41 protein-coding genes and 2 tRNA genes (1 of these 43 only partly in view) are annotated in these 47,153 nt (G+C 42.7%); 18 read left to right on the top strand and 25 right to left on the bottom strand.

The annotated features are described in order from the left end of the window. The first annotated feature begins 223 nt into the window (after nucleotides 1-223). The 6 genes from AAGA18_06425 to AAGA18_06400 all read left to right on the top strand — a co-directional run bounded on the left by AAGA18_06425 (nucleotide 224) and on the right by AAGA18_06400 (nucleotide 8,422). Nucleotides 224-1,138 (top strand): TraB/GumN family protein, encoded by a 915-nt coding sequence (locus AAGA18_06425; GenBank protein ID MEM9444971.1) that lies wholly within the window; start codon nucleotides 224-226, stop codon nucleotides 1,136-1,138. 198 nt (nucleotides 1,139-1,336) lie between these two features. Further along, nucleotides 1,337-2,911 carry a tetratricopeptide repeat protein gene (locus AAGA18_06420; protein MEM9444970.1) on the top strand — a complete coding sequence of 525 codons (1,575 nt, stop codon included), beginning with the start codon at nucleotides 1,337-1,339 and terminating at the stop codon, nucleotides 2,909-2,911. Next, the gene (locus AAGA18_06415) at nucleotides 2,908-4,452 is read left to right on the top strand and encodes a tetratricopeptide repeat-containing glycosyltransferase family protein (protein MEM9444969.1); all 1,545 of its coding nucleotides are present in this window, start codon (nucleotides 2,908-2,910) and stop codon (nucleotides 4,450-4,452) included. Before AAGA18_06420 ends, AAGA18_06415 begins: the two co-directional genes overlap by 4 nt. After that, nucleotides 4,449-6,053, top strand: a complete 1,605-nt coding sequence (locus tag AAGA18_06410) for a glycosyltransferase (GenBank protein ID MEM9444968.1) — start codon at nucleotides 4,449-4,451, stop codon at nucleotides 6,051-6,053. Before AAGA18_06415 ends, AAGA18_06410 begins: the two co-directional genes overlap by 4 nt. Before the next feature lie 27 nt (nucleotides 6,054-6,080). After that, nucleotides 6,081-7,229 carry a UDP-galactopyranose mutase gene (locus AAGA18_06405; GenBank protein MEM9444967.1) on the top strand — a complete coding sequence of 383 codons (1,149 nt, stop codon included), beginning with the start codon at nucleotides 6,081-6,083 and terminating at the stop codon, nucleotides 7,227-7,229. 74 nt (nucleotides 7,230-7,303) lie between these two features. After that, nucleotides 7,304-8,422: an aminopeptidase gene (locus AAGA18_06400; GenBank protein MEM9444966.1), complete on the top strand. Its 1,119-nt coding sequence runs from the start codon at nucleotides 7,304-7,306 to the stop codon at nucleotides 8,420-8,422. Between the two features lie 164 nt (nucleotides 8,423-8,586). Here AAGA18_06400 and AAGA18_06395 read toward each other — a convergent pair whose 3' ends face one another. Both AAGA18_06395 and AAGA18_06390 read right to left on the bottom strand, forming a co-directional pair. Then, entirely contained in the window at nucleotides 8,587-10,323 is a 1,737-nt protein-coding gene (locus AAGA18_06395; protein MEM9444965.1) for a ShlB/FhaC/HecB family hemolysin secretion/activation protein, read from the bottom strand. 95 nt (nucleotides 10,324-10,418) lie between these two features. Further along, on the bottom strand, nucleotides 10,419-13,586 hold the full coding sequence (locus AAGA18_06390; protein ID MEM9444964.1) for a filamentous hemagglutinin N-terminal domain-containing protein: 3,168 nt from the start codon (nucleotides 13,584-13,586) through the stop codon (nucleotides 10,419-10,421). 762 nt (nucleotides 13,587-14,348) lie between these two features. On the opposite strand from AAGA18_06390, the gene AAGA18_06385 reads away from it, so the two are divergent. The 5 genes from AAGA18_06385 to AAGA18_06365 all read left to right on the top strand — a co-directional run bounded on the left by AAGA18_06385 (nucleotide 14,349) and on the right by AAGA18_06365 (nucleotide 22,625). After that, nucleotides 14,349-16,031, top strand: a complete 1,683-nt coding sequence (locus AAGA18_06385; GenBank protein MEM9444963.1) for a methyl-accepting chemotaxis protein — start codon at nucleotides 14,349-14,351, stop codon at nucleotides 16,029-16,031. 126 nt (nucleotides 16,032-16,157) lie between these two features. Further along, nucleotides 16,158-17,084 (top strand): MoxR family ATPase, encoded by a 927-nt coding sequence (locus AAGA18_06380; protein MEM9444962.1) that lies wholly within the window; start codon nucleotides 16,158-16,160, stop codon nucleotides 17,082-17,084. 5 nt (nucleotides 17,085-17,089) lie between these two features. Next, nucleotides 17,090-17,998, top strand: a complete 909-nt coding sequence (locus AAGA18_06375; GenBank protein MEM9444961.1) for a DUF58 domain-containing protein — start codon at nucleotides 17,090-17,092, stop codon at nucleotides 17,996-17,998. 17 nt (nucleotides 17,999-18,015) lie between these two features. Next, nucleotides 18,016-20,100, top strand: a complete 2,085-nt coding sequence (locus tag AAGA18_06370; GenBank protein MEM9444960.1) for a DUF3488 and transglutaminase-like domain-containing protein — start codon at nucleotides 18,016-18,018, stop codon at nucleotides 20,098-20,100. 173 nt (nucleotides 20,101-20,273) lie between these two features. Then, nucleotides 20,274-22,625, top strand: a complete 2,352-nt coding sequence (locus tag AAGA18_06365) for a discoidin domain-containing protein (GenBank protein MEM9444959.1) — start codon at nucleotides 20,274-20,276, stop codon at nucleotides 22,623-22,625. 169 nt (nucleotides 22,626-22,794) lie between these two features. On the opposite strand, the gene AAGA18_06360 is transcribed toward AAGA18_06365, so the two are convergent. From AAGA18_06360 to AAGA18_06330, 7 genes are all read right to left on the bottom strand, one after another. After that, nucleotides 22,795-22,870: transfer RNA gene (locus AAGA18_06360), tRNA-Gly, on the bottom strand. A gap of 72 nt (nucleotides 22,871-22,942) precedes the next feature. Further along, complete coding sequence (gene metH / locus AAGA18_06355; protein ID MEM9444958.1) at nucleotides 22,943-26,686, bottom strand: methionine synthase; 3,744 nt, start codon at nucleotides 26,684-26,686, stop codon at nucleotides 22,943-22,945. A 262-nt stretch (nucleotides 26,687-26,948) separates the two neighbouring features. Beyond that, nucleotides 26,949-27,024: transfer RNA gene (locus AAGA18_06350), tRNA-Glu, on the bottom strand. Between the two features lie 108 nt (nucleotides 27,025-27,132). After that, entirely contained in the window at nucleotides 27,133-28,020 is an 888-nt protein-coding gene (locus AAGA18_06345) for a L,D-transpeptidase (GenBank protein ID MEM9444957.1), read from the bottom strand. A gap of 131 nt (nucleotides 28,021-28,151) precedes the next feature. Then, nucleotides 28,152-28,460 carry a hypothetical protein gene (locus AAGA18_06340; GenBank protein MEM9444956.1) on the bottom strand — a complete coding sequence of 103 codons (309 nt, stop codon included), beginning with the start codon at nucleotides 28,458-28,460 and terminating at the stop codon, nucleotides 28,152-28,154. 163 nt (nucleotides 28,461-28,623) lie between these two features. Then, nucleotides 28,624-29,793 (bottom strand): sulfite reductase subunit alpha, encoded by a 1,170-nt coding sequence (locus tag AAGA18_06335; GenBank protein MEM9444955.1) that lies wholly within the window; start codon nucleotides 29,791-29,793, stop codon nucleotides 28,624-28,626. 140 nt (nucleotides 29,794-29,933) lie between these two features. Continuing rightward, nucleotides 29,934-31,844: an ABC-F family ATP-binding cassette domain-containing protein gene (locus AAGA18_06330; GenBank protein ID MEM9444954.1), complete on the bottom strand. Its 1,911-nt coding sequence runs from the start codon at nucleotides 31,842-31,844 to the stop codon at nucleotides 29,934-29,936. Nucleotides 31,845-31,990: 146 nt separating this feature from the next. On the opposite strand from AAGA18_06330, the gene AAGA18_06325 reads away from it, so the two are divergent. After that, nucleotides 31,991-32,221, top strand: coding sequence for a hypothetical protein (locus AAGA18_06325; protein ID MEM9444953.1), 231 nt, complete (start codon nucleotides 31,991-31,993; stop codon nucleotides 32,219-32,221). A 128-nt stretch (nucleotides 32,222-32,349) separates the two neighbouring features. Continuing rightward, nucleotides 32,350-32,580, top strand: coding sequence for a CHASE3 domain-containing protein (locus tag AAGA18_06320; GenBank protein MEM9444952.1), 231 nt, complete (start codon nucleotides 32,350-32,352; stop codon nucleotides 32,578-32,580). A 189-nt stretch (nucleotides 32,581-32,769) separates the two neighbouring features. Here the strand turns inward: AAGA18_06320 and AAGA18_06315 are convergent, their stop codons facing one another. From AAGA18_06315 to AAGA18_06240, 16 genes are all read right to left on the bottom strand, one after another. After that, complete coding sequence (locus tag AAGA18_06315; protein MEM9444951.1) at nucleotides 32,770-33,033, bottom strand: hypothetical protein; 264 nt, start codon at nucleotides 33,031-33,033, stop codon at nucleotides 32,770-32,772. A gap of 70 nt (nucleotides 33,034-33,103) precedes the next feature. Next, nucleotides 33,104-33,508, bottom strand: a complete 405-nt coding sequence (locus AAGA18_06310; protein ID MEM9444950.1) for a hypothetical protein — start codon at nucleotides 33,506-33,508, stop codon at nucleotides 33,104-33,106. Between the two features lie 93 nt (nucleotides 33,509-33,601). Then, nucleotides 33,602-34,057, bottom strand: coding sequence for a hypothetical protein (locus tag AAGA18_06305; protein ID MEM9444949.1), 456 nt, complete (start codon nucleotides 34,055-34,057; stop codon nucleotides 33,602-33,604). A 501-nt stretch (nucleotides 34,058-34,558) separates the two neighbouring features. After that, nucleotides 34,559-35,032: a hypothetical protein gene (locus AAGA18_06300; protein MEM9444948.1), complete on the bottom strand. Its 474-nt coding sequence runs from the start codon at nucleotides 35,030-35,032 to the stop codon at nucleotides 34,559-34,561. A gap of 13 nt (nucleotides 35,033-35,045) precedes the next feature. Then, nucleotides 35,046-35,246 (bottom strand): hypothetical protein, encoded by a 201-nt coding sequence (locus AAGA18_06295; GenBank protein MEM9444947.1) that lies wholly within the window; start codon nucleotides 35,244-35,246, stop codon nucleotides 35,046-35,048. Between the two features lie 766 nt (nucleotides 35,247-36,012). Continuing rightward, nucleotides 36,013-36,531, bottom strand: coding sequence for a hypothetical protein (locus AAGA18_06290; protein MEM9444946.1), 519 nt, complete (start codon nucleotides 36,529-36,531; stop codon nucleotides 36,013-36,015). 80 nt (nucleotides 36,532-36,611) lie between these two features. Then, on the bottom strand, nucleotides 36,612-36,881 hold the full coding sequence (locus AAGA18_06285) for a hypothetical protein (GenBank protein ID MEM9444945.1): 270 nt from the start codon (nucleotides 36,879-36,881) through the stop codon (nucleotides 36,612-36,614). Between the two features lie 21 nt (nucleotides 36,882-36,902). Next, entirely contained in the window at nucleotides 36,903-37,280 is a 378-nt protein-coding gene (locus AAGA18_06280; protein MEM9444944.1) for a hypothetical protein, read from the bottom strand. A gap of 481 nt (nucleotides 37,281-37,761) precedes the next feature. Continuing rightward, nucleotides 37,762-38,286, bottom strand: a complete 525-nt coding sequence (locus tag AAGA18_06275) for a hypothetical protein (protein MEM9444943.1) — start codon at nucleotides 38,284-38,286, stop codon at nucleotides 37,762-37,764. A gap of 83 nt (nucleotides 38,287-38,369) precedes the next feature. Further along, nucleotides 38,370-38,741, bottom strand: coding sequence for a hypothetical protein (locus AAGA18_06270; protein MEM9444942.1), 372 nt, complete (start codon nucleotides 38,739-38,741; stop codon nucleotides 38,370-38,372). A gap of 66 nt (nucleotides 38,742-38,807) precedes the next feature. Further along, nucleotides 38,808-39,512: a hypothetical protein gene (locus AAGA18_06265; GenBank protein ID MEM9444941.1), complete on the bottom strand. Its 705-nt coding sequence runs from the start codon at nucleotides 39,510-39,512 to the stop codon at nucleotides 38,808-38,810. Between the two features lie 159 nt (nucleotides 39,513-39,671). Next, on the bottom strand, nucleotides 39,672-40,094 hold the full coding sequence (locus AAGA18_06260; GenBank protein MEM9444940.1) for a hypothetical protein: 423 nt from the start codon (nucleotides 40,092-40,094) through the stop codon (nucleotides 39,672-39,674). 197 nt (nucleotides 40,095-40,291) lie between these two features. Continuing rightward, nucleotides 40,292-41,050, bottom strand: coding sequence for a DUF5677 domain-containing protein (locus AAGA18_06255; protein MEM9444939.1), 759 nt, complete (start codon nucleotides 41,048-41,050; stop codon nucleotides 40,292-40,294). A 94-nt stretch (nucleotides 41,051-41,144) separates the two neighbouring features. After that, on the bottom strand, nucleotides 41,145-41,480 hold the full coding sequence (locus AAGA18_06250; protein ID MEM9444938.1) for a hypothetical protein: 336 nt from the start codon (nucleotides 41,478-41,480) through the stop codon (nucleotides 41,145-41,147). Nucleotides 41,481-41,603: 123 nt separating this feature from the next. Then, nucleotides 41,604-42,116 carry an Imm8 family immunity protein gene (locus AAGA18_06245; GenBank protein MEM9444937.1) on the bottom strand — a complete coding sequence of 171 codons (513 nt, stop codon included), beginning with the start codon at nucleotides 42,114-42,116 and terminating at the stop codon, nucleotides 41,604-41,606. Next, nucleotides 42,070-42,633 carry a hypothetical protein gene (locus tag AAGA18_06240; GenBank protein MEM9444936.1) on the bottom strand — a complete coding sequence of 188 codons (564 nt, stop codon included), beginning with the start codon at nucleotides 42,631-42,633 and terminating at the stop codon, nucleotides 42,070-42,072. Before AAGA18_06240 ends, AAGA18_06245 begins: the two co-directional genes overlap by 47 nt. Nucleotides 42,634-42,641: 8 nt before the next feature. On the opposite strand from AAGA18_06240, the gene AAGA18_06235 reads away from it, so the two are divergent. From AAGA18_06235 to AAGA18_06215, 5 genes are all read left to right on the top strand, one after another. Then, nucleotides 42,642-43,193, top strand: coding sequence for an ATP-binding protein (locus AAGA18_06235; protein MEM9444935.1), 552 nt, complete (start codon nucleotides 42,642-42,644; stop codon nucleotides 43,191-43,193). Between the two features lie 183 nt (nucleotides 43,194-43,376). After that, a complete protein-coding gene (locus AAGA18_06230) occupies nucleotides 43,377-44,333 on the top strand; it encodes a phosphoglycerate dehydrogenase (GenBank protein MEM9444934.1) in 957 nt (318 codons plus the stop codon). 2 nt (nucleotides 44,334-44,335) lie between these two features. Beyond that, nucleotides 44,336-45,427 carry an Ldh family oxidoreductase gene (locus tag AAGA18_06225; GenBank protein MEM9444933.1) on the top strand — a complete coding sequence of 364 codons (1,092 nt, stop codon included), beginning with the start codon at nucleotides 44,336-44,338 and terminating at the stop codon, nucleotides 45,425-45,427. Nucleotides 45,428-45,459: 32 nt separating this feature from the next. Next, the gene (locus AAGA18_06220; protein MEM9444932.1) at nucleotides 45,460-46,557 is read left to right on the top strand and encodes a sugar kinase; all 1,098 of its coding nucleotides are present in this window, start codon (nucleotides 45,460-45,462) and stop codon (nucleotides 46,555-46,557) included. Nucleotides 46,558-46,651: 94 nt separating this feature from the next. Further along, on the top strand, nucleotides 46,652-47,153 hold the start of the coding sequence (locus AAGA18_06215; GenBank protein MEM9444931.1) for a LacI family DNA-binding transcriptional regulator. Its footprint extends 590 nt past the window's final position; the window shows 502 of its 1,092 coding nt (coding positions 1-502); its start codon is at nucleotides 46,652-46,654; its stop codon lies beyond the right edge, outside the window.

The following is a 47,153-nucleotide window of genomic DNA, read 5'->3' as shown; positions in this document are numbered from 1 at the left end:
TCTTCGTTTACTTCATGCCATATCACACATGCCTCAAGAAATCAGACTCTACTTTGCTACAAGAATTGCTCCATTACCCCAAAGTCATACCTCGAGTATCCAATATACTTAAAAATACCTTTTTTCAGTGCCGACTAATTATCTTCATGATCGATTATGCACTCTTAGTTCAGACCTGCTCTTTTTTCTCAATATACGTGTTGATTAAGCGAGTTGAAAATAGATGAAAAAGACTCAAAAAATACTATGGATAGATAAAGTGACGAAAAAATTGATTAGTGGAGTGTTCATTCTCTACGCATTATGCACGGTGCTAGAGGCGAAGACCTCGATGTGGAAAGTTGAGGGCAACGATGGCTACGTGACCTATTTGGGTGGAACTTGTCACGTGTTGAGAAAATCTGATTACCCGCTACCAGTCGAGTATGATCAAGCTTATGCTAGAGTTGAACATGTGATTTTAGAGGCGGATCTAGAACGCGCCAAAGATCCTGCAATGCAGAACATGTTGTTGACTAAAGGTATGTACATGGATGGCACCACCATTGACAAAATTCTAAACGAAGAAGCTTATCAAGCCTTAGAAGCATACTGTCAGTCCGCCAAAATCCCTATGGCTACTTTTAGCGTGATGAAAATTCCGCTCATTCTCTTAGCTATTAGTGATATAGAAATGCAGAAGCTTGGCATAAAGGAGTCTGGTGTGGATATGTACTTCCAAAATCAGGCTAAAAAGGATGGTAAAAAGTTAGAGGGGCTTGAGACAATTGAGGAGCAGATGGATTTCCTGATAAATATCGGGAAGGGTAATGAAAGCGAGATGGTTTTAGCTACTTTGCAAGATCTCAATGAAACGAGCTCAGTGATGGGAGACTTGTTAAAAGCTTGGAGGGCGGGAGATGATAAGAAGCTCGAAGAGCTTATTTCTAATAAAATGAAGAAGCGTTTTCCGAAGGTTTACGAGACTCTCCTGATCTCGCGGAACAAGAATTGGCAGCCTCGAATTGAGGAGCTTATCAAAACTCCTGAGCCGGAGCTTGTTCTTGTAGGTGCAGCTCATTTAGTCGGCCAGGACGGAATTCTTCATCAGCTGGAAAAGAATGGCTTCAAAGTGTCTCGGTTTGAAGCAACTCCTTAGGTCCCTAGCCCTTTATCATTCGGCATCAATACAAGGGCGAGCTGGCTATGAAGTTAGCGGAGTTGTCTGTGTTCTGTCTGAACCCTGGAACTTATTGCTTGGCTCCTGACTAAACAACCATAAGAACATCGGGAATTAAGATTTGCCTCGGGGCAGCCGATATCCCTAATTGGGTAAATTTTAGGCTTGGGAGGCTTGGTGTTCCATTCACGCGTGTATAGAGAGCAACGAACTAGCGGAGACGGGCTGGCAATGCCAGCGCTAGAGGTGGATGCAAGTATTGAGGCATTCAGAGGCGGAGATGTGCAAAAAGCAATAGAAACAGCCCGGAAGGTTTGTGAAGCTTATCCGGACCATGTCGATGGCTGGATGATGCTAGGTGTTTACCTGAAAGAGGCGAAAAGATGGCAGGAAGCAGAGGCCTGTTTGATGCAAAGCATGAGGTTGGAGCCGAGTAATCCTTCCGTGCACAATAACTTAGGGAATTTATTGAAGTTATTAGGGCGTCTGGATGAAGCAGAGAATCGTTATCGGCGTGCCTGCCGTTTAGCCCCAGAAGAGTTGGACTACCAACTCAATTTAGGCAGGCATTTGATGATTCAGGGCAAGGAAGATGAAGGCCTTGGGCTCTTGCAAGAAGCTAGCAGGCAACACAATCAGCGCTGGGAGTGTAAACATGCTTTAGGTATTGCCTATCTGCAATTTTTTGCGTTGGAGAAAGCGGAGGCATGTTTCCGACAAGTTCTAGAACTTAACCCAGCAAATGCTGAGGCTTATGCCAATCTAGGTAGTTCACTCGTTTGCCAGAACAGGCATCATGAGGCAAAGCAAGTTTTAGAACAGGCCATTGGTATCAATCCATTTTTACCACAGCCTTACTGGAATTTATCAATTATCTTTCTTCGAGAAGGGAACTATGAAAACGGCTGGGGGTTTCATGAGTGGCGTCGAAAATTGCCTGGTTATCTTGAGCGAGTCGATCCGCTCAAGGAGTGGAATGGTCGGGATTTAAAAGATAGAACGCTTTTGCTCAGAGCCGAGCAAGGACTGGGAGATACTTTACAATTTATTCGTTATCTGCCCTTAGCGAAAAAAAGAGTTGGTAAGCTCATTTTGGAGTGTCAAGCAGAGTTAGTTGATCTACTAGCAGACTTTTCTGGTGTCGATGAAATAGTGGAACGTGACGGCCAATGTATTGTCTATGATGAGGCTCTTCCTTTGCTCAGTTTGCCATGGGTATTGGGCTTAAAGAATGAATTTCGAGAAGAAGCTGTCCCATATTTAGGCTGCTATAATAAGAAGAATATAGCTGGTAAATTTCGGGTAGGACTCGCTTGGTCGGGTAGTAAACAACACGCCCAGGATAGCTTAAGGTCATGTCAGTTAGGAGAATTAGAGGAGCTTCGTGCGATTGAAGATATCGAATGGGTATGTCTGCAGAAGGATGGAGCCCAAGAATTAGAGTCTATGAATTGGCCTATGGAGGTTAGTTCCTTGGATAACTTCCAAATTACAAGGTCTGTCTTAGAAAATTTGGACCTGCTGATTACTGTAGACACCTCGGTAGCTCATTTGGCTGGAGCTATTGGAATGCCTGTCTGGAACTTAATTCAATACTCTCCGGATTGGAGATGGGGAATGAATGCCGATAAGACCTGCTGGTATCCAGGTATGAGACTATTCCGTCAGAAGGTTTTTAGAGACTGGTCGCAGACGATACACGAAGTAGCAAGTAGTTTAAAAAATGAGATTCAGCAGAGAGTGAGAGAATGAGTAGTAAATCAATGGTTAGCTCCAGCGGGGTTTCATGGGCTCACCTAGCTGCCAGAGGGCAAGAGTTACATTTAGAAGGGAGCCTCAAAGAGGCATTGAAGCATTTTAAAGATGCTTTGGAGATCAATCCACAGGTTGCGGAACTTTATTACTGTGTGGCGCAGGTGTTGATCGATTTAGCCTTATGGGAAGAAGCCGCGCATTTTTATCAAGAGGCGACTAGGCTGAAAGTGGACTGGGTTGATGCCTATCTTATGCTAGGGGTTTGCCAGGAACAGTTCGGTGAAACTAAAAAGGCAAAAGCAAACTATCATAAAGCTATCGAGTTAGATCCTCTGTCAGGGGCTGGTCATTTTAATATAGCCTGTTTATTTCATGCGGAAAAAGACTTTGATGGCGCATCCAATCATTATTTAAAAGCTTATCAGCTAAAAGAGCAGATTGGTCAATGTGCTTTAGCATTAGCCAAGATTGCGCATCTTCGTAAGAAGTACCTCGCTGCTGAAAAATGGTATCGCATTGCCAATGAATCGAAGTCCATGACAGATGGAGATTTGTCAAATTTCGGTGTTGTGCTTCAAGAGTTAGCCAAATATGAAGAGGCTCTTTCAGTGTGTGATGATATTCTAACAAGAGACCCCGAGCATCAAGAAGCCCTATACAACCGATCCTTTCCACTGTTGTTAAAAGGTGATTACAAGCAGGGGTGGAAAGCCTTCGAATATCGCAACACCATAGTCAAACGGTCTGAGCCTCTTTGGGAGGGTGATAACATTGAAAAGCAGAAGCTATTAGTTGCTTTTGAACAAGGTGCTGGTGATGTCATTCAGTGTGCACGCTTTTTCCCAGAAGTTAGAAAGCGCGTTGGCAAGCTCTTGGTAGAATGTCCGAAGTCGCTCCATCGCCTTATTCATACTATGGGGTTTGTGGACGAGTTACTCGATGTAGGAGAAGAGGTGCTTGAAGTGGACTTTCAAGTACCAGTTTTTTCATTGCCAAAAATTTTTGGCACACAACTAGAGAGCCTTGCTTCGGGAGAAGCTTATCTCAAATTAGACAAGAAAATTCAGGCGAAGAGTCATCCGTTTCGAGCAGGATTGGTTTGGGCTGGTGATCCCAATCACGGGCGTGATCTCTCAAGATCTTGCTCGATCTCTGAGTTAGCACCTTTATTTAAATTAAAGAATGTAGAATGGGTAAGCTTGCAAAAGGGTCAAAGAATGGAGGATTTGAAGAGTTTTCCCTTCATTGGTGATTGGGGCTCAGAATGTAAGGATTTTTATGATACTGCCGAGCGCCTTGAACAATTGGATCTAGTGATCACCGTCGATACCTCGGTTTTGCATCTGTGCGGGGCATTAGGCAAACCCGTGTGGGGGTTGATCCAATATGCGCCGGATTGGCGATGGCTATTAGCTAGAGAGGATAGTCCGTGGTATCCAAGTGTGAGGCTCTTCCGTCAAAATCATTTAGGTGATTGGAGAGGTTTGATCAAGCGTGTCAAGGCCGAATTAGAAATAAAAATAGAAAGCAAACAATGAATCGAGGAACCATATTTGTTATATCTGAGAAGCCGGGTAAAGAGATTAAGGACTGTCTTGAGCATATAGAGACAACTGTCGGCGAAGCAGTCGATATACGAGTGGTTTCAAATTATAAGGAAATCAATGATCAGATTTCGCAAATAGCAGTTGATCATTTTGCAGTGATGAGTGAAAGAATTGCCATTCATCAAAAGATGTGGCTCAAGGCCCTACGTTTAGTCTTAGAAGAGAATCGTGGAGTCGCTGCTGTTGGTGTGAAGACGGTAGATCTTCGAGGCCTCATCATTAGTTGTGGTCGGAATGTTGTTAGCTATTTAGGTATGCGTGAGATTTTTGCCAATATTGGTTATGGGGAAGCCGACGGTGCTCACTATGCATCACAGAGAGAAGTGGATAGTGTTTTTGGTTCCTTGCTTTTGATTAACAAAAAGGCCTTTCAAGAAGTGGGTGGGTTTGACAGAGGTTTCGAAAAACTTCAACGTAGTTGTAAATCGCAGCCGAACTTAGTGTTAGATGACTTTTGTTTATCAGCACGTGAGTTGGGTTATGAAATATGGGTCGAACCTGAGGTTCTGGTTAGCTCAGACATCGCTGATACATGGGAGGTTCTTAGTAAGCCGGAGCTTTGTAATCAACTAGACGACCGTGTTGTCAATATGTGGCAAAAAAAATGGCATTGGCATCCAGACTTTCCAGACCTAGAGCAGATTAGAAATACTTGGCCAACGGGAAAAGTTTGCTGGCGCATTGGTAAAAACTTGGAAGATGAATGGAAAGCAGATGAACCTTTAGTGGATATACTGATTGTGACACGAAATAACAAAGCGATGCTTGAGAGGACAATAGATTGTTTGGCTCAAACGGATTATCCAAATTTTAAAGTATTTATTCTCTTTAATGGTGCCGGGGACGATTCCCCTGAAATGCTGTGGGAAAAACGTAAGCAACTTCCATTTGAAGTAAATACTCTGACTACTAAGGTGAATATCGGTTTGCCTGCGGCCATGAATTGGTTAGTTGCGGAAACTTCTTCGCCCTTGGTAGCTCGGTTAGATGATGATATTCAAATGGGCTCGGATTGGCTAAAGCGCTTAGTCGAAGATCTTAGGCAGAACCGTTATGCTGGTGCTGTTGGGTGTAAGATTGTTTGTGAAGATGATGAGAGAAAATTGCTTTGGGCCGACTATCGTCTATGGCCTCGGCCTAACACACATCAACTAGAACCTGATGATGGGCAGTTTGAGCACCTTGTGCCAACGATTGCAAATATGGGTTGCTGTATGCTCTATCGCCGTAAGGCTTTGGAAAAGGCCGGGCCTATTGATATCGCTTTCAGCCCCATTTCTTGGGAGGATTTAGAGTACCAGTTGACCTTGCGAAGGGTAGGCTATGATGTTCTCTTTGATGGCAGAGTAAAAGTGAAGCACCCTTGGAAGGCATTTCGAGATTCATGTAAAAGCAGCCGTTGTAATGTTTTGGGGAATGGAACGAAGGTGCATATCAAGTGGGGACCGGGTATTTTTGAGGTGATCGATCGCGGGATAGATCTGCGGTTAGGCAGAGTCCCTGAATCACAGCCTGATAATGAGGTTGCCTAAATACTAAATCCTGATGTTCTTAGGGCTATGAAATTTTTAATTGTGGGGGCTGGCTTCTCCGGTGCGGTTCTCGCTCGTCAACTAGTAGACAATCTGGATTGTCATGTTTTGATCTTAGAGGAGCGTGACCATATCGCTGGTAACTGTCATACCAAGAGGGATGATAGCACGGGGATCATGCTACACCAATATGGTCCGCATATTTTTAATACAAGCCGCAAAGATGTTTGGGATTATGTGAATCAATACGCTGAGTTTGGGCCATATGTGAATCGGGTGAAGGCAGTTACCCATAAGGGTATTTACTCGTTACCTTTGAATTTACTAACCATCAATCAATTCTTTGGCAAGCGGTTTAGTCCTGATGAAGCAAAGACTTTTGTTGCTAGCTTAGGGGATGATTCGATTGGCGAGCCTCAGAACTTTGAAGAACAGGCTTTAAAATTCATTGGTAGAGATCTCTATGATGCATTTTTCTATGGATATACTAAAAAACAATGGGGCTGTGAACCGACTGAGCTTCCTGCTTCGGTGCTTAAGCGCTTGCCGGTGCGGTTTAATTATGATGACAACTACTATTCTACCAACTATCAAGGGATTCCTTTAGATGGATATACGGCTATCGTAGAACAAATACTCGATCATCAAAAAATAGAGGTCAAAACATCCTGCCGTTATGAGTCTGGTGTAGAAGCCGAATATGACCATCTATTTTACTCTGGACCGATTGATGCTTTCTTTGATCATCAGCTAGGTCGGTTGGGTTACCGCACAGTGACTTTTGAGCGTCTAGATGTTACTCATGGTGATTATCAGGGGAATGCCCTAATCAATTATTGTGAAGAGAAAGTAGCTCATACACGCAGCCGTGAAGACAAATGGTTTACACCTTGGGAAAAACACGAAGCAACAGTATGTTATAGAGAATATAGCCAAGAGACAGGATCCGATGATCTACCTTATTATCCAAAGCGTCTAGCAAAAGATAAGGATACTCTCCAACAATATGTAAAGCTTGCAGAGGAACAAAAAGGAGTTTCTTTCCTGGGCCGATTAGCCACTTACCGTTACCTCAATATGGATCAGGTGATCGGAGAAGCTATAGACTTTTCGCACCGCTGGATGAAAGCCTGGGCGAATAAGCAGGTCTCACCGCTTTTTTCTGTCAAGCCTTGATTCTATTTTTTCAATGCATGCCCTGGGCAAAATCTATCGTTGTGGTCGTGACTGGCTTAGGCTAGCTTCATTGCATGATGGATCCTCGCTATAATGAATTGGCCAATGTTTTAACTGGATTTTCAACGAACCTCAAACGTGGAGAAAAGGTTCTTATAGATGCTTACAACGTTCCGGAAGAAATGGTCGTTGCTCTTATTCGTGCTGCACGTAAAAAAGGTGCGCATCCATTTGCTCATATTCATCAAGCTCGTGTGACTCGTGAATTATTGTTAGCTGCTGATGAGGCTGCTGTTAAATCCAATGCTAGCATTGAGCTCCAGCGAATGAAGGGGATGGATGCTTATATTGCTTTGCGTGGTGCAGATAACATTTTTGAAAATTCGGATGTTCCCTCAGTTAAGATGAAAATGGTTGCAAAGATCATGAGGCCTGTTCTGAACTGGCGTGTAAATAAGACGAAATGGGTGGTCTTACGTTGGCCTACCTCCTCCATGGCTCAACAGGGCATGTCGAGCACAGAGGCCTTCGAGGATCTCTATTTTAAAGTCTGCACGCTCGACTATCGCCGCATGAAGCCAGGTATGGGGGCTCTAAAAAAACTTATGGAAAAGACAGATGAGGTTCATATTAAAGGACCAGGAACCGATCTACATTTTTCTATCAAGGGCATTGGTGCGGTCGAATGTGGCGGCGAGCGTAATATTCCCGATGGTGAAGTCTATAGCTGTCCGGTCAAAGATAGTGTTGAGGGATGCGTCACATTTAATGTGCCGAGCGTTTATCTAGGAACTTCCTTTGATGGCATTAGGCTGGAGTTTTCTCAAGGCAAAGTCGTCAAAGCAACGGCCAATAGTAATGAAAAGCGTCTCAATGAAATTTTGGATTCTGATCAAGGCTCTCGTTACATTGGCGAGTTTTCCTTGGGGTTTAATCCGCACATTTTGCATCCTATCAGGGATATCCTATTCGACGAAAAAATTGCGGGTTCTTTCCATTTCACTCCGGGTCAAGCATACGAAGATGCAGATAATGGGAATCGCTCCCAAGTCCACTGGGATATGGTTTGCATCCAGCGGAGAGACTATGGAGGTGGAGAAGTCTGGTTTGATAATAAACTAATTCGAAAAAATGGTCTCTTTTTGCCTAAGTCGCTGGAAAAGCTTAATCCCAAATACCTTCTCCAGAAGTAAAATAAAATTTTAGCACCTGGAAGGATAGAGCCACTTCAAAGTATGACCACTTTGAGCCTCCTACCTCCTAAGATATCAACCTTGTAAGGGCAATTGAGAAGGAGCATTCAGGGGTGCTCTGTTCTAAATATCCTCACTTTTTCCCATTTCGTTACAAGGTTATTTCAATATGAAAGTAAAACTCCAATGTGCCATCTATCATTGTAACGCGATGTCGTACCTGGAACATCGATTAGCTGCAACCCGTAGTCGAATCTTAAACTTAGATACTGTCCGATCGTATATCTAAAACCTGCGCCCACCGAAGAGATGGATTCACTCGGAGAGCCCCCGGCGATTGGTTCGAAAGGTGAAACATCAGCATAGTCCCAAAAAGCTAAAAACTGCAACTCATCTCTAGATTCTCTCTGGGTCCCTATGAGGTCGAATAGGCTGAAGCTTGGAGTTCTTAACTCATGTCTCATAAGCCAACCTTCGTCCGTATCGATTAGTTCACGTTCATCATATCCACGTACTGAATAATAACCGCCAACACCAAGCTGCTCACTTGGTAGAAGATTAGCATTAGAGACTTGTAAGGTGAAGTTATGAAAAGTGGTGAAATTCCATGGTAGGTTAAATAGGCGCTCTGCAGAAATTTTAACATAAGCATAGTCAGCATTGCTATCAATCGTATTTCGACTTGTTTGGAATGCGCGGTCATCATTAAGACTCGTCATCTTTCCGGGACTCAAAACTCCGGTGATGGTCAAGGAAGTAGCACCTATCCTATCTCCTAAGGACCCTCCATACTCAAAAATAAATTGTGATACATCATTAAGGGAGCCAATTTGAAAGAGTCCGACCACATCTGTTAAGTTATCAGATTGTTTAAATTCATAACCCAATACGAGTTCGTGACTGTAGTTATGAAAATCTGGAAGTGGAATCGTATAGCGAGTTCCTATTTGCCAACTGCTACCAACGATGCTTGAGCCGGTAACGTCAGCATTACTCTCTGCATAGCTTCCGTAAAAAAATAAATTGTGACTCCAAGGTAATGGGATGAGATAAGAACCGGAATGAGCAGCTAGCATTTCAAAGTCACTGCTACCAGTAAACTGATAACTCATCTGGTGGTCTTGCAAAAAAGCGTCTCCCCAGTTAAATCCAAAAAGCCAGCGTTCGTCACCTGTTAAATCACTTCCGGTGTCTTCCCAGCCACTGTAGAATCGAACTGGAAACCGATCCTCGGTCTGGAGGATGATATCAGTCGTATAATCTTCAGTACCAGGTGCGAATATCACCTCTACATTGCGAAAGGGGTTTTGGTTTATTCTTTGAAGGTCTTGATCAATTTTACTGATTAGAATTCCATCAGAACCTTTCAGGCTAAATAGTTCTCGTATTCTATTGCTAGAAAACCATTTATTGCCTTGAACATTAATTTCTCCAACTTTTGACTCAATAGCCACCATTTGAATGACCCCATTGGAAATATCCTGCTCTGGGGCAAATACATCTACGACCGGACGATTGTTTTCTCTGTAGTAAAGAATGGTCTCTTTGGCAATTTCGTATAAAAGCGAAAGCGATACTGGCTTCCCAAGGTAGCTCTGAATTTTATTTCGGAACGACTCGGTATCTAAAATAGAGACCTCTCTTGTAACTATTCCTTCGGCATCCATTGAATGAGTCGAGAGGCTTTGTTCATCATTCAAAAAGACAAGCGCTTTAAGGGCGTCGACAAGAATGGTGTCGTCTAGGTCTAAAGGTATTTCTTGCTGGGGAATTACGGGGAGATCACTAGTCGCATCTATTTCGCGTGGTTGAATGCGACCCTCATCCTGAGCATAGATTAAGCTGGCAAAGCACAGTGTGAGGATACCGCTATACAAATGTCTGAGTGCTGAATTTACCAAAGAAGTGGCCTATGTTGATTTATCTCGTAATTTTAGGAAGCGCATCTCCCTCTTAATAGGCCAAAGGTATCTATTACAGCTTAGTATTCAATAAATTATTGCACGTCAGCGGAAGAAACATAGATAAGATATTCTTCCTCCTCTCCTAGGGTTTCGGGGCCTTCTGCAACGATTGGTTGAAATAGAAAGTTATTCGTTCCACCTGCTTGTGTAGATACGTTTTCAAGCTGCTGTATAGTGAGGTTAGCAAAACTTTGATCTTGCAAAGGTTCTAAATCGTTATCAAAGTCGATAATAGGTGGTACGGCTATTTCATCGCCTGCTACTTGAGGCGGAAGAACTGGATTAATTCGTCCTATGTTCTGGCTAAATCCAGAAAAGACACCTCGATTTCTCACACCGATGGCACTGATCTCGACCCCATTGATAATGATTTTACTTCTGTCAATGCGATCAAAATCAAAGGTCACTTCTTGAAGAGGCTCGGGAACGGGGTTTGGATTTGCGTTAGCATATGTCGCAGAAAAATTATTGAGGGCATTGGGCGTTAACTCTGATTGGGTTCCGCCAAAAGTAAAAACAAAGTCTGATTCGCTAAGGCCAGCGCTAGCATCTGTGTTTCCGTCAAAAACTTTACTGAGTTCTGTGCCACCGAAGCTTAATCCGTCTGGGCGATCTCTGTAAATCAGGCCATCCCCGACTCCATTACTCCTATTAAAGGAGCGTCCAAATTGAATGAAATCGGGTGTTAAGCTACCAACAACATCATCTACTGGATTATCTGACCAGACTCTCCATGCCTCGTTAGCTTGAAGAGCGTTCGAGCCGGCGTTATTTATAAAGGTGTTGGCACCGATTCTGATGTCTCCGTTGCTGCTCATAACGCCATCAACTAAGGTAACTGTATTACTTAAGCTTCTAAGGGTAATATCACCATTAGATTGAACCCCAGATATACCTGCTATGCTTGTTACTCGAAAAGATTCTCTTTGCGAGAAAGTAAAAGTTTGGTTAATGCCCGTGATTGATGCAGCGATGCCTATGACATTATTGACTATTGAGCCGCTTGATATATCAGTGTTTCTGTTTGATGTGACGACGAGTTCCCTTGCTTGTAACCTGCCGTTAATATCGATTTCCCCTAGATTGCCTGAACCGGTCTCAATGGTGATTCGTCGTCCACTGTCATTGTCTGTGTTGTCAACCAATATAGATGACCTGCCATTAACGAAGATGGCGTCCGCGTTTAATGTGTTAGAAGTACCCGTAAGCATTATGTCACCGTTTTCGTTTTCAATAACTGAATTTCTACCAAGAAATACGCCCCGGTTGTTGCTACCTAAGCCGATGCCTCCAACACCGGTAATTTCAATATTTCCTGTGCTCCCCGCTGTAATTTTTGCCCTGTTGTTGATAAGAACGCCAACATTATCATCACCATTGCCACTGCCACCGATTCCGTTGATGAAGATATTTCCACTTCCAGAGGTTATGACTTCGGTATTATTGCCAACAATAAGAACTCCACGGCCATTTCCGTCTAAGCCATCTCCCCCTCCTTGACCTGTAATGGAAATATCCCCATTACTGCTTACTATCTTAGTTCCGTTGCGGAGCCTAACGCCATTGTCATTGGAAGTGGTTCCCCCGCTGCCAATGAGCATGATGTTTCCATCGATAGTCTGAAGCGTGGTGTTGTCGAGATCAATGCCCCTAAAATTACCCGTTACCCCAGTCTCATTGCTTATGAGGGTAATATCACCAGAAGTGCTTATGATTTGAGCTCCGCTTCTTATCTTAATTGAGCGGTGTGCGTTAACTCTTAAACTGGTATTGGCTGTCCAGTTGATAACTACATCTCCTGAGACAATAATATCGCCGTTGCCAGCCACTAAACTATCTGACTCAATGGTAAGGTTTGAAGATGCTAAAAACGTATTGATATCAAAATCAAATATAGTATTTGCTGATACAGGAGACCCAGCTACGGAGCCGCCTGCTACAGTGCTTTGTTCGATATTGATTCTAGTAGGGTCAATGAGAAATTCCCCCGCTAGTCCATTTACTGCTGTTACATCAACCGAGGAATACCAATGAGGAAAAATCCAGAAGTTTTTTCCAGAGGTCTCAACAAATCCTCCGTCGCCAGAAAAAGCTCCTCCGCGAGCGGAAAAGGTTCCGTATATTTGGGCGGTGTCATTTGCATAGACAATGATTTCACCTCCATTTCCATTTTCAAGGGCATCTGCTAAGATAGTAACGTTAGGCTGGATTGTTACTTGTTTTGCATTGGGCAGGGGTCCGTCCCCACGTTTGCTTCCACCAATATGGATGGTTCCGCCTCCATCTGTTCCAGTTGCATTTACTATTGCACCCTCAGTCATTTCGATTACACCCTCTTCTGCAATGATTTTAATTTCTCCACCAAAAGTTTTTGCGCCTTCTGGTCCCTCCGCCACGACAAGCTCTGCGCTAAGCTCACCACTTTGGAGTATTTTGCTATTTTCCCCTGCAGTTAAAAATATTTTTCCTCCGGCACTTTGGTAACCTGTAGCGCGAATTTTCCCACTGTTTTTAATGGCTAGCGCATACATGTTACCGCCAGCTGCAGCTAACTCGGCTTGAGCTGACGTAATCACACCTTCATTGATAACGCCTGTCTCTACGGGCCCTCCAGTATTATTCAACCTTACAAATAATCTTCTACCAGAATCGGCAGGGGTCTCGGTGAGAAGTATTTCTTCGCCTGAGGCTAACCCCACTGTGCCATCTGTAGCAGAGATTTCTCCTTTATTTACCACTTGCTTTGCAATGAGAAAAATGTCTCCACCATCTACAGAGATGTTGCCTAGGTTTTTGACCATGGCTTTACTATCACCCTTAAAGGTTATGTTACTACCGGCCCAGAAATCGTCATCAGTGACATCTAATGTTGATGCCACAAAGCCTTGAGTGTTTATAACCCCAGACTTGCCTACTAAAATTCCACTTGGGTTTATAAGATATATTTTTCCGGTTGCCTCTAATGTTCCAAATATCTCTGAAGGGGTATTATTAATTACACGGTTAAGAGCTGCAGAAGAGGCGCTTGGTTGGAGGAATTTTGTTAATTCTCCTCCTGCAATGGAGAATTCATTCCAGTTGATGATCGCACGATCTGTATTCTGAGTAATTGTAAGGGTAGAGCCGTTGCGTTCAAATGCCACGCTTCCACGGATGACATTTTCTCCTGATGGATTAGCGGCTGAATAAGGGACTAGCAAATGGTACAATGGTACTACAGCAAGTATGCCAAATCTTTTAAATCTATAAGTTAGATTGAAAGTGCTTTTTTTTCCTACAGTCATTCATCACAAATAAACACATAATCATAAAATGGGAAATTAAATCTTGTTAAGTCGGAATAATATTTGGCAGGGATGGAATCATTAACATAAATTCGCAAACCTCTCTGATAATAATAAAGTTACAACTTTTAAGATATTGCTTAAATAGTAATTTTTGTAATTAATTTTTGTTATCAAAATTAGAGTTGATCTAAATGAGTTTTCTGTAATTTGGAAAATAATTCCATACACATTAAAACTACTTGGGACTTGCTTGATTGGATGAAAGCAAGTGGACACCTTGGGGAGATATCGTTACGAACCTCTTTGTTCCATTGTTTGAAAAAGTTCAGGCAGTGACGACTATCTCAGAATGATGAAAACAAGGATTAGATAATTCCTGCCTTACAATTGGCCAAGGGTTGATCTAAGGGTTTGGATATTGCTTGCTTCGGGTCCAAGACAGTTTAATAGGTGCGTTTACATACAGCATACAGGCTGTTGAGAACCATTTCTTGTCTTCGATGAGAATGGAATGGTGTAATATTGTTGAGTTAAAGCAGTGTTCTTCAGGGCTTGGAAATACCTTAAGTTCTCATTTTAGTGTAGGTATTTCAACTTGCATGCTCTGATATAACTTTGATTGTGACTTATTAATTTTCTTATAGTTACGCCCAAGCTAACCGAAATAGTCAGATAATGATGACGGTGCCTGGTTTTCTGAAAAATTACACACAGGGGCTGGGCCTGAAATTGGCGATACCTTGTATAACCTTAATGATCCTGACCATTTCGCAGCTTTTTCTATGTTTTTCCACACTCTCGAAACAAAAGGATGATGGAATGTTGATCAATTTAGCAGGTCGCCAGCGGACGCTTACCCAAAAGATGAGCAAGGAGGTACTCATCTATTCTGCTGCTAAAGCGGAGAATGATGCTTCAACTCAGAAAATGGCTAAGCAACTGCGAAACACTATGGAAGTTTTTTCCACAACTCTTAATGCCTTGATCTATTCAGGAGACGTCCCCACTTCACTGAATCTGGGAAATACGAACTACAGAAAATGTGCTGCTGCGACTGGTGAAGTTTTAGAGCAGTTACTTGTAGTGGATGGCATGTGGAAGAGATTTAGTCAACATTTAGAGAACGTTCTTTCCTTACCTCTGCAGGAGACAAAAGGCGATTTAGATGCCATCCGCCAACAAAATGTCCCACTACTAAAAGAAATGAACAAGGCGGTCCAACTCAAACAAGGGAAATCTGAGACAAGAGTAAAACTAGTCAGTTGGTTTCAATATGGCGGTATATCTATTACTATCTTCTGTATTTTGTATCTAGCAGTTATTATTCAAGTAGCTATCAAGCACTTAAACCGAGATGTTCATTCTCTAAAATTTAGTTCATCTGTGATGAGAGTTATAGCGCATGATATTGAAGAGGCATGTGGGACTGTCACAGAGTACGCGGGAGCGCAAACCAGCAGTGTGGAAAATATAGGGGCGTCAGTAGATGAGGTAAGTAGTGTAGCAAATAGCAATAGCCAAAAAGTTAAAGATAGTAGAGAAGCCACTCGAGATTGTGCGCAAAATGCATCCCAAGGTGTTGAAGAAATTCATGCTCTAGAGGATTGTTTGAGCCAAGCCAATGGTGCTACAGACGATCTAACTGATTCTATGCAAAAGATTAAAGAGGCCAATAGCGGGGTCTCCAAGGTGATTAGCACCATTAATGAGATTGCTTTCCAGACCAATATCTTAGCACTCAATGCGGCAGTAGAAGCAGCGCGGGCGGGTGATGCGGGAGCTGGTTTTGCAGTGGTCGCCAATGAGGTTCGGTCTCTAGCACTACGTAGTGCGCAAGCTGCTGAGGAAACCAATAAACTCATAAATGGTTCTATTGATAAAAGTAAACAGGCTGTAGAGGCCTCTGACAAAGTGGTGGAAGTTTTAGATAAGATTAATGAGCAGTCAGAGAGGATTCGTGCTAACTTTGGCCGTATTGCAGAAAAGGTTGGAGGAGTGGATCAAGCATTTAATGAAATAACTACCTTTATAGAAGAGCAGAACCATAGTATTCAGGGTGTTCAAAGCTCAATTTCTGAAATCAGTCAACTTGCCCGAGATTCATCATCGCATGCTGATCACTTAGCTGCTTTTTCGAATTACCTATCTAATGAAGCCAATAACTTGAATAGCCTGATGATCGATGAGCTCAAGATGGTCTTTGGGAAAGAGGCTGGTAGATTGCAGGAGAAAGAGCAGAGGGAAATCCAAGCTATCCTTGAAAGGTTGAGCACCAGGGGTGCGCAACCATATTCCGATGACATGATGACTACAGCTCCACGGAATTCTAATCAAGAACCAGAAGAGAGCTTTTACTAGAGCTATCTTAAAAGTGTGCTAATGTCATGCTTTGAGTGTCATTAGCTCCTATTTATCGCAAGGCTTCTAGGGTGTGACAACTTAAGTTGATTCTACATTTGCTAGTAAGTATGTTGATAACCATTCATGAAAGATAGTCATTATAGAATTTTAGAAGCACAGAAGACGATAGAAACAATTATTTTGGGTAAATCAGAAGTCATTCGTCTTGGTTTATGCGCTATATTATCGCGGGGTCATGTTCTGATTGAGGATGTGCCTGGTGTAGGCAAGACGATGCTTGCCGTAGCGATTTCAAAAAGTCTGGGACTGGGAATGAATCGTATTCAATTTACGAGTGATTTGCTGCCAGGTGATATGACAGGAAACTCTATTTTCAATCAGGAGCAGCAGCAGTTTGATTTTTTTCGAGGGCCTTTATTTACTCAGGTTGTGATGGCTGATGAGGTTAATAGATCAAGTCCTAAGACCCAATCCGCACTTCTTGAGGCGATGGAGGAAGGGCAAGTTACTGTAGATGGTATGACTTATAAGCTGCCTCAACCATTTTTTGTCTTGGCGACGCAAAATCCAGGTTATCAGAGAGGCACCTTTCCTTTGCCTGAATCACAATTGGACCGTTTTATGATGAAGCTGTCTTTAGGGTATCCTAATAGGGCTGCTGAGAAGGAACTCATCCAAAGCCAAAGTAGATCTAGTTTGGTGAATGACTTAAGACCAGCGCTAAAGGGTGAAGCACTATTGGAGCTACAAAATGAAGTAGATGCTGTTCATGTTTCTGAGCCTATTGCGGATTATATTATTGATATACTTGAAAAAAGCCGCCAGCAAGATGCCGCGGGAATAGGGTTGTCCCCTCGGGCAGGTTTAGCCCTAAAAAAAGCTTCTCAAGCTTGGGCGTTTTTAGAAGCCAGAGGCATGGTGATTCCTGAGGATATTCAAAATATAGCACCGGCAGTTTTGGGGCATCGTCTAGGGGTTGGAGGCCAGATGGAACCGTTGGGAGAATATGCTTTGGTTGAGGATTTAGTTCAGGCTGTTCCTGTAAGATAAAAGGTATGTTCTATCGTGGTATAAAAGTGACGTTTACGCCACATGGAATATTTGTGGCTTTTATATCACTTTTCATGTTATTAGCGGCCATTAACTATTCTAACAATGCTGCCTACTTTATTTTTTTTCTTATTGTCAGCGTTAGTTTCGTTTCTGGACTCTATGGGTTTAGAAGTTTATGGGGACTAAAGGTTCATCTTGAGGGTAAAGCTTATGCTTTTGCGGGTTCAGAGTTACATGTCAAGCTTTCGCTTAGTAATGAAAATTCTGAGGAGAAGGAGTTTTTAGAGTGTCGGCTTGGAAATGTTCCTTTATCGCAGAAGAGTCGAATCATTGCCCCACTGGCGGCTCGCACGAGTCATATTCATGAGTTGGCTATTCCAGCTCCTGATCGTGGAGTGATACATTTTGAGTGTATCAAGATTCAGTCACATTATCCTCTTGGCTTTTTTTCTTTTGAAAAAGAATTTTCGATTGATTTGGAGTGTCTTATTTATCCAAAGTTGGAGAGTGCACTGCTTTGGCCGGCACCTTCAGTTGAGATGGAGGATAGTGATGATGAGTGGTCCCCTTCACCCGGGGATTCTTTTGCGGGCCATAGACCCTATACTCCGGGGGAATCCCAAAGGCATATAGATTGGAAAGCCTATTCTCGAGGTAAAGGATTACTGATAAAGGATTACCGGGGGGGTGCAGTATCAGAGATCTGCTTTGATTACAATGGCTTAAAGGCGCTGGATGTTGAAGCGAAACTCTCTCAATTAGCAAGTTGGGTTGTTCAAGCTCACGAGGATCATGTAGAGTTTACGGTTAATCTGTTGGATGAAAAATTTCCAGCCAGCCGAGGAGAATCACATTACCGCTCTATCATGAGAGCGTTAGCTTTATTCCCCAAGGTAACAGGAAAGGTGTGATGTTTGCTGCTAATACAATGAGTAATTCGAATTCCTTTCAGCTCTTTAAGTCGAACTTTATGGGCCAGTTTGGTCAGCCTAAGCTAGATCAGAGAACTACCTATTATGCTATCGCTTGTTATGTGGTTTCAATCCTCCCGCTGCTGAGTTACTTGCCTGTGTGGATGAGTGTGTTTCTCTTGGGAGCGGCAGTATATCGGAGATGTATGTTGCATTATAATGGATTGCAAGTTCCCAAGTTCTTTGCTGCTTTTGTATTTTTCATTTTTGTCGTAACGACTTTATTGAGTTACGGGGTTTTATGGGGTAAAGATGCGGGTGGGCTTCTTTTCTGCGGCCTATATGGTCTTAAACTCTTAGAGACTCATAATCGAAAAGATTATTATGTGCTTATTACGTTTTCTTATTTTTTATTAGCCCTTTCACTCTTGTTTTCCCAATCCATCATCATGTGTCTTTTTGTTTTAATTCAGTTTGGCTGGGTTACTTATTGCCTCCTAGAAGGTCATCGATCGTCTCGATCCTCGAAAGTGAAATCCATGAAACTGCTCTTTAAAATCATCTTGATGGCTATGCCTTTGGTGGTCTTTCTGTATCTGTTCTTTCCCCGTATACAAACTCCTTTGGCTATTACAGTGTTGGATGGTAAAAGCGGTTTTTCGGAAGAAGTCGCTCCTGGCTCTGTTACAAGAATGATTTCTGATCCACGACCGGCCTTTCGAGTGACTTTTCCTGATGGGCAAATACCTTCCCATTCTGAATTGTATTGGCGCGGAACAGTTCTCTGGCGAACGCTGGACGGAATGAAATGGGTTCGAGGCGAAGGCATAAGGCAGCACGAGCCGACCTTACAAGTCATCTCCGATGTCGATCATGAAGATCTCCGTAGTGATTTTGACCGTATTTATCGACAAGAAATTCTACTTTTACCGCACTACGAAGAGTGGTTAATGGCCTTAGATTTTCCGGTGGCTATTCCTTCGTACTCAAGAGGTTATGCAGGCCGTATCATAGCGTATCCCAACAAAGTTCGTAAAAAGATCCGTTATGAAGTGATTTCCTCCAGTGATTCGTCCTCGAAAGATGCTAGTGAAGCTTTTTTGGAAAAAGCATTAGAATTACCATACCGCTCGACGCTAAGTAATCGCGTGGTTCGATTGGTGCAGGATCTGCGTGCGTCTGCCAACGAGGAAGAAATTGTTCAAAATATTCTGGATTATTACGCGGATAATGAATTTCAATACACACTCAACCCAGCCGTGTTATCTGGAGATGCCCTAGATGCATTTTTATTTGAGGAACGTGAGGGTTATTGTGAGCATTACTCAGCATCCTTTGCGACTTTAGCAAGAGCTTGCGGACTGCCGGCTAGAATCGTTGTTGGTTACATGGGAGGACAATGGAATGACTATGGGCAGTTTATGATGGTGCGTCAACAAGATGCCCATGTCTGGAATGAAGTATGGTTAAAGGGTCGAGGTTGGGTACGTGTTGATCCTACATCTGTAGTTTCTCCAGAGCGTATTGAGTCCGGTATCAATAACTTAAGAGAGAGCATGGGTAGTGGTCTGATTTTTTCTGTGGGGGAGAATGAATTTGAGGTCTTTAAACCGGGATGGATGCCTGAGTGGTTGTCAAAACCGCTGGATGAAACATCAGCTCGCTGGGACCAAGCCAATGCCAAGTGGGATGATTTTTTGGGTTATGACGCAAGTAGACAGTTGTCTGTGGTGCAACGGCTTGGTTTTAGTCCCTCTAATGCCTTGATGGTATTGATTTTAGCCATGATTTTTGGATCGATTTTTCTATTGATGCTTATGAATTGGTCAATTTTTAGAAAGAAAAATAAGGATCCGGTTCTCCAAGAATACGAAGAGCTGGCGGCTTATCTTCGAAAGAACGATCTTTCGCCTCAAAAAGCAGAAGGTGCTTTTACTTATCTCAATCGTATAAAAGGAAACTTAGATGGATCTAAGCAATTATCTCTAGAACACTTTCGAGACCTTTACTTGATCCTTAGATATGGGGAGATTTCAGACCTAACTGCAATCTCACAGGCAGTAAAAGAACTCAAAAAGCTACGTAAGCAAGTCTGTAGCTAATATTTCAGGGGAAGATTATTTCCTTGCATGTTTAAAGGATAATTTATATGTTTAAGCATCAATTATTGTAATTAATAAATAACAAAAACTGCTAGTTTTCCGTCTCTATCATACAAATAGTGAAAACATCTAACCAATAAAAACCATCAGTATTACTACGTATTTACATCTATATGAAAAAAAAACTTATTCTCATCTTCATTCCATTCATTCTCTCGGTATTAGTCACAAGCAACTTATACTCAGAGGTTCACAAAACCTTCTATGTCAAACCATCTTCGTCAGGTGGTAAAGACTCCAAAAGCGGCCTGAGTTGGAGTCAAGCTACGACGATCAGTAGCGCAAAAAATAAGGTTAAGAATCTTGGCAACAACTGGAAAGGCGATGTCCATGTCATATTGGATGAGGGCTATTATTACTACGGCGCAGAGCTCAAATTTACGCCAGAGGACTCCGGTCAGAATGGATACAAAGTCATTTACCGAAATAAGCCGAATAAGATTCCGGTTTTAAGTGGAGGAAAAAAAATTACAGGTAATTGGAAAAGCTATAATGGCTGGCATCGGATTGCTAACAAGGCCAGCTTTAGAGAATTGGCGACCGGGAAAAATGAGGCAAATAAGCGAGCAATACTTGCTCGCAGTGAACCCGCTCTAAGTGATGCGGTGCGTATGTCCAAGGGAGTCTACCGGAATTTTATCCGTGTTTCCAAAAGCTCCATTATTAGCAAAGCGATTGAAGGGATTAGCTATGGTCATCCTGTAGAGATGTATCTCTATACGAAATGGACCACTCAACTAATGCGTGTAAAAAAGATAATTTCCCCATCATCAGGGTCGTTTGCTTATGTGAAGATGGTCTCTGAGGACGAATCAAAAATGCTCGACATGTCGGGCTTTTTTACTAACCAAATGTCCTATTATTTTCAAAATAGCATCACTTTCCTCGATGAACCGGGTGAGTTCTGGAAGGGATCAGATTATTTACACTACAAGATGCGTTCTGGTGAAAATGCTTCAAATTTGCAAGCTGCCTATCCAAAGGTCGAAACGCTGGTTAAAATTGATGGCACAAATAGCAACCACGTACGCAATATTGAGTTTCGAGGCATTGTTTTTGCGGACTCAGGGTGGAATCATGGTGGAGTTGTGATGGGACGGCAGGCGGGAACATATGACGGGAGAGTTACTCGCGATAAACAGCCAAGCCTCGTATATCTTGAGTATGCGGATAACATTGATTTTAACTTCTGTAAATTTACCCGGGTTGCCGCAACAGCAATTGAATTTTATATTGGATGCCAACAGTGTGATGTAGTAGGTAACTATTTTCATAAGACTGGAGGCAACGGAGTGGTGTTACATTCATCAGCTTTCAATCTAGATAGGCAATATATTGACGGGTATAATGATAGAATTCTTAATGTCCGCATTGCCCAAAATTATTTCCAAGACTGCGCTAAGATATACGAGGGCAGCGTTCCCATAGTAGGTGTTCAGGGCGTCGGTTGCATCATAGCAAATAATGAAGTGGAACATTGCCCATACTCGGGGATCTCATGGGGATGGGGCTGGCGAAGCTCTTTGTTTCATCCGCTGACTTGTCATAGCAATATTATTCAACATAATTATATTCGCTATGCCATGGAGAAACTAACTGATGGCGCAGGTATATATACACTTGGTCACCAAGGTTTTGATTGGGTTCCAGACAACATCGACGATCCCAGCATTGACGCTCTGCAAATCTTTGAGAATAGAATAAGGAATATTAACAAAAATTCTGGTATTTCGAATGTCGATTCTCCTGTTTCGGCAGTTTATTTTGATCAGGGGACAGAGAATGTCATCTACGAAAACAACGATCAGCAAGATAACAAATTAACTCCGGGTAGAGAGACCTTCTATCATAGCGATGGCAGCATGGAGCCAGATGAAGCCTACTATGATTGGGGAATTTTTACGGCTGATCCTGACACAAATGAAACGCGTATCTTGAGAAGAAGTGCAGGGATTCAAAGTCCTTACCGCGATGCAAAAAGATGGAACGGAATTCCTGCTATTAGCAGTATGAATGTCACCTTAAATCGCTGGATATCTGCGAGTCATATTGACGGTAGCCACGTCTACAATTACAGACCTATACGGGCAACAGATAATGATATAATGACTTATTGGTCATCTGGTAAAAATTTAGGGGGTGTGGCTCCTTGGTACTTGATTGAACTTAAACGCCCGACAAAAATTCGGAAAATTGAAATAGTTCCTCGGGAGATTGTTACGCCAGCTTCTACTCTGAGGAACTTTGAAATCCTCGTGTCACAAAACGGTAAAAATTGGGTCCTATTTGGCTCTCAAGGTAACAAGCCAAGCATTAAGTATGAAAAGAATGATAAGCGAGGAGGAGATAGAGAAGTGCGCACTTGGTCTAAAAGCTGGTCTAAAGCTACCAAATATTCTTACGTAAAGTTTCAAAAGACTGTGGTTGAAGAAATCAATTTCACAGAGTTCCGGGTTTTCAATTAGCATGACTGAAGGCTTTGATAGGAAAATGAAACTCATCCAACGAAAAGCTTATGACTTTAAAAACTACCGCTTGCGTGTGATCGCTCAGTGCGGCCAACTATTATGTTTAACAACCCAGGCGTCCCCATCTTTTGATGAAGAGCCATGCAGGACTGATGGATGGTCAGAATGGAGCGGGTGACCAGGCTCGAACTGGCGACATCAACCTTGGCAAGGTTGCACTCTACCAACTGAGTTACACCCGCATCTCTGCCAAATTGAGATGTGAATATGACGGAATCGGGCGATTTAGGCAAGGTCTTTTTTGGAGGCTAAACTTAATAAGAAAGGACCGGAGAGAGCCATTTTTCTGCTTCTTTGACTGGGATGTTTTTTCTTTGGGCGTAGTCTTCGACTTGATCTTTTTGAATTTTACTCACAGCAAAATAACGTGCTTCAGGATGACAAAAATAGAGTCCAGAAACGGAGCTAGCTGGGGTCATGGCACAGTTTTCTGTGAGGTTGACATCTATAGTCTCCGATGTTTTGAGAAATGGGAATAGGATTCGTTTTTCCGTATGATCTGGACAAGCGGGGTAACCTGCGGCAGGCCGGATGCCACGGTATTTCTCAGAGATGAGTTCTGTGTTACTGAGTTTCTCATTCTTTCCAAACCCAAAGGCGTCTCGACATTTTTTATGAAGGAGTTCGGCAAAAGCTTCGGCAAGGCGATCCCCTAATGCTTTGGTCATGATAGAGCTGTAATCATCATTTTCCGCTTCGAAGCTTTTAGCCATTTCCTCAACACCATGTCCTGTTGTAACTACAAAGCTTCCGAGGTAATCAACACGGCCACTATCTTTAGGCGCTATGAAGTCAGCTAAGCAGTAATTAGGTTTACCATTTTTTTGAACTTGTTGGCGAAGCATATGAAAGGTTTCTAGAATTTCCTTTCTCATTTCATCCTTGTATACCTCGATATCATCGCCAATAGAATTTGCAGGATAGATAGCATAAATAGCTTTGGCTGTGAAGCGTTTCTCCTCCAGGATCTTTTGCAGCAGCTTCTGGGCATCATAGAAAAGTTTGGATGCTTCTTCACCTACTACTTTGTCCTCAAGGATCTTAGGATAGCGACCGCGCAACTCCCAGGCGTGAAAGAATGGTGACCAGTCTATGAATTCGGAAATTTCCTTCAGGTCGTAATCTTCGAATACTTTTTTTCCTATGAATTCAGGTGTAGCAATTTCAATTTTATCCCAGTCGCAAGTGTATTTGTTGGCACGAGCGCCTTGTAAAGAAATAAGCTTGGTATCACGCTGTTTGTTCAAAAATTGAATGCGAGCTTTTTCTTGAGAGGCTTTAATCTCTTGGATGTATTCATCCTTCGTTTCAGGATTAAGAAGTTTACCTACGACTCCAACCACGCGTGAAGCATCAATAACATGACTGACTAGTTTTGAATAATTTGGAGCGATTTTGATGGCGGTGTGGGCAGCGCTTGTGGTGGCTCCCCCGATGAGTAAAGGTGTTTGGAAATGGAGTCGCTCCATTTCGCTGGCTACATGCATCATCTCATCGAGTGAAGGTGTGATGAGTCCTGACAAGCCAATGATATCGGCACGGTGTTCCTTAGCAGCCTTGAGGATATCTTCGCAAGGGACCATCACTCCGAGATCAATAACTTTGTAATTGTTACAGGCTAGGACAACGCCAACAATATTCTTACCAATGTCATGAACATCTCCTTTAACTGTGGCAATAAGGAAAATACCTTGTTCATCACCTTCTTGCTTCTCTGCTTCCATGAAAGGGGTAAGATAAGCTACGGACTTTTTCATGACTCTGGCGCTTTTGACAACCTGCGGTAGAAACATTTTTCCTTCACCGAAGAGGTCGCCTACAACATTCATGCCGTCCATGAGCGGACCCTCGATGACTTTGATGGGCTTATTATATTTCTCATGTGCTTCGGCTGTATCCGCATCAATGAAATCTGTAACACCCTTGAGAAGTGCATATTTAAGGCGTTCTTCGACAGGTGCTTCTCTCCAGCTAAGGTCGACTTCTTTCTTTTTGCCTCCTTGGCCTTTGAATTGTTCAGCGTAATCAACAAGGATTTCAGTAGCTTCTGGGCTTCGGTTGAGAAGCACGTCTTCTACTTTGGTAAGAAGCTCCTTTGGAACCTCCTCGTAAACCTCAAGCATGCCTGGATTCACAATGCCCATGTCCAAGCCCTTTGAGATACCATGATAGAGAAAAGCAGCGTGCATGGCTTCGCGCACGACATTGTTGCCTCTAAAGCTAAAGGAGATGTTGGATATGCCACCACTGATGCGAGCACAAGGTAAGTTTTGTTTGATCCATTCTGCCGCTTTAATGAAATCAACGGCGTAATCACTGTGAGCCTCAATGCCTGTTCCTACAGTTAATACGTTGGGATCAAAGATGATATCTTCTGGGTCAAAGTCTGCCTTTTGCACAAGCAGGTCATAGGCGCGTTTACAGATGCGGATCTTAGACGCAAAATTGTCAGCCTGTCCTTTTTCATCAAAAGCCATGACTACTGCTGCGGCACCGAAGCGTTTGATCAGGCGTGCTTGCTCAAGAAATTTTTCTTCCCCTTCCTTTAATGAAATAGAGTTGACGATACCTTTGCCCTGTAGGCATTTAAGTCCAGCTTCTAGGATTTCCCATTTGGAGGAGTCTACCATGATAGGGACTTTTGAGATATCTGGCTCAGCTGCCAGCAGGTTGAGAAAGCGAGTCATCATGGGCTTGCCTTCGATTAGTCCGTCATCAAAACAGATGTCGATGACATTGGCCCCGTTTTCTACTTGTTGTCTAGCTATGGAGAGTGCTTCTTCTAGTTTATCCTCTTGGATAAGTTTGCGGAATTTTGGCGACCCAGCCACATTGGTTCGTTCACCGATCATGAGGAAGTTTGAGTTTGCTCCGTGGGTGTAACTCTCTTCGCCTGAGAGTAGGAGCCCTGGAGTTTTTTCTGGGATTTGTCGCGGGGGATAGGGTTCGACGGCTTCTTTAATTTTACCAATATGCTCGGGCGTAGTGCCGCAGCAGCCACCGACAATGTTAAGGAATCCTGACTTGGCGTAGTCAGCCATGAATTCCTTCATCTCGTCGGCAGAGTGGCTAAAGCCGGTTTCCGAAAGTGGGTCAGGTAGTCCTGCGTTTGAATAAACTGAAAGATAGCAATTGGCGATCTTGGAAAGGCGCTCTGCATAAGGTCTCATATCGTCTGCACCCAATGCGCAATTGAGGCCCACGGCAAGAGGTTTAAAATGGCGGATAGAATGCCAGAATGCTTCAGGGGTTTGATTTGAAAGGTTTCTTCCACCCTTGGAAATTAAGGTGAGCGAGAACATAACGGGAATCCGGAACCCCAGCTCCTCGAATACTTCTTCAATGGCAAAGCCGGCAGCTTTGGCATTTAGGGAATCAAAGATTGTCTCTACCAGTAGGATATCAACATCACCATCAATCAGAGCATGGGTTTGATGTTTGTAAGCAATGACTAATTGATCAAAATTTATTGGACGAAAGCCCGGATCGTTAGGATCTACCACCGCGCTAGCAGATACAGGCATGGGTCCAATAGCACCCGCCACAAAACGAGGTGAGCCTGTTTCTTCAGCGACCTGGTCCGCAGCTTGGCGAGCTAGTAGAGCTGCTGCTCTATTCATGTCCTCTACAACTTTTTGAATAGATGAATCTTCAATAACTTTTTGGAAGTAATCCTGATCCCTTCTGCCTTCTGGATCCCTAGCGAAGAAATCGTTTTGGGCAATAGTTGTGCCATTGAAAGTGTTTGTTTCAACAATATCTCCTTTGCCTATGGTAAGAAAACGGCGGTGGATGTCAGAAATGGCATCGGGTTTAGTGAGAACCAGAATGTCATTGTTGTTCTGTAGAGGCTTGAAGTGATCCTTGAATCGTTCTCCTCTGAAATCCTGCTCTTTTAGCTTAAGGGGCTGTATGTTTGTGCCCATGGCTCCATCAAGGATGACAATCCTTTCGGAGAGCAGTTTATAGAGCGCTTCAATTCTTTTTTCTCGTGTCATAGGAGTATAAAAAGTCTCGCCTCAATGGTAGAAATATCAAGAAATATATCAATACATCATGATGTATTGATATATTATCGGACAGAAAATAATTTAATTAAGAATTTATGATGATTTTACCCCGCAGGAAGTCATAGAAGTTGAGTGAGAGCTAATAATATGATTAACAACTACGTGTCCTCAATCTTTGGAGGAGAGCCATAAAAGGAAAGGGCCATATCTCAGAGGTTAACCTTTGGAGGAGAGCCGAAAGAAAGACATATGGCCACCCCACGGGGACTCGAACCCCGGTTGCAGGGATGAAAACCCTGAGTCCTAGGCCACTAGACGATGGGGTGTGCTAGTGCCCGTCATTCAACGAGCTAAAGATAGAAGCATAGCTCTTAATCCTATGCAATAGGAAAAATGAAGTAAGCGCGTTTAATAATGTGTGCACATACTAATGGTCACTCGATGACACTTACAGGTACGCCTCTAGAGATCATGTGAAGAAGCTTTTTAGCGTTCCAGTTAGCTAAGCGGAAACAACCTGATGATCCAGTGCGGGAAATGGAACGTGGATCGGGGGTTCCATGGATACCGTACCCTGGTAATGATAAGCCAATCCAGGCAAGGCCCACAGGATTATTGGGGCCGGGGGGGATGATCATTTTTGAGGTAATGCCCTCTTGTTCGGCAATCGTAGTGAGTGTCTCAGGATTGAAAGTATAGTTTGGGTTCAATGCAAAATTAATAACTTCCAGGCGGCCATTAGGTCGCTTGTTTTTATTTCGAGCTATAGAGCACGGGAAGCAGCAGACCACTCGTCCGTTTGCATCGTAAGCAAGTAGGGTAGTCTGGTTTAAGATAATCTCAATGCGGGAGACTTTAGGTAAAGGTAAGTCTGGCTTAAGGTTAGGAACTGTGATGGAACTTCCTTCTGAAAGCATGTTGACTGTAGGATTGAGTTTTTTTAAAAACCTCTCGGTTGTGTGAAATTTTTCTGAAAGCATTTCCCATGTGGTATTGTAGCCGAGGAAAGAAGCTTGAGCCTTTTCCCGCCAGAGTTTAGGAGTGGGTTGAACTAGCAACAAATCTTCATTTGTGATTGTGTAGTCAGTGAAGGGATTGTGAGGCTTGCCAAGTTGTAGCCGCGTTTCAATATCTAGTTCATGAGTGATGGGTAGCTCCATATGGCGTTGGAATTGATAAACCGCACGTTTTGAGCGCATGCCGAAAAGGCCATCGATAGTGCCCGAGGAAAAATGGCGGCGCTCCAGCTGGATTTGCCAAGCGGCAAAGTCTAAAGCATCTTTGGGAGTTTCGGTAGCTATTGGAAGTGCTTTGCGGGCCAAGGTCTCTGGCTGTGTAGTTTCTGGCTTTCTTTCGGGTGACGGCGGGGATTGTTGAACTTGTTTAAGAGGTTCTGGCTCTGTTTCAGGTTCTGCGGGCGTAAGAGTAGTTTGTGGCTCCTTGGGAGCGGGAATTAGTTTTTTTTTTCTGTGTTTTCGTAGATCTCGAAGATTTCCGCATCAGGGTGTTTGCTTTTCAATTCCCGAGCTTTCATTTCTAATACTTCAGGTGGCGTTGATGAATCTGCTGCTTGAGCAATTTCTGGTTGTTGTAATTCCTGATTCTGTAAGTAGAGGTATATGCTTAGACCCCAGCCAATAGCGATAAGTAATATGGCAAAGATAAAAAGACCATTGTGAGAGCTGGACTTCTTGCGACGCGTATTGCTCTTGCGGCTCTTACGGGTGGGAGCTCTACGTGTGGTTCTCTTTCTTACAGCCATATTGCTAGAATAAATTATAGCGGACTTTTAGCCAAGTACCAGTGCTAATGCTAGGTAATTACTATCTGCCTAAAATCACTAATCCGGCAATACCTAGCACAGTATACAGGGGAGGAGATATAAGGTGATTTTTACTGCCTCAAGCTCTCCACATTTATGGCTTCTAATAAACGTCCTTATGGTAACGTCTCTCTTCGCGTCCCAGTTTTTTTACAATATAGGTTTTAGCATCCTCGGGCGACATAGCACCAAATTCGGCAGCCATGTCGATCAATGCTTGTTCTACATCTTTTGCCATGCGTTTTGCATCACCACAGACGTAAAAGGAAGCGCCCTTTTGAATCCATTCCCAAATTTCCTTGGCATTTTCTCTCATGCGGTCCTGAACATAAATTTTGTGCTCTTGGTCACGCGAGAAGGCTAGATCGAGCTTGGTCAGGAGGCCTGATTTTTGCCATGCGATAAACTCCTCTTCATAGAGGAAGTCGGTTGCTTTGTGTTGGTCGCCAAAGAATAGCCAGTTGCGGCCGGTAGCTTGATCTATTTCACGTTGCTCTAAAAATGCTCGAAAAGGTGCAATCCCGGTTCCAGGTCCAACCATGATGATATCTGCCGTAGGGTCTTCTGGAATTTTGAAATGTTTATTAGGAGTCATGAAAACGGGTAGGTTACTTTCGCCTACGGCCTGGTGGTCAGCCAGCCAACCGGATGCTAGACCTTTTTTATCTCGTCCATGTGTATTGTAACGAACTGTGGCAATGGTTAAGTGAACCTCCTCAGGGTGCTTGTCTAGACTGGAAGCTATAGAATAAAGGCGTGGGTTTGCTTTAACGGTAAGACCTACAAACTCATCTGCAGTCAGAGAAAGTTCTGGCAGCTCATTTAAAATGTCCAAGTAGTCTCTGGTGAAGAGATAGGTGTCGAGTTTTTCGTTGTCAGCAATGAGTGCTTCAAATTCAGCTTTCTTAGGCTCTTGTAGCTTTTCAACGATGCCTTTAACGAATTTTCTTGAAGCGCGGTTAAGAGTGATGTCACTCATCATGACCTGCTGCAGCGGCTTGCTAGTTCCGTCCTTTTGTTGAATAGGAGTCTCTGGATCTAAGCTGAGGCGTTGTATAAGGTCATCTACGAGTTGCGGGTCGTTTTGAGCGAAGATACCTAGGGAGTAACCAGGGCGGTAGTCTAAACCACTACCCTTGAGGCTTATTTCAAAGTGTAATGTTTCCTTGCTAGAGCCCTCTTTGTTGAGGTTCCTTTTGCTGAGGATCTTAGCCAAGAAGGGATTGTTCTTGTTGAATTCAGATGTTTTCTTTTCGGTTGCTGTTTCGCTCATATCTTTAGTGGTTCTTTCATACAATAAAGAAAAAGGGGTTATTTCTCTATAGGCTTCAAAGTGTTTGATGTTTTGCTCTTAACCTCAAAGCATTTAGCACACCTGATTTCTATGGCAAGGATAAGCTTTGCGGACGAAGCCTATTTCTCTTCAAGATGGGCTTCATAGTTTGATTTGATTTTTTCTAGTTTTTCCCAGCGCGAGTAAAGTTCCTGGATTTTTTCGCGTATTTGATTGAGCTCATCTTCTAGTTCTTGGGCTTTATGGCCATGTTTTTGATAAAACTCAGGATCCGCAAATAGTTTTTCAATTTTTGAAAAACGCTCTTCTTCTTGCATTATCTTCTCCTCCATACTCTCAAGTTCGCGTTGCTCTTTCCACTTGAGTTTGGGAGGGGCTTGTTGGTTAGAGCCTTTTTTAGATGGTTTCGAAGTCGGTTGAGGTTCGGAGCCTTTTGGTGTGATACGCTTTTCAAGGTAGTAGTCATAGTTGCCTGAGTAGTATTCGACAGTTCCTTCACCTTCAAAAGCAACGATTCCTGTGCAGATACGGTTAAGAAAAGTTCGGTCGTGACTGACAAGCAGAACGACGCCTTTAAAGGCCAGTAAGGCTTCTTCAAGTACTCGCAAAGTTGCTAAATCTAGGTCGTTGGTGGGCTCATCCAAAACCAGTACGTTCCCGCCTCTTCTTAATATTTTTGCGAGGAGAATACGGTTTTTTTCGCCTCCAGAAAGATAGCGAATGGTCATATTGATTCTTTCATCTGTGAAAAGGAAGCGATGCAGATAGGTCCTAACATGGACGCGGTCCTGTCCGATGGTCACAAATTCAGATGCACCCGCCACTTCCTCTAAAATGGTTTTATCTTCGTTGAGAAGGAGTCTGGTTTGGTCAACATAATTGATCTCGGTGCTAGCTCCGTGTTCTACTTTACCAGTGTCTGGCTCAAGCTGTTTGAGAAGAATCTTAAGCAGGGTGGTTTTCCCCAAACCATTTCGCCCTACAATGCCTAGGCGAGTTCCAGGGTCTAGATTGATATTCAAATCTTGGAAAAGAGGACTGCCCTGGTTAAATGACTTACTGATTTGCTGGGCTTCAATAATGCGGTTAGACAAGCGTGGAGGGGGTGGAATGATGAGCTCCATGTCGAGTTCTTTTTCAGGAGCTGCCGTACTCGTAGCATCTGCAAAGCGATCTAAGCGAGCCTTTGCTTTGGTGGTGCGAGCTTTGGGGCCTCGCCGAACCCAGTCCAGTTCCCGCCGGATGAAGCTCTGGCGTTTTTGTTCAACGTTTTCTTCATGGGCTAGGCGTTGTGCCTTGTTTTCCAAGTAGTCTTGGTAGGAACCTTCGTGTGAATAGAAGATGCCTTGATGTAATTCAGCTATGTGGGTGGCAACTTGATCCAAGAAAGCTCGGTCATGGGTAACAAATAAAATAGTGCCTGGGTAGCGTGAGAGAAAAGTTTCAAGCCAGAGAATGGTATCAGTATCTAAATGGTTGGTGGGCTCATCGAGGATGAGCAAATCAGGTTGAGCTACCAGAGATCTGGCAAAAGCTACTCGGCGTTTCTCACCTCCGGAAAGTTTGTCTATACCATTTTCCAATGGAGGTGTGTTGAGGTTTGAGGTAATGAGCTTAATGCGGCTCTCTAAATTCCAGCCATCAAAGTGCTCGATCATTTGTTGAAGTTTTGCTGAGCGTTCCGTGCTGGTGTTGGGCTCCTCAAATTCTTGAATCAGGCTTAGGATGTGGTGAGCGCCTGCTCGAATATTTCCAAGGATATTCAGTTTAGGGTCTAATTCGAAGTTTTGAGGCAGGTATCCAGTAATGAGCTGGTTACGACGCGCTATAGTGCCACTGTCTGGAGACAAAACGTCTGCGCAAATTTTAAGAAAGGTGGATTTGCCAGACCCATTTCGTCCCACGAGACCCACACGATTTCCCTCATAGATAGCTAAAGTGGCTCTTTTGAAGATGACTTGTAATCCATATTGCAACGAAATGTCTGCAGCGCTGATGACAGCATTACTGGGCGAACTTGTTGAGGGCATTTCAGTAGTCTGCAACAGAGCCCTATTCGTGCCAAGTAAACGTGCAATAAGGTCATGAATTAATAGAGGGAGAGGAGAGAAGCCATATGATTAAGACGTGACTGCGTTGACTAAGAGCTCATTCAGAGTTTATAAAGAGTGTGCTGATGGGGCTTCTCATTAAAATAATTCTCATACTTGGGATCTTGATCTGGATGTCATGGAGAGTCTTGCATTTCTTTTCTAAAAAGGGTGGAAATGTAGGCCGTTTGGCAGATGATTTTTTAAAAGTAGGTAGTGAGCTTAAATCGTTGTTCGGAAAAACCTTATTCTGGAGCTTAGTGATAGCGGGGCTTTTGATTTTGGCGATTCGCGCAAAACAGTGGTTTGATAACTAGAATAGTTTCAGCCCTTTCTTATTTCTAAAAAAGCCTTCTCTCTGCTTTATGTTACTCAATCACAACCGAAGTATATGCAGGGTCTTGGTTGGCAATAGGACCAAATAATATCTCATGAGTCACTAATAGTGAAATTACAGCACCAAATAGTCACCGGTTATACTGCCATGATGGCCATCCTATTAGCCGTAGCAGCTACAAGCTACCTGGTCATTAATAGGCTGAATGATTCTGCTAAATGGGTTGCTCACACCCACAAAGTTATTTCGGATGCTAATTACATCTTAAAGATTATCATAGATATGGAAACGGGAGTTCGTGGATTTACTGTTACTTGCGAAGCATTGCTGTCCCGTTAATTTTCATATGAGTAGTATCTGAGAAGAAAGGGATGATTTTTCTTTGGCGGGATCGCCTCTGTTAAGGTGACTAATAACTCTATCTGGTAATTCTTTTTTCACAGAACGTCCTAGATAACCTATAGCTGGAGCGAGCGCAGCGAGTGGAAGCTATTAGGTTGATCTAATTGTTAGGTCGTTTTTAGTGCTTTACTTGTACCAAACCCTAATAAATTGATGCCAATTTGATGACATGTCCCCAGAAGTTGTAATATCTGTGTCAGTAGATCCTTCTTCTGATGACCTATGAATATTTGGTAAAACAACAGTTTCTATGTTAAGAACGTTTATGTTTTGATTTTCAATCCAAATATTAGCTCTTTTTAAAGAATCATTTAATTCTTCCAATCTTGCTGAGCTAAAGAATCCAGCTTTAGTTACTTCTTTTGGAACAAAGTCTTTAAATTTAATCATATATTTTCCTTTTTTTGACCTAACGTCCTAGATAACCTATAGCTGGAATGAGCGTAGCGAATGGATGCTATTAGGTTGATCCGTTTGTTAGAGTTGCCCTTATACCGATTTCTTCAGCTCTGTTAATTTGCTCTTTGATTAGTTCAATTGCTTCTTCAAAAGTACTGACTTCTTCTACATCGGTGTGAGAGTTGTTGCTAGCCCACCAAATGTGGAAAGAGTTTTGATTCTGTTCCAGAGACTTTACGGTTTTATATAAAAGTGTTGCTTCAAAGTCTTGTGTTTCATGAAATGTGCTTTCAGAGAGTGAAATAAAATCATTATAATCTTTATCGAAGTACTCTAAGACCCATACTCTTTCATCCTGATACGTTTCAGAAAAATAAGGCTTTAAGTTTTTAAGATAATCCTGAGAATCGTCAATTGATTTAGTTTCAATTCCTTCAATAATTGGTTTTTCACCAATCGCTGTCATGAAATAACTCATGTTTTTATATTACTCTAAGCTTGAAGTCACCAAAAGCGAAACCCGCCAGGGTAAGCGCATTTGGTGAACTGACTTATTATCTTAAATTTTCTTATAGCTAAACTCAATATCTTTGCAGTGAATTATCCAGTGAGATCTAGACCACTCAATTTCATGTATGACATCGCCATCATCCGAACACAGAAACTGGTCAAAAAGCCAATCTCCATGTCCTGAATCACACTCTAGTCTATAATTGCAAACTGCTGAATATTCAATGGTAAGCAGAGAGTCATGATAAGCGCCTAGTAGAGTAATAACGATGTTTGACCACCTTATCTCATTCCTCTCGCCTTGGCTGTGTTCCATAATCTCAAATTTCTCTAACCAAGAGTCATGTGGACATCTGTGATTATTAAAATTAAACCACCAATCACTAGTAGCAAGTTCATATGCACCCTTGGGGAATGACCTTTCATTTTCTTTTAAATACAAAGCATATTTTTCAAATGCAGCTTTGACGTTGGCATTTCTTTGTTTTGTCAGGATATATGACATTTATCAGATAACGCTTTAAGCAGAGGCGCCGCTTGCGGCGTCCTGCTAGCTTAACTTGTTAAATGTTGATTCTCCGAAAAACAATAGCACTAACAGCGCCCCCAGCATAAACGAAGATAAACTATCTAATGTCGCCGAAATACCGTGATCCACGTAGGGCCCTAAAAAAGGAGTAAGCACATAAAATAGTATGCTTGTAAATAGTAGAGGAATACGTGCTCACTGTTTGAATAGCAGAACTCCGAATAGTGCTACAAGATGAACTAATAAAACCGGAATTGTAAGAAAACTAACTACCAATTCTACATTGGTATTTTCTCGTTCCATTTCTTGCTCCAAGAAGTCTACAAGTAATGGCGGCAAAGAAGAATCAAGATAGAAACTCAGAACTACAACAACAGGCAGAGAGATTATATTTGCTATTGCAAGTATTTTTATTACTTTATCTTGGCTTATAGTCTATTCCTGAGTGGACATTTAAGGTCAAAGTGTGGCGCGGCGTTAGCCGTTGCCACCACTGCCTTGTTCGCCATTGATTATTACGGTTGTGATCGTGGCCGTCGTCCCAACTTTGATGTCGGTCAAGACTTGCTTCTTGAGATTCTTGTCAATTTTGATCTGTCCGAATCCGTTACCATCGATTCCGGTCAAAACGCCTTTCTCGACATGCGCCTCGACGTAGCCCAACCCCATCCACTTCTTATCATCAGGTCGGCCGGTGATATAGTAGCCTGTCTGCATGTCTTTGTGCTGACGCTTTCCGAGTGCGAAAACTCGAATCTCGTCTGTTCCCTCAGGTAGAGTAAATTTCACTGATCTGGACTTCTTGTCGTCCGGAACAATAACAGTATCCAAAACCTTGTTGGTAGAATCACAAACTATCACAGTGAGATTTGTTGGGGCTAAGCCTTCGGCACAACAAACTCCAGTGAAGACCGATATGACGATAAGGACAGGTAGTAGAAAATGGTTCATTTTGTGGCGAACTTTAAAAGTGACTCACGCGCGGCAGCGCGTTGAGTCCACTGCCTTGTTCTGTCTTACGATTCAAGTTTCGGAGTGCTGCACCTCCTGATCCGCCTTCCCCTGGATCGAAAGGAATGAGCCTGATCGAGAATTCCTTTCGCAATTCGTCGAGAGGTCGGTCAGCGAATGCATCAACCTCTTCCACAGGCCAACGCGACTTCATCTTCTTTGTGCGGATGATCACCTTGAGGATTCGCGGCAGACTGCGAATCCATGTAAGAAATAATTTTCGATGCCCAATCTGTTCCAATACTTGCCTGTGATCGCGGTGTTGGTTGACCCGGCGCATATCCTTTATTGATACGGTCGTTCCGAAAGCAGTCCAAATATGTGCAACGATCTCACCTGCCAAGTTCGTTGGGCAGCCGAAAAGCACATGGATTGCATCGTGGGCATCCATGTCATTCAGAAGTTCCGGCGCCTTCGGCATGCCGCAACTCGGATATTCCTTCTCGCAAGGTTTGTTTACTCTCTGTGTTTAAATATTCGAGATTTTTCATGGTCGATGACTTTTTTGCAGAATGTCGAAGTCACCAAAAGCGAAACCCGCTAGGGTAAACGTATTTGGTAAACTGTCATGTTCGTCTCTAATTTAATCTGAGATTAATACTATATTCTTCTCCCTAGTCAGAGCAATAACAGATAATGAATGAAAAGGGCTCAAAAACGCTTTTACGGGTGATGTCATATCGAAATTCATAGTTGCATGTTCTATCTCTGAAACAAGAGCTTCTAGCTCCTGGTGGGAATAAGATATGTCTGAATACTCATCTTTGAGTTTGAAAATAACTCTTGATGTTGTTCATGAGATAGCTCAGGTAAGATCTGATGTTTCTCAAGTCCACCTTTAGGATCTGAAATATAAACTTGTAATGCCATTTAATATTTCGACGAACGCTTGCGCTCGTTGCCTCACACGTCTTGTTCGACTATTTGATTTCAATCGAATTTAGAGAATCCCTGAGGGCTTTTTCGTATTTCGGGAACTCCTCTCTTATTGAGTTGAAATTGAAGACCAACATCTTACCTTTGTATCCTGTAAAGAGCATGATATTGTAAATATTCGTATCGATAGCAGTCGATGTCATTTCCATGTATCCCCACTTTTGTCCTGCTAGTGTGATTACTTTATTCTCTTTCCACTGAAGTCCTGGAATTATGCGAGGAAACAAATCTCTGAATGACTTTCTAGCTTCCTCAATTTTGTGCTGAGGAATTGAGTGCGGTTTAATATCATAGGCAATCGTCGTAGCTGCAGACTTATTCCCAATCACATACTTCGGGGCTCTCGAAGAGGGATACTTTATGTCAATTATCTCTTGAGGCACTGGAGTGAATTCATCCGGTGCATCGAATGCTACACTCCCTCCATCGAGGGATATGGTCTTTCCGAGTAGGCAAGCAGTAGGTATGAGAGCAAGTGCGAGTAGAGTTAGTTTCTTTTTCATAAATTTCTGTCGAACGTTAAGCGTGTGCCAAGAACGACCGCAGGGAGTGAATTGGCACTACGTGTTTGTTCGCTAATATTTTATGATTTTCTCCAGAATGCTTCAACATCGCAATACTGCTTAGGTAACAAGGACTTAGCTTTTTCAATAGAGTCATACACACTGTCTTGAGTAGTATGCCAATCGCTATCGCACGAAAAACGGTAGTATGATTGGTTGTCGTAGGTAGCTATCGCCAATCCATATATCTCAGGGGGTTCAGCTCCTGGCACTAGGCCAAATGGGGTATCTCCAGACCAGGCCCACTCAATAACCTTAGCTCCATCTATCTCTGTGGGAGGTTTTTTCATTTCAGCGAACGCTAAGGTAGCTCAAGACGAGGAGCGCAGCCTCTCGGAATTGAGCTCACCGCCTTGTTCGCTCTGTTTAATCTTAAGAATGTCATTTGCCTTCGAGGGGCCTAATCGAACAGCTCTTTGAGCTATATCGAATAGGTAGCCTAATTCTTCTAATATCGCGGTTTGAATATTCAGATGTTCCCGAGATGTAGCTTTGATCAGGTAAGCTTCGGTGTAACTTGAGTCGAAGAATCCATCTTTTTTAACTTTTTCATTTACCTTCTTTAGTTCCGCGATCTGCCAAGCGATAGCGTTGAGTTCGACTTGATCAGGTTCGTAGCTTCTTAACGCTTCCTCAAGCGAATCGATCACTTTCGAGCTCAGGGTCAGCCAATCTAAGATCAAACTCATATTTATTCAGCGAACGTAAAAGTGACCTGGAGCGAACCCGCTAGGGTACGCGATTAGGTCAACTGCCAGGTTCGGGTTTTAATTCTTTAATACGATTATGCTTTGAAGCTCTAGAATCAAGATAATACCACCTATATTCTGGTGACGAATTACTATCTAATATCGTTACTCTGTATATCATGTGCCACTGGCTGTGCCATCTCATAATTCTGGGATACTGAGAATAGTAAAAATCTAATAAACTTTTTGGGACATCTTCGTCTCTCAGACACACATAAGAAGTAATCTCATGAACTACATAATTTTTATCATTTAGATGTTTATCTAGCTCAATATTGAGCATGTGCCTTTTGATAATTCTGTAACTGAAGAAAATGAATACCGAACTAATCAATAGCATAAAAAAGAAATTTAAATCAGGATTCATTCTTGAAATATTCTATTGCCCGAACGTCAAAGGTAGGCGCGCCAAAGGCGTTGCCTATCCTGCCTTGTTAGTCATTCGTGTTTCTAAAAAAGGTTCGAGTTTCTGTTTTGCTAGATTCGCCCATGGCAACACATCATGATCTTTAAGATATAATGCCTTTGTGCGCTCCTCGGATTCGTAGCTGAAATAGGCATCTTCAATAGTATTGAGGTAGTGGTATGGGGTTTCGCAATCCCAGTCTCCCCCCGCAGCGTCGAGATACTCGCCTGACAGTTGAAGGAAGGAAGCCCAAGACAATTCTCTTCTTTCGTATCTAATCCAAAGACACCCGACGTGGAATTTATCAATATCAACTGGTGTTTCTTCAAATGGCTCACTGAAGACATATTCCCTAAATGCTTTCTTTTGGTCTCCAGTGTATTTTTTTGTAGAGACGTCGCAGAGCCAAGATGGGGGTATGTCAATCAATCCGATTATTCGGTCAGCCCAAGGATGAGTGTAGCTGAAATCAATCAGTGAGGACTCCAACATTTCGAGGATGTAGAAACACTCTTCCTTGGATGGTATGATTGATTTCATTTATTCTGACTAACGTCACCGATCAGCCAAGAACGACCGCAGGGAGTGAATTCGATGTATCGGATTGTTCGCTTTTATTACATTCATGAAATACCTATGTGTTCTTGCCTTAGATGGCCTTCCTTACATTTTGGGCAGGCTTTCTTTTTAACTTTCTGCATGTCGATGAGGTTATCAGACGTACAAACAGGACAAACTAAAACATCTTTGCTCGGATCGAGATATAAATCATGGCCACATGCTAAACAAAGATACTGGAGTTCACTGCCAATTCGCTTTTCCTTCTGTAACTCTGGTAACTCTTTACCAGTTGCATCTAATGCTGTCGAAAATTCAGCCGGATGAGGTAAAGGCTTACGGCTTCCATCATCTAGAGTAACGTAAAGGTGTCCTCCACCAGTAGGACCTACGGTGAAATCACACTTATCGCATTCCAATTTAAAGATCAGGGCCATTTTATTAGCGAACTTCGAAGTGTGGCACGGCCTTAGCCGTTGCCACCACTGTCTTGTTCGGTGATTTTATTCTTCTGGTGATTTGTCCACCATCCACCAAGGGGTATGTATAAATTTCGCTCCGTCGTTTTTGTCGTAGAAAGTATGCATGTTGTCATTCGTAAAGTAATTCCAGAACTGTGCCCTGTGGCTCTCATCGAGGATCTGAAATGCTCCCTGCTCCTCCTTCTTCCTCAGAAAATCCCGATATGCATCCAGTGGCTCAACTCCAGCCTGCTGAAAGATGATTCGACCTCCGTATTCTTCGTATAGGGCCTTGTTGATCTTCCACGAGTTGACAAACTGTTGCGCCATTTGGCACATCATGGAGTGCATCTCTGCTTCCATCCCTTTCGTCATTCTTTTTGTCTCGCGATTGGCCTTCAGAATGCTCTCAACCGTCTGGAGTTGAGATTCCTTATCCTCCCGCTCTTCATCCGAGAGGTCGGTAGACCTCAGCTCTCGCCGCAGTCTTTCCCGATCTGCTTCGAATTCTACTTGATTTCGCTTCTCTTGCTTCTGGGTCTGCACGATGAAGGCGTCCAGTTCCGCCTCTGTGGGCTCGATCTTATTTTCCTTCGCAAACTCCTGTAATAGAGCTCCAAAGATCAACCCCTGGAGATTGTCCTTTTCGGCAGCGGTGATCTTCTGTCCGAGCACTTCCGCAATAATTTTCGCGTCCGCGTCCTCTGTCTTGATAGCCTCACTTTGAGCAAAACACGATAACGACAAAAAAAACATGCCGACTGCTGCGAGTTTAATTTTCATAATTTTCTATTCTTCTACCGAACGTAAAAGTGAGAAATGGCTCTGATAATATCAGATAAATCTCACGGGTTGAAGTTCATCTTTCATACTGATAAATCACAGCGCGGAGTATGAGCCATTTTGTCAACTGGCATGTTCGGTGTGCTCTACTTTTTCTAATAGTATGGGTCCCTCCCATATGTTCTCGCACACCTTAATTAGCTTTACTTCTTTGTTATCTTTAATATCCCAAATTCTCCAAGAATAGATATACGAAATATGTCCTACATCTAATTGTTTTTCTCCCTCTGCAATTTTCAGAATACAGTTAGCGGTCTCAGGATCAAAACTATGAATGTCACTAACCCATATTTGTTCATTGGAATTCTTTGAGAAGGCATCCTGCGATAATGTATGATGAATACGCCATTCATTGTCTCTTAGGGTATGCCAGTCTATCCTAAGGAAATCATACCCGCCACGTGATGTTTCATCATATACTAATGTTATACGATGAGATTTGCTTTCATCATAGATTTCACCAAATATGCGCTGATCAGCTTTCATATTTTATCCCCGAACGCTGCCAGCAGGGGCCGAAAAACCAGAGCGACGCGGCGGTTTTTTGGTCCCTCTGGCTGGCTTTGTTAGCCATTTGGCCCATCGTATTTTTGGTCAAAAATCATAAATATTCTCGTATTAACTCTTTCAATCCAATTGAGGACATTGACCATGTTCTCATCCTCGCAATCAATTCGTTTTAGTCAAAGTCTGTATGACTCATTGCAAAACTTTAGTGTTGGGCATATATATCTAACATCAGCTCCATGATAGAACGGATAAACTGTGAATGTTGAATCTTCGTTTTTTTGGAGGCACCAATCCATAGATTCGTTCCAAGATCCATGAATAGACTCAGACATCATGCCATAAGTGTACTTGTAAAGGTCTTCGTCTGTAACCTCTCCGAATATGTCGAAGAAAGTTTTTCCTTGAAGCTTCCATCGATTTTTCTTTTGTTTCTTGAAGTCGTCTTCAGAGAAACCTTCTAAATCCATTTTCTCTTGAACTGATTTGAGCAACCGTTTTCCGGCCTTTGTTTCGAAAAACCTAGAACCTTCTTTTAATTCTCGGAGTATTCTTAATCGATCTTTATATGAGCATTTTCTATAGTCTTTAATAACAGCAGAATCGCTCATTAGTAAATATTCAGCCGTAACTGCCGCTTCTATCAGTGGTCTTTCTAATATACTTATGATTTCAGCGTTATCTTTTTCGTAGTAGATAACGATTTCTTTGAGTAGTTTCCATATTCTGGTTAACAGCCCCAAAATAGGAGCATCGTCTAGATTGAATCCAGTTGGGTTGCGATCGATGTTTCGCATTCTCGTGATGCAATCATAAATCTCTGCTACATCCTTTACGAAAGTACCAGTGAACCTATTTATATCATCTAACGATTCTAGGCTCTTGCCTACATATTCTTCATTATATCGACTTATAATTTTTTCAATTTCGTCCATGCGCGTACTTTCTCGTATGGTTAACGTCAAAGACTCACGTGGCTGCGAAGAGCGAAGCGATGAGTAGCCATTGTGAGCTCTGCCTTGATATGATTCAAAACTTCTCCTCCTTCTGGCAAACTAGCTCATTTGAAGAATCATAGATTTCATAGTTGTATCCAATTCTTTCAGCAGATAGCGCTGAAGAGAATCTCTTCATATCTTCAACCATCTCATCTGGTGTATCTGCATCTGCTTCGATCATATACTCAAACTTCGAGTACTCTCTCAGCATGACGTGAGAAAACTCTTCAATGTGAATATGGTGCGAATCTGCCTTCGAAGGTGTGAGACCAGCATCACGGATCATCGCTCTCAATTCTGGAATTGATCCGGAAAACGTGATGAAGCCGGCTACATGTGCTGACTGATCTTCCTCTTCTGTATTCATATCGTTAGAAGTGAGCTAACTGCTCACGGTGTTTTAAATATTATAGGGTAGGAGGCGATCTAAAAGCTAATCAAAAAACGCAACGCGTTTTGCAGATTAGCTCAACTGGCTTGTTCTGTATCTTTATGACGGATAACCACTAAATTCCCAACTAAAACTTTTGTCTAATTCCTCTGCCACTTGCTGCCAGGACACGCCCGAAACATGATTAATCATTCTCTTTACTCTGGTTAATACCTCCGGCCATGAATAGGGATTCAAAATAATGCTTTTATCCGAAACGGTTTTGCCCAACTGAAAGTGTTTTATGGCCTGTGGAGTCGCAATATCTACATAAAACAAATCTGCTCCTTCTTCGTTCTCTGGTCCGATGTGTAGGCATAAGCTATAGTAGACTAAATAATCATGCACGGGTGCCCACTGGTCTATAGGGTCGTGGTCTACGCAAGCTAATGGAGCTAAATATTCAGATCCTACGTTCTGTAATATCATGAATCGCAGTTCTTCTATCTCAAAATCTTTGATTGGCTTTTTACGTAACTCATGGCACGTGCTAACAACATGAGAATCAAAATCAGGTGGACCCCAATCATCTCCTTCTAATTCTTCTATAGACTTTGAAAGATCTATATCCATTTTTATCGATGCCGCATTTTTTGAGAAGCTCGCCATACTCGTAAACTCGACAATGATAGCCATCACCTTTTTCATTAACTAGTTCCTGTATTTGGTTCCTCTGCTTTTGGACCTCTACTGGATTCTGATTGTCGAGGACAACTGCGATAATCATATCAAAGTTCTTCCATCCATACCTTTCAAATAGCTGATTTCCTATTCCTGCAGCCTGATTGATAACATTTCTGGAGAGGGTATTACAGACAAATTTCACTTCGATTCCATAACCTTTTCCGTTCTTGGCAAACATGCCGTCGATACCTGCATCCATGGAGCCGAACGCAACCTGTCTATTCGTTTTAACTTCAAATTCTTGTTCAATCTCTCGCATCGCTAAGTCTTCAGCTAGATAGATATCTCTCTTGAGATCAGTTCTTTTAGTATTGGCGGCTTCCGCTGGCTTGGATGATTCTTGGATTAGTTCATCCACCTCCTGTTCTATTTTTTTCTTTTGCTCGGAGGTAGTTAAAGTTCGCAAAAAAGTAGATGCGTCCTGGAAATCTTTCGGTGCGTATATATCTTCTCACCCTATCTCGAAGAGCTCGTAGGGATATTGTCTTTTCCAATTGCGATCTTTCAGGACTTATTGCCGAAGCTAAAACACTATTAGAAAAGCAAATCAAAGACTCTGGTGCCGTGATTGAGGTGCAGGAAATACCTCATATCACATGTCATGAGACTTCTATTCTCATCTTGTTTCAAAACCTCATAGCGAATGCTATTAAGTATTGTGATAAAGATAGGCCTCAAATTCTTATTAAATATGAAGATGATTTAAAATATTATCTCTTTTCTGTGATAGATAATGGTATAGGTATAGAGCCTGAGATGCAGCAAAAGGTCTTTGCTCTATTCAAAAAGGCTCATAATAATAACAAAATAAAAGGTTCTGGTGCGGGTTTGGCGATTGTTGAGACGCTGGTAAAACAGCACCAAGGTAGAGTATGGGTTGCTCAGAGCAAGGTAGGCCAGGGGACTATTATCAAATTTACTATTAGCAAGGAGCTTGAGCTTTCTCATGCTGAAATGAGCGCCTGAACCCTTGCGGGGAATCTATTAAATCCTTTACAGCTTTCAACACCTATGGCACTTTAAAGAAAAATCTAACAGGTGTGTGATTGTGAGGTTTGTTCTATTCCACCTAAGCGACTAAGGGGTGCTTGAGATGTATTGAACTCGGGTGATCTCATAGAAGTTGAATCAAGAAGGGTTTAGATAGAGATGAAAATTTTATTAACTACGACATCTTTTCAAGATACTCCTGGTCCCCATCACGAATTATTAGAATCTAAAGGATATGAGATTCACCGAGAACGGGGGCCTTTGTCGGAGGAAAAAATGTTAGAACTTGCAGGGGACTATGATGCGTTTCTCTGTGGTGATGATGCTATTACTCGCAGTGTTCTGGAAAAAAGTCTCCCTAAAATTAAGTTGATTTCCAAGTACGGCATAGGTCTTGATAAAGTTGATGTGGATGCGGCCACAGACTTGAAGGTGCCAGTTACCTTTTGTCCAGGTGTTAATCATACGACTGTAGCGGAACACACCTTCGGGTTACTTTTTGCGGTTTACCGGAAAATTGTAACAGAAGCGAATTATGTAAGTGAAGGCAGATGGAAGCGTATGACTGGCCATGAGGTGATGGGGAAAACCATGGGTTTAGTAGGTCTTGGACGCATAGGAAGGGAAGTGGCAATTCGAGCCAAAGCGTTTGGTATGAAAGTCTTGGGTTTTGGTGCGTATTGGCCCGAAGAATTTACACAAAAACAAGGAATTGAAAAAATGGGAAGCATAGATGAATTAATCAAGCGCTCTGATATTTTGAGTATTCATACAAAGCTTACAGAGGAGACGCGTGGTATGATCAATTCAAATAGGCTTAAACTCTTCAAAGATGGCTCGGTCGTGCTTAATTGTGCGCGTGGTGAAATAGTGGAAACAAGTGCGATGGTGGAGGCCCTCAACTCGGGAAAGCTTCTAGGCTATGGCGCAGATGTCTTAGATGCGGAGCCACCTCCGACAGATCATCCACTTTTAAAAGTGGAAAATGCTGTAATTACTCCTCACATTGGGTCCAGGACCATGGAGAGCGTCGAGCGGCAAGCAACTATGGCAGTAAAAAATTTGATAGCAGTGCTAGAAGGAAGGGAACCTCTAGCGCAGGCTAATTCTTTTTAAAAATGATGACCTATTATGTCGTTCCGGAGGAGGTGCATAATAAGCTTGTAGAAGCAGCTTATATTCACCGAGGTTATACAAGTGATGAAGCCGCAGATGGAGCAAGGTTTTGTTCAACCGCCGCTTACTATGGTATTCGAACGCACCATGCCATTAAAGCCCTTCACCTAGATGAACTGTTTGGATCGAAAGCAGGTAAATGGATGCCGGGTGCAGAAATAAAGAAAATTGATAATAAGTTCCTTGCCTCAGAAGTTTGGGATTCTCAAAAAAAACTTGGACCTGCAGTCGCTTACAAGGCTATGGATACTTGTATCAAGCTAGCTGATCAATATGGAGTTGGTATCGTCTCTGTAGAGAATGCAACACATTATTTATGGGGAGGTGGCTATGTGATTGATGCGGCCTTGAAGGGATATATTGCTTATACCAACTGCACTTCGGCAACTAGTGAAGTTGTTCCTTATGGCGGAAAGAGGCCAACTATGGGAACAAATCCTCACTCCTGGGCTTTTCCCACGCAAGATGCCGTAGGTTTCCCAATAGTCGTAGACTGGGCTACCTCTACCGTCGCTATGGGAAGGGTGCAGCAATTTAAGAGAGAGAGTAAAAAGCTTCCCCCGAATAGTGCTGTAGATAGGAATGGTCATCCCACTATTGAACCTGATGAAGCTGTAGCTCTGCTGCCGTTCGGTATGCATAAAGGCTATGGCCTTGGGTTAGTCGACGAGCTATATTCTGCTTACACTGGAGGTTGTTTGCCTTCCCAACGTGGAGTGGCTTCCACAAGCGAGAGTAAAAGTGGTTCCACCTTTTTCTTCCAAGTGATTCATCCCGAAGCAATTAATTCACATGACTATGTGCGCGGGCTTAACCAGTCAGAGAATGTGCGAGCAATACTAAATGATATTCTTGGGCAGGGTAACGAAAAATGTTTGCTTCCTGGTCAGATTGAAGCTGAGGCTGCGCAGCTATCTGCTAAACATGAAGGGCTTCTATTTACAGAGGCTGAGCTTACTGAATTTGCTCATATCGCGGAGGATTGTCAGCAAACACCATGGGATATGGCAAAATTTAAATCCGTGGAAATTTAAGAGTAAAGAGACCACTAAACCGAATACAATACATGGCTATAAAAATAAAAGAATCATCAGAATGTAAATTTGATCTAGTTTCTTTGGGAGAAATCATGCTTCGCCTTGATCCAGGAGAAGGACGGGTGCGAACTGCTAGAGAATTTCGCGCTTGGGAAGGTGGAGGCGAATATAATGTTGCTCGCGGATTGCGTAAATGTTTTGGTCTCAAAACAGGCGTTGTAACAGCCTTCGCTGATAATGAAGTAGGGCATTTGATTGAAGACTTGATTATGCAGGGTGGAGTTTGCACCGACTTAATTAAATGGTATCCCTATGATGGTATTGGGAGAACTATTCGAAATGGTTTGAATTTTACGGAACGTGGCTTTGGTATACGCGGCGCGGTAGGAGTTCCTGATCGAGGTTACACCGCAGCTTCGCAACTAAAGAAGGGAGATATAGATTGGGAGGAAATCTTTGGCAAAGCAGGGGTTCGGTGGTTTCATACAGGAGGTATCTATGCAGCGCTTTCTGAAACAACACCAGGAGTTGTTATTGAAGCTGTGGAAGTAGCGCAAAAATACGGCACCATTGTATCTTACGATTTGAATTATCGCCCATCTCTTTGGGATTCAATAGGAGGACAAAAGAAGGCTCAGGAAATTAATCGAGAAATTGCTCAGTATGTTGATGTGATGATAGGTAATGAAGAGGACTTTACGGCTTGTCTAGGCTTCGAGGTGGAAGGACTTGATGAAAACATTTCGCAAATCAATGTAGAGAAGTTTAAGGCGATGATAGAAAAAGCTGTTTCTACTTTTCCTAATTTTCAAGCAACTGCAACGACTTTGCGAACAGTGAAGACTGCTACGGTAAATGATTGGGGAGCTATTTGCTGGCATGGTGGAACTTTCTATGAGGCTATTCACAGAGCTGAATTGGAGATTTTGGATCGAGTGGGAGGTGGAGACAGCTTTGCTTCGGGTTTAATTTATGGCTTCCTAACCCATAATGATGCTTCTAAAGCAATCAATTATGGTGCAGCCCATGGAGCTTTGGCAATGACTACACCAGGTGATACTTCCATGGTTACGCTCAAAGAAGTGGAAAAGCTGATGGCGGGTGGATCTGCCCGGGTCGTTCGTTAAGTGCGAGACTCATTACAACTCTACTTTTACTAAAGTTGCTTAAGCAAGCTTAGGATATAATAGGGCGACTTTGGACAATTGCCTTATTAGGCCGATGAAGAATATGAAAGGAAAAGCGTGTGCTAGTGTCCACTCGACACAGGAGTTGGCAGATTATCTAGGGCTATCCAGGTGGACAGTGTCCAGAGCTATCAATGGACATGCTTCAGTAAATAGCAAGACACGTGAACGCGTCGATCAAGCAATTCGAGAGCTAGGTTTTTCTCGCAACCCTTTTGCATTAGGTCTAAGGGGTGCTCGAACCGGCATTATCGGCGTATGCTTTCAAGAATTTGAAACGCCGATGTTGGCTAGGAAAACGTGGGTGCTACAAAAGATACTCCATTCATTCGGCTATCAAGTTCTAATTGAGTTGGCTAATGTGGATGCGCTACAGGAGCAGCAAGTTCTGCAGAACTTTATGGTTTTTAAAGTGGATGGGATTGTCTTAGCCGGGTCTCTTTCACGCAAGGGAAGTTCTATCATTAAGAAGCTATCTGAATCTAGAATGCCGGTGGTGGCCATTGATCCTAGATTTGCATTGCCCTTTCAGGAAG

The organism is Verrucomicrobiota bacterium (assembly GCA_039192515.1).
In the GTDB taxonomy this organism is placed as follows: domain Bacteria; phylum Verrucomicrobiota; class Verrucomicrobiia; order Methylacidiphilales; family JBCCWR01; genus JBCCWR01.
This window is presented reverse-complemented; position numbering and strand designations above follow the sequence as displayed.

What these genes read in the sequence shown, in the direction of transcription:
- AAGA18_06425 (MEM9444971.1), top strand. Translation starts at nt 224, where the DNA reads ATGAAAAAGACTCAAAAAATACTATGGATAGATAAAGTGACGAAAAAA.
- AAGA18_06415 (MEM9444969.1), top strand. Translation starts at nt 2,908, where the DNA reads ATGAGTAGTAAATCAATGGTTAGCTCCAGCGGGGTTTCATGGGCTCAC.
- AAGA18_06410 (MEM9444968.1), top strand. Translation starts at nt 4,449, where the DNA reads ATGAATCGAGGAACCATATTTGTTATATCTGAGAAGCCGGGTAAAGAG.
- AAGA18_06405 (MEM9444967.1), top strand. Translation starts at nt 6,081, where the DNA reads ATGAAATTTTTAATTGTGGGGGCTGGCTTCTCCGGTGCGGTTCTCGCT.
- AAGA18_06400 (MEM9444966.1), top strand. Translation starts at nt 7,304, where the DNA reads ATGATGGATCCTCGCTATAATGAATTGGCCAATGTTTTAACTGGATTT.
- AAGA18_06385 (MEM9444963.1), top strand. Translation starts at nt 14,349, where the DNA reads ATGATGACGGTGCCTGGTTTTCTGAAAAATTACACACAGGGGCTGGGC.
- AAGA18_06380 (MEM9444962.1), top strand. Translation starts at nt 16,158, where the DNA reads ATGAAAGATAGTCATTATAGAATTTTAGAAGCACAGAAGACGATAGAA.
- AAGA18_06375 (MEM9444961.1), top strand. Translation starts at nt 17,090, where the DNA reads ATGTTCTATCGTGGTATAAAAGTGACGTTTACGCCACATGGAATATTT.
- AAGA18_06370 (MEM9444960.1), top strand. Translation starts at nt 18,016, where the DNA reads ATGAGTAATTCGAATTCCTTTCAGCTCTTTAAGTCGAACTTTATGGGC.
- AAGA18_06365 (MEM9444959.1), top strand. Translation starts at nt 20,274, where the DNA reads ATGAAAAAAAAACTTATTCTCATCTTCATTCCATTCATTCTCTCGGTA.
- metH (MEM9444958.1), bottom strand. Translation starts at nt 26,686, where the DNA reads ATGACACGAGAAAAAAGAATTGAAGCGCTCTATAAACTGCTCTCCGAA.
- AAGA18_06340 (MEM9444956.1), bottom strand. Translation starts at nt 28,460, where the DNA reads ATGGCTGTAAGAAAGAGAACCACACGTAGAGCTCCCACCCGTAAGAGC.
- AAGA18_06335 (MEM9444955.1), bottom strand. Translation starts at nt 29,793, where the DNA reads ATGAGCGAAACAGCAACCGAAAAGAAAACATCTGAATTCAACAAGAAC.
- AAGA18_06330 (MEM9444954.1), bottom strand. Translation starts at nt 31,844, where the DNA reads ATGCCCTCAACAAGTTCGCCCAGTAATGCTGTCATCAGCGCTGCAGAC.
- AAGA18_06325 (MEM9444953.1), top strand. Translation starts at nt 31,991, where the DNA reads ATGGGGCTTCTCATTAAAATAATTCTCATACTTGGGATCTTGATCTGG.
- AAGA18_06315 (MEM9444951.1), bottom strand. Translation starts at nt 33,033, where the DNA reads ATGATTAAATTTAAAGACTTTGTTCCAAAAGAAGTAACTAAAGCTGGA.
- AAGA18_06310 (MEM9444950.1), bottom strand. Translation starts at nt 33,508, where the DNA reads ATGACAGCGATTGGTGAAAAACCAATTATTGAAGGAATTGAAACTAAA.
- AAGA18_06305 (MEM9444949.1), bottom strand. Translation starts at nt 34,057, where the DNA reads ATGTCATATATCCTGACAAAACAAAGAAATGCCAACGTCAAAGCTGCA.
- AAGA18_06300 (MEM9444948.1), bottom strand. Translation starts at nt 35,032, where the DNA reads ATGAACCATTTTCTACTACCTGTCCTTATCGTCATATCGGTCTTCACT.
- AAGA18_06295 (MEM9444947.1), bottom strand. Translation starts at nt 35,246, where the DNA reads ATGAAGTCGCGTTGGCCTGTGGAAGAGGTTGATGCATTCGCTGACCGA.
- AAGA18_06290 (MEM9444946.1), bottom strand. Translation starts at nt 36,531, where the DNA reads ATGAAAAAGAAACTAACTCTACTCGCACTTGCTCTCATACCTACTGCT.
- AAGA18_06285 (MEM9444945.1), bottom strand. Translation starts at nt 36,881, where the DNA reads ATGAAAAAACCTCCCACAGAGATAGATGGAGCTAAGGTTATTGAGTGG.
- AAGA18_06280 (MEM9444944.1), bottom strand. Translation starts at nt 37,280, where the DNA reads ATGAGTTTGATCTTAGATTGGCTGACCCTGAGCTCGAAAGTGATCGAT.
- AAGA18_06275 (MEM9444943.1), bottom strand. Translation starts at nt 38,286, where the DNA reads ATGAAATCAATCATACCATCCAAGGAAGAGTGTTTCTACATCCTCGAA.
- AAGA18_06270 (MEM9444942.1), bottom strand. Translation starts at nt 38,741, where the DNA reads ATGGCCCTGATCTTTAAATTGGAATGCGATAAGTGTGATTTCACCGTA.
- AAGA18_06260 (MEM9444940.1), bottom strand. Translation starts at nt 40,094, where the DNA reads ATGAAAGCTGATCAGCGCATATTTGGTGAAATCTATGATGAAAGCAAA.
- AAGA18_06255 (MEM9444939.1), bottom strand. Translation starts at nt 41,050, where the DNA reads ATGGACGAAATTGAAAAAATTATAAGTCGATATAATGAAGAATATGTA.
- AAGA18_06250 (MEM9444938.1), bottom strand. Translation starts at nt 41,480, where the DNA reads ATGAATACAGAAGAGGAAGATCAGTCAGCACATGTAGCCGGCTTCATC.
- AAGA18_06245 (MEM9444937.1), bottom strand. Translation starts at nt 42,116, where the DNA reads ATGGATATAGATCTTTCAAAGTCTATAGAAGAATTAGAAGGAGATGAT.
- AAGA18_06235 (MEM9444935.1), top strand. Translation starts at nt 42,642, where the DNA reads ATGCGTCCTGGAAATCTTTCGGTGCGTATATATCTTCTCACCCTATCT.
- AAGA18_06230 (MEM9444934.1), top strand. Translation starts at nt 43,377, where the DNA reads ATGAAAATTTTATTAACTACGACATCTTTTCAAGATACTCCTGGTCCC.
- AAGA18_06225 (MEM9444933.1), top strand. Translation starts at nt 44,336, where the DNA reads ATGATGACCTATTATGTCGTTCCGGAGGAGGTGCATAATAAGCTTGTA.
- AAGA18_06220 (MEM9444932.1), top strand. Translation starts at nt 45,460, where the DNA reads ATGGCTATAAAAATAAAAGAATCATCAGAATGTAAATTTGATCTAGTT.